Here is a 57,671-nt window from a genome sequence, read left to right on the forward strand (position 1 = left end):
CGCTGCACTATCCGCCGGCAGCCGGGAATTGACCTTTGCCGCGCCCCGGTCCATCCGTTTTCCCATGCGCGCCAACTATCGCATGCATCGCCTTTTCATCGACCGGCCCCTTGCGGCCGGTTCGCTCGTTGATCTCGACAAGGCGCAGTCGAACTACCTCCTCAATGTCCTGCGCATGGCGGAGGGCAGCGAACTTCTCCTCTTCAACGGACGTCATGGCGAGTGGCGGGCGGTGGTACGGCAGACGTCCAAGAAACAGGCCGAGCTCGAATCCGTAGAACAGGTCCGTCCGCAGCCCGTGCCGTCCGGCCTCGTCTACTGTTTCGCGCCGCTGAAATCCGGCCGGCTCGACTACATGGTGCAGAAGGCGGTGGAGATGGGTGCGGGCGTGCTTCAGCCGGTGATGACGCATCACACCCAGGTTTCGAAGATCAATGTCGAGCGCATGGCGGCGAACGCCGTAGAGGCAGCGGAACAATGCGGCATCCTGGCAATTCCCGAATGCCGCGAGCCGGTAAAGTTCGACAGGCTGCTTGGCGCTTGGGACCCGGAACGGCGACTGATCTTTTGCGACGAGGATGCCCGCACCAACAGTCCGCTGGTTGTTTTACAGAGGCTTGAACGCGGACCGATCGGCGTTCTGATTGGGCCGGAAGGCGGATTTTCGGACGCCGAGCGCGAGCGGCTGCGGGCCCTGCCCTTCGTTACCGCGATCCCGCTCGGACCCCGGATCCTGCGCGCCGATACTGCATCCGTCGCCGCCATGGCGGTGATCCAGATGACCGTTGGCGACTGGAACTGATTCAATTTTCCTTGAAACACCCTGAAGAACTTTGCGCTTGCCCTGCGTGCGCCGCTCGTCCATCACACGCACCGAATTGCACCGGGAACTGCCTCATGGCGCGCGATACCACTGACGAAACCCCGATAAACTCGGTCGACGACCTGGCCGGATATCTGGCGTCGGGATGCAAGCCACGAGAGCAGTGGCGCATCGGGACCGAACACGAGAAGTTTCCGTTCTTCATCGAGGACAACAGCCCCGTCCCCTATGACGGCGAGCGTTCGATCCGTGCGCTTCTGGAGGGCATGCGGGAAAAGCTCGGCTGGAGCCCCATCATGGATGACGGGCGCATAATCGGCCTTTACGAGCCGACGGGAATGGGCGCCATCTCGCTCGAGCCGGGCGGCCAGTTCGAGCTCTCCGGAGCCCCGCTCGAGACGATCCACCAGACCTGCCGCGAATCGAACGCCCACCTGTCGCAACTGCGCACGATCGCCGATCCTCTCGGAATCAAGTTCCTCGGTCTCGGCGCGAGCCCCAAATGGACGCTGGCCGAGACACCCCGCATGCCGAAATCGCGCTACGACATCATGCGCGCCTACATGCCGAAGGTTGGCAGCCAGGGTCTCGACATGATGCACCGGACATCTACGATCCAGGTCAATCTCGACTTTTCGTCCGAAGCCGACATGCGTAAGAAGATGCAGGCTTCGTATCGGCTTCAACCGATAGCGACAGCCTTGTTCGCCAACTCACCCTTCACCGAGGGCCGGCCGAATGGAATGGTCTCCTGGCGCGCCGATATCTGGCGCGACACCGACAATGACCGGGCCGGCGTGTTGCCGTTCGTATTCTCTGACGATTTCGGCTTCATAGATTATGTGGAATGGGCGCTCGACGTGCCTATGTATTTCGTCCTGCGCGAAGGCCGGTACCGCGATTGCACCCATGTGACTTTCCGCCAGTTCATGGGCGGCGCGCTGGAAGGCCAGATCCCCGACGCCCGGCCGAACATGGGAGACTGGATCAACCATCTCTCCACCGTCTTCCCGGAAGTGCGGATGAAAAAGTTTCTCGAGATGCGCGGCGCAGACGGGGGGCCCTGGCGGCGTATCTGCGCTCTACCCGCCTTTTGGGTAGGACTGCTCTATGACGAGGAAGCGCTTGAAGCCGCCCATACATTGACCAAGAGCTGGCGCTACAAGGATGTCGTGGCGCTGCGCAACGCCGTCCCGCGCGAAGGCCTGCACGCTAAAATCCACAACCAGACTGTCCGCGATATCGCTTACGAGGTGCTTGCTATCGCGAGGGCCGGTCTCCAATCGCGCGCCCGGCTGAGCGCAGAGGGCTTCGACGAAGCGCATTTTCTGGCACCGCTGGAAGAGATTGTGGCGCGCGGAACCACAGCCTCGGAGCAGATGGTGACACAATTCCACTCCGTGTGGGGGGAGTCGATCGAGCCGATTTTCATGGAATATGCGTATTAACCGCCCGGAATCATTGCCTTAACCGAACATTTTCCTTTCCAGCGCTATAACCGCACAGGACGGGATGAAATGAAATGAGCACTGACAGAGCGACCAGAGCGGTGGCGGACCGCCGGTGGGAAACGGCGCTCGACATGGCACGCCTTGGCGTGTGGGACTGGAATCTGGTCGCCGGCGACTGCTTCTACTCGGCTTCATGGAAGCGAATGCTCGGATATGAGCCCGAGGAATTGCCGGATGATCCCGATCTTTGGCTTTCACTAATCCATCCCGATGACCGCGACCATGCCGTCGAAAGCGGCGAGCGCCACATCAAGGGCGAGACGGACGCGATCGACACCGAATTCCGGCTTCGCCACAAGAGCGGCGACTGGCGCTGGATCATTGACCGCGGGGGCATCATCGAACGCGACGCCGCTGGAACGCCGACGCGGATGATCGGCGTCCAGACCGACATCACCAACCTCAAGAATGCGGAGCGGGAACTCGGAAACCTCAACGAACGCTTTCAACTGGCGCTCGATATCAGCGGAATCGGAATCTGGCATTTCGAGGTGGCATCCGGAAAAGTCTTCTGGGATGCCAGAATGCGCGAAATCTTTGGACTCGGTCCTGGCCCCGAGGAAGTCCCGCCCACCACTTGGCGGGAACATCTGCACCAGGACGATGCCGCCGAGATCGAGCGCCGAACCGAAATGCAGGTCGGGGTCGAGGGCACCCTTCATCTGAGGTATCGCATCGTGCGCCCGGACGGGACTATCCGGCACATCGAGTCGCTGGCGCAGTACGTTGTTGGCGATGGCGGTCGGCTGGTCGGGGCGATCCGCGATGTCACCGAGGAGGAAGCGCGCCAGCGCGACCTCGCCTACGCCGCTCGTCATGATCCATTGACCGGGGTTCTGAACCGCGCGGCCTTCGACGAGGAAATCGGGCCCCGCATCGCAAAGGCGGCCGAGACTCCGTTCGCGCTGTTTTACATCGATCTAGACCACTTCAAGGGTCTCAACGACTTCGCAGGTCATGCCGCCGGCGATGCGGCGCTGAAATCCGTTACCCGGAATTTGCAGGCCGCCCTCCCCCCAACGGCGATAATCTGTCGGCTTGGCGGCGATGAATTCGCAGCGGTTGCAGAGGTGAGAAGCACAAAAGCGGCGGAGAGGATTGCCGCAGAGCTTCTGGAGGCGGTGCGCGAGAGCGAGACCGGAAGCAGCAATTGGAGGCACGGGCTCGCCGCCAGTATCGGCGTTCGCTACGTGGAAGACGCCGGTGTCCTCGCAACCGACCTTCTGGCACAGGCGGACGACGCCTGCTATGCGGCCAAATCCGCCGGCCGCAACGGATACGCGCTTGCCCAGGACATCGATGATCGTATTCGCAACCTGACCGCGGTGCGACTGGTGTCGGATATCGCGGATGCGATGGAAGAGAACCGGATCAAGCTCTTCGGCCAACAAATTCGCTCTATCGAGAGCCCGTGGACCCCACAAAGGCGCATCGAGGTGCTCGCGCGCCTTGTCGACGAATGTGGGAACGTGGTGTCACCTGCCCATTTCATTCCGGCGGCCGAACGCTTCGGCATGGCGGCGACACTGGATCGCTGGATCTTCAGGCAGGCTCTGACGCAGTTCGAAGATTACCTTCGGGATGATCAGGGCATGATGCTCGGCTTCAACCTTTCCGCGCAAACATTGAGCGCACCGGATCTCTGGAAGTTCGTACAGACGACCATGGAGGAGACCGGCGCGCGGGCCGAAAACATCGTTTTCGAGATTACGGAAACCGCCGCCGTAACGAATTTTCGCGTTGCCGAGCGCTTCGTTCGGACTGTCAGGAGGGCAGGTTGCAGGGTCGCGCTTGATGACTTCGGCGCCGGTCTAAGTTCGTTCGCCTATCTTCGCCGCTTCGCGGTCGACAGCGTGAAGATCGACGGAGCGTTCGTGCGCAATGTCGCGCGCAACAGGTTCGATCGAGCGATCGTTTCTTCGGTCGGCTGCATCGCGCGTGATTTGGGGTTCGACGTCATCGCCGAGAAGATAGAAGACCCGGCCGCCCTTCCGGTTCTTGGCGACCTCAATGTAAGCTTCGTCCAGGGATTTCTCCTGCACCAACCCGAACCGCTCGAGGATATCGCGCGGCGCGAATGGGCAAAGATTTCTCCCCCATCCCGCCGTAAGGTCCAACAACGGTAGATGATTGCGGGTGGAATCACCCACCACCCTCCGCTGTGCACCTCGCAAAAATTGCATTATTGCAGTTAGAATGGACACGGAGCATTACTGATTCGTATTTTAGCGGGTCGGTTGGAAGGCGAGGAAAGCGGAAATGGCAACGGTTCTTGTTGTCGACGACGATCAATTCGACCGGTCGCTGATCGTAAGGAACCTGATGCGCGTGTTGCCTGACGCCGACATTGTGGAAGTCTCCGACAGCGGCAAGGCGGTACAGGTGTTTCAGGACAAGAAGCCGAAACTCGCAGTCCTGGATATCAGGATGCCCGCTCCCGACGGTTTCGACGTGTTGAGCGAAATACGAGCCAATCCCGAGTATGACGGTTGCAGCGTCATTATGCTGTCGGGTTCCACCAGCGCGAATGATGTTCAAAGATCGCGTAATCTTGGGGCCAATGACTACGAGGTGAAGCCCGATTCACTTGGCGGATATCGGGAATTGGCCGAAAAACTGGCCAGCAACTGGCTCTAAAGACTTCAGTCGACCACGGCCCCGTCGACGACGCTAGACAGGAAGCTGCAGAAGTCATCCATGCCCTGCAAAGGGCGCAATCCACGGCCCAGGATCTTCTGCCTGTTAACTAAATATTAACCATCCCAACTGGAAAGATTATTTCCGGAATAAGTCAACATCGGTGGTGAACCAGTAGCAGTGTAGCCTTTCGTGATCTGTCCTGGCGTGTCGCTCAGTCCTTCGCGAATCTCGTAAGCTTTTTCTCGAGTTTTCGAAACGGAACCGCTTGTAGCGGGGGAGGTCCGAATGCCCACGATCCTGTTGATCGACGACGACGAGAACATGCACAAGATATTCCGGTGCTATTGCCGGATGGGCGGCCGCACCGACTACGAGATCGTCGGAGTAAAGACGCTCGAGGCCGGCCTGCATGTAATGCGGCAAACGACACTGGATGCGGTGTTGCTGGACAACCGGCTACAACCGTTTAGTGATATCCGGGAGACCCTGCCGCATATCACGAGCGAAATCGGATCGGCCAAGCTCTACGTGATATCGGCCCATATCGATGAACCGTATCTCTCGGGCCGGGAAATTCCCGGCGTCGACAAGGTCATCGACAAGTTCGAGCTGCGTAACGAGATCACGGGCGGCGTGCTCAATCTACAGGCGGCGTGAAGCTTCATACACCGCTACCATAACAACTGGACGCGGCGCTCGGGAAGCGTTCCGGTCTCCATTCCATGAGTGCAATCGACGCACGGCCACGCACTTCCGTCGTTACAACTTTCGTCAAATTGCCATCCAAACAATGACAAGTCCTTCAGCGCTGGGAGGCTATCGCACTCCCAAAGAAGGAGTCTGTAAATGAGTACGATTTCATCGCTTTCGAGCGGCATCGGCCTTGGAGGCAGCAGTAGCAGCAGTGGTTCGTCGTCATCGGCAGAGGAGACGCAGAGCGAAAGTACGGCCGCAAGCGGAACGAGCACGCAGGGTGGATCAAGCCAGAGCGGCTCCACTTCAAGCACCGGCAGTTCGCCATATGGCGCCGGCCAGACGTCCGGATATTCGGATTCGCAATCCGGTGACCAAAGCGGCTTTGGGCAGTCCGCGTCCACCTCGAGCGAGTCCCCACGGTCGGCCGTCGCGAGGTCTGCCCCTGAATTGAACGAGCCTGCTTCGGAGCCCGGCACGTTGGCCGATGAAGCTAACCTTCGAGAGGCGGCCATCAAGGCTCAGCGTGACCTCATCAGTGAGCAAGCGCTTGCGAAGGTTGCCACCAGCGACGTCGCCATCACGATCCTGACAGGTGGCGAGAGCCAGCCTGCCGATCCAGTTGCGGAGGATATCACCGCAATCGCGGCCGGTTACCGCAAGTCGTACTAACGCCCATCAGGGGCGGGATAGCGAGCACTACGCGTCTTGGCCTCGCCCCTGATAGCCTTTCTCCCTTCCTCCGGGTTTCCGCTTTCAGGTGTAGGCCGATTCCTCGACGGATCAACACGCGATACCCGATCGATCCGGCACGGGCTCGAAAGGGTCAGCTATGGGAGCGCGGCGATTGCCGCCAGCGGATCGCGTGTTATGGTCCGGGTCTCACGATAGGGAGAGAAAGCCATGCTGCCGTTGTTCGAGATGCTGGCGAACGCCCAGAACGGAGAGGCGATCCGCCGTGTCGCGGAGCAATACGCGCTTTCGCAGAAGCAGGCTGAGGAGGCACTGGCCGCGCTGATGCCGGCATTCTCGGCCGGCCTCAAGCGCAATGTTTCCGATCCAACGGGGCTAGCCAGTTTTCTGCAAGCTCTATCGGGCGGACACCATGCACGCTACTTCGAGGATATGGGCCGAGCCTTCTCGCCGGCGGGGATCGAGGAAGGCAACGGCATCCTCGGCCACCTTTTCGGGTCGAAGGACGTCAGCCGCGCGGTGGCGGCACAGGCGGCGCAAATGACAGGGATCGGCCAGGAGGTTCTCAAACAAATGCTTCCGGCCGTTGCCGCGGCCATGATGGGCGGTCTCTACAAGCAGTCGACGGGCCAGATGGCCGGGGCGCCATCGCCTTCAGGGGGAATGACCAACCCGCTCGGTCAGCTGATGGAGCAGATGACCGCCTGGCAGAACGCCATGACGGCGGCATCGAAACCGCAACCGGAGCGGCGCACCACCAGTCCCCTCGACAATCCGTTCGGACAGATGATGGAGCAGATGTTCGGAAACGGCGGCAGGCAAGAGGGTCAGCCTGGCGCCGGATTCAATCCTATGGGTGCGGACAACCCGCTGGGCAAGATTTTCGAGGACATGCTGAAGGGCGGGTTCGGCCATGTCCAGCAGCCCGGCGCGGAGCCGCCGCGCTCCACGCCGGAACCGGAATCGCCGCCCGAGAAGAGCGGCAATCCGTATGGCGAATTGTTCGGTGAGATGCTGGAGGCCGGGCGCAAGTCGCAGGAACAATACCAGCGTTCGATGGAGTCGATCTTCGACCAATATCTGGTGGGCATGAAGAAACGGCCGGACTGAGCTTCATCGTCCACGACCGAATCTGATCGTTGGCCGCCACAGCCGAAATCCCGTACGCAATCAGCTTCCCTTCGGCGTGACGATCTGCGGCGCGCCGGTTGCCATATTCGTTGCGACATGAGGTAGCCCGGCAGACTTCCAGCCGCCGAACCCACCCTCCATTTGGGCGATGCGATCGAAGCCGCTCTCGAGAGCCATCATCGCGACCCTGCGGGACCGCGCGCCAGAGCCGCAATAGAAAACGACCGGCTTCGCGTCGTTTTCCGGCAGGTTCTCGGCCTTGAAAAACGACATGGGCGCCAGCATCGCACCCTCGACATGCTCGAACATGAATTCCGCCGGCGTGCGGACGTCGACGAGGACAATCTTGCCGTTCGCGTAGGCGTCGGCGACTTCCTGCGGTGTCCAGGTGTCGAGTACGCCGTGTTCGGTTTCTTCAGTGTTCATCAGGTTTCCTTTTAGCGGGTCACAAACGGTTGAGCGGAATGCGCAGATAGCTGTGGCCGTCAGCCTCGGTCTCCGGCAGCCGGCCTCCCCGCAGGTTGACCTGCAGTGCATGCAGCATGCGGTCGGGCAGCGGGAGCGTCGCGTCGCGCTTTTCGCGCAACGCCACGAACTCCGCCTCCGAGACGCCGCCGCCAATATGAACGTTGCCGTCCCGGTGTTCGGAAACGGTTGCTTCCCAAGCTGCCTCGTCACGATTGTCGTTGCCGTAGTCGTGGCCGACGAAAAGGCGTGTTTCGTCGGGCAGCGCCAGCAGGGACTGGAGGGACGAATAAAGCTCGCGTGCCGAGCCGCCCGGAAAGTCGCAACGCGCCGTACCTGTGTCGACATGCATAAACGTGTCGTTGACGAAGGCGGCATCGCCGATCACGTAGGTCACGGAGCCGAGCGTATGGCCTGGCGTCAGCATGACCCTGATGCCAAGAGTGCCGAATTCCAGTTCTTCGCCCTCGGCGACCAACCGGTCGAAATGGCTATCGACATCGAAGGCATTTTGCTGGTGATAGAGGTCGCGCCAGAGATCGGCGATGTCGCGTGCCTTCTCCCCAATTGCCGCGGGTGCATTCAGCTTCTCGCGTAGATAAGACGACGCCATGAAGTGATCGGCGTGCGGATGAGTATCCAGAATCCATGCAACGGACAATCCCTTCTTCTCGACGAAAGACAGGATCTCGTCCACTGACTCCGTCGATGTCCGCGCATTGGCCGGTTCGAAATCGAGAACCGCATCGATGATGACGCACGTGTCGCTTTGGGGATCGGCGGCGACATATTGGATACTACCCGTCGCCTCGTCGTAAAATCCGGTAACTTCCGGAGATCCGTTTCCGCGCGATGGGCTTGTCTTTGTCAGCATGTCTCGCTCCAAAACATTCAATATCTGCTATATGAATGGCGCGGTAGCAAATTCGTTCCTGCGCTTCAGGACGAATGCCGCGCTTGACCGCGCACCGGCCATTGGCGTTATTGGCGCAATGTCAATTCCGCCCGGCCGATCCGATTCTGTGCGCTCGAACATCGCCGAATATTCGGTTTCCGAGATTTCGTTCGCCATCAAGCGCACGGTCGAGGACAGGTTCGAGCGCGTGCGGGTGCGGGGCGAGGTTTCCGGTTATCGCGGGCCTCACTCCTCGGGTCATGCTTATTTCACTCTGAAAGATGACAAGGCGCGGATCGACGCCGTCATCTGGCGGGGGGCGTTTTCCAAGCTCGCGTTCAAGCCTGAGGAAGGGCTGGAGGTGATCGCGACGGGCAAGCTGACCACTTATCCCGGCTCGTCGAAATACCAGATCGTCATCGACAATATCGAGCCGGCCGGTGCCGGCGCTCTGATGGCACTGCTTGAAGAGCGGCGCAGGAAGCTTGCCGCGGAGGGGCTGTTCGACACGTCGCGCAAGCAGCTTCTTCCCTATCTGCCGCGCGTGATCGGAGTGGTGACGTCGCCGACCGGCGCAGTCATCCGCGACATCATGCACCGCATCAACGATCGCTTCCCGCTGCATGTCATCGTCTGGCCTGTTCGGGTGCAGGGCGAGACTTCGGCAACCGAGGTAGCGGCGGCGATCGAAGGTTTCAACGCGTTTGACGGTTCCGGCGGATTGCCGAAACCGGACATTCTGATCGTCGCCCGCGGGGGCGGCAGCCTTGAGGATCTCTGGGGGTTCAATGAGGAAATCGTCGTGCGCGCGGCGGCAAACTCAATGATTCCGCTGATTTCGGCCGTGGGACACGAGACCGACTGGACCCTGATCGACAATGCCGCCGACGCGCGTGCGCCGACACCGACCGGGGCAGCAGAGATTGCCATTCCTGTGAAGGCGGAACTGCAGGCCCTCACCGCGCAACTCGGTGCGCGCCTCGGCAGCGGGATCGGGCGGCTGGCGGACCGCAAGCGCGAGGCATTGCGCGCCGCGCGGCGCGGCATGCCGGCACCCGACGGCCTGCTTGCCATGCCCCGCCAGCGGTTTGATGCCGCGGAATTTCGGCTCGGCCACGGACTGAAAGCCGGTGTCACCGCCCGGCGCAATGCTTACGGCCTTCTTGCGAACAGACTCTCGCCGAATTGCCTGACCGCGCTTCTCGACCGCGACCGCTCGGCCTTCAGGCAGCAGGCGCGCGATCTTCCGCGGGCGCTGGAAAATGTCGTGAGCCGGAAACGCGAGGCGCTTTCGTCGCGCGCGTCGCGCCTCTCGATCGCCGGGGTGGAGCGCCAGAGCCGGAACGCTGGCGAACGGCTGTCGATGCTGTCGTCACGCCTCATTCGCGCAATCGAAAACCGGCTCGTCACGGTCAGAGGCGGGCTGGAGCAAAAGGAACGGCTTTTGAAGAGCCTGTCCTATGAGGCGGTGCTGGAACGCGGTTTCGCCCTCGTTCGCGACGAGGCCGGCGTCCCTCTCAAGCGGGCCGCGGATGTGAAGAAAGGCTCGGCGCTGGTCATCGAGTTCGCCGGACGGCAGACGATCGACGTCGTCGCAACGGAACACGGCAAGAAGCCGGCGAACCGGACTTCCGGTCCAAGGAAGCCGCCACAGCAGGGGGATCTCTTCTGACGGGGTTCAAGTCCGCTGAAAATGGTACGAGCGGGTGGATTTGAACCACCGACCTCTGGAGCCACAATCCAGCGCTCTAACCAACTGAGCTACGCCCGCACACAGCGATGGTGCAAGCGCACGCATACCGGTCATCAAATGAATTTGCAAGACCGTCTGAAGCCGGGTTTCACGGCTGCAGAACCGAAAACGAAAAAGGCCGGAATCAATCCGGCCTTCTCGTCATGCGCAGCACCGCGGGGAGGAGCGCGGCGGCGCAACACTTTGGTTGGGCTTGGCCCGATCAGGCAGCTTTGACGTTGGCGACGGCCTTCTCGGTCGCAGCCTTGGCCGGCGCAGAAACGGCTTCGAAGGCGTCCTTGGAAACGTTCTGCAGTTCCTTGGCCTGGTCGACAGCCTGCTCAGCCTGCTTGCGCACGAAAGCGCCCTGGACTTCGAAAGCCTCGGAAACGGACTTTACGCCGAGAAGCTTTTCGAGGTGCGAGAAGCCGGCTTCGGCATTAGCGCGCATGATGTTGATGGCGGTCAACGACAGCTTCCTGCTATGGTCCTGAGCGGACTCGACGGTGGTTTCGACGGTCTTCTGGGCGTCCTCAATCGAGGCCTTCATCTGGTCGTATGCCTCCTTCGACTTCGTCATACCCTGCTCGGCAAAGGTGCGGAACTGGTCGGCGAACGGAGCGGTGTCCATTGCCGGAAATGCGAAGACGTCAGCGGTATTGGTTTTCGTGGTAGTCTTAGCCATTTTGTAACTCCATCGGTGTTTGTGAGCTGCACCCTATATAGCACGATTTTTGTGCATTGCAACATTTTGTTGCGTTGCACAATTTGCATGGCTTGCATGCGCGGATCCGTTAACTACAGATGTAAGATGGTTCGGCGGTTTTTCCCGTTCCGCTGGACGTGCGCGCGCCGAGATGGCAATTAATTTTTCGTTAACTTGCGGCCTTCCGGTCGGCGCTTGAGAAATAAGTATGCCCGAAACCACGACCAATCACTCCTTCATCGACGTCGCTGCCTGGGACGGCGTGCGCGAGCGGTTCGTGGACGGCTTCCCGATGGCGGTGCTCGCCGAAGACGTGGACGAACTGCTTTGGGTCAACGGGCCTGCCGCGGCCCTTTTCGGTTTTGCCTCGATCAGCGAGTTCGAGGCGGAAGGAGTGGCGGGCATTCCCATTGCCCTGCGCCAGATCCGTACCGCCGCGTCGCGCATTTCGGATGGGGGCGAGATGCGTACGCTCCTGCGCGTGACGTCAGGCCTGACCAGCAAGCTCCTGCCGGCGTCCGTACGACGGATCACCGGCGGCAATGGCGAAAATTATGTCGCGGTGCTGCTCGAGGACGGAAAGGCCGCAGAAGACGGCGCGGACAGGAGCGCCAACGCAATCGCCGGTCTGGAAGAAGAGGGCGCGGGCGCGGCGCTTCTCGATGCTGAAGGCGAAGTCCTCGCCTCGAACACGCTCTTTACCGGGATGGCCATTCCGCCACAACAGATCAGAATACTGGTGGATGAGGTGGCGGGAGAAGACGACCGCCTGGTCAAGCGCCGGGTGCCGACCCAACAGGGGAGCAATATTCCGGTCGCCATCGCCAGGCTGACCGACAACCCCGCGCGTCACCTCATCATGGCCGTTCCGCTTACCGCCGCGGCCGCTCCGGTCGTCAGGGATAAAGAAAGCGAAGCCGTTCCGGCACCGGGGCAAGCCGAGGACGTCGCGGCGACAATGGCGCAAGACGACGCCCCGAAGCCCGCTGTGAAGCATGACAACGCCGTTCCGGCGGCGGACGGGGCCACTGCGCCTTCACCTGACGCCGGGACTGCGGGCGAGTCGGAACACTTCGTCGCCGATCTGGAAAGCAAATACGGGCCGGTGCGGTTCGTCTGGAAGACGGACAGCGAGGGGCGCTTCATCGACATATCCCCGGAATTTGCCGCGACCGTGGGGCCCAACGCCGCCGATGTGCATGGACGGACGTTCGAGGATGTCGCGCGCGTTTTCGAACTCGATCCGTCGGGCGAGATCAGTGCCTCCCTGATGCGCAGGGACACATGGTCCGGCAAGAGCGTGATGTGGCCCGTTCAGGGAACGGCAATGCGCGTTCCGGTCGATCTGGCCGCGCTTCCGTCCTACAGCCGGGAAAGGGTTTTCGAGGGCTATCGCGGTTTCGGTATTGTTCGCGTCAGCGAAGCAAGGCCGGACCCCGAAGAACTCGGCCTTTCGCTGGTTCCTGAGGCGCTGCCGGAAGAGGCCGTAACCGACCCCGAACCTCCGCAAGTCGAACCACCGGCTGAGTCAGAGCCGCCGCCCGAGGTACCGGACACGGCCGACAACCGTCCGCAGGAGCCGGTCGAGAGCGATAGGCCGCCGGAAGATCCGTTTCGCGGCGAGACCCCTGCCCTTGCGGCGATATCGCCGATCCCCAAGCGCCGGCAGGCCGACAAGATCATCGACCTCAACGCAAAGCGCCGCGAACGTCCGCCGGGAGAAAGCCTGAATCCGTCCGAACAGGCGGCATTCAAGCAGATCGGCGACGCGCTCTCCTGGGCGAGGACGCCCGAGGACGGAGACGAACCACCATCGGGCGAAACGGGCAGCGAGACGGAAACCGCCGGTGATGCCGGGGTCGCCGATCGCGCGGATGAGTCGCGCGGTACCCCTCCGCAGGAAGGCGAGGCTCCGGTGCAGGAGAAAACTCACGAGGCCGAATCCTCGAAACATTCGCCGGATCCCGCCCCGATCGATAACGCCGGCGACCGCGACCTCGCAGCATCCGGGACAGAAGACATCCTGCCAGAAATGTCGTCCGAGACGGAGACGGGCGAAAAATCTGCCTATCTTCCCTCGGCATTCGCGACGGGCCCGCACGAGGCGGCCAACGCCAACGACAAGGCTCCGGAAGGTCTAACCCCGGCGGTCCTCGACGAATTGCCGCTCGCCCTTCTCATCCACCGCCACGGCGTCCCGCTCTTTGCCAATCGCGCCTTCGCCGCCATGACCGGATACGAGAACGCGGAGGCGCTTAACGCGGCCGGCGGGATCGACGTGCTGTTCGGCGGCGAGCCGCCGCAGGACGGGATGGTGCACCTCGACCGTGCGGATGGCGACATGACCCCCGTCCGCGCGCACCTGCAAACAGTTCCGTGGCGCGGCGGCAACGCCCTGATGTTCGCTTTCGAGCCGCAATCCGCGCCGGCGGACATGGGCAATGAAGCCACGGACATCGCCCCCGGGGAAACGCAACTTGACGACGCGGCGGAACTGCGTGCGGTTCTCGACACCGCCACCGATGGCGTGGTCATGCTTTCCAATGACGGGGTCATCCGCTCTCTCAACGGCTCGGCGACGGCCTTGTTCGGCTACACGAGCAGCGAGGTGGAGGGAAAGAACTTCTCGATCCTGTTCGCGCAGGAGAGCCAGACGGCGGCGATCAACTACGTCCACGGCCTCGCCAACAACGGTGTCGCCAGCGTGCTGAACGAAGGCCTGGAAGTTCTGGGCCGCGAGAAGAACGGAGGGTTCCTGCCGCTTTTCATGACAATCGGACGGTTGGAGAAATCCAGAGGCTTTTGCGCGGTCGTGCGCGACATCACCGCGTGGAAACAGACGGAGCAAGCCCTGCTCGACGCGCAGCGCCACGCCGAAGCCGCGTCTTCGCACAAGACCGAGTTCCTGGCGAAGATTAGCCACGAGATCCGCACGCCGCTGAATGCCATCATCGGCTTTTCCGAGCTGATGGCCGAGGAGCGCTTCGGGCCGATCGGAAACGAGCGCTACAAGAGCTACCTGGCCGACATCAACAAGTCCGGCAAGCACGTGCTCGATCTCGTCAACGATCTGCTCGATATCTCGAAGATCGAGGCGGGCAAGCAGGAACTCGAATTCGATAGCGTGTCCCTGAACGGGGCAGTCACCGACGCCGTGGCAATGATCCAGCCTCAGGCCAACCGCAATCGCGTGATAATCCGGTCTAGTCTCGATGAGGAACTGCCGGATGTGGTCGCTGATTCCCGCAGCCTGAAGCAGATTGTCCTGAATCTACTGTCAAATTCGGTGCGCTTTACCCATTCGGGCGGCCAGGTGATCGTCAGTTCCAGTTACAATGCGCGCGGTGAGGTCGTGCTGCGGATCAAGGACACCGGCATCGGCATGTCGTCGCGCGAGATCGAAACCGCCCTGCAGCCTTTTCAGCAGGTCGCCTCGCTCGGGAGGATGCGCGGCGACGGGACCGGGCTCGGCTTGCCGCTGACCAAGGCGCTGGTGGAAGCCAACCGCGCCGAATTCGCAATCCAGTCGGAACCGGGCCGCGGCACCGCGGTCGAGATCGTCTTCCCGCCCTCACGCGTGCTCGCCAGCTAGCCCGTTCCGGCCTGACGAAACACTCCGAAAAAGAAAGGCGCCGGAATGGCGCCCGAAAAGGGTGTTGCTGAAAACTTGAGATGCCCGAAACGAGAACGGCGTCTCCAAATGCGTTACGATACTCTTAACGGGTATTCCTTAATGGCAGGTTAACGAAACGGCGAAACGCAGGGGCGCCCGCCAACCGCTCAAACCTGCAAGGCATTGAGATCGCGGTACAATTCCAGGACTTCAGGATTGGCGAGCGCTTCCTTGTTCCTCACCGGTCTGCCATGCACGATTTCGCGCACCGCCAACTCGACGATTTTGCCCGATTTCGTGCGCGGAATGTCCTTCACCGCGACGATCCGGGCGGGAACGTGGCGGGGCGAGGCGCCACTGCGGATGCGCGACCGGATCGCCTTCTCCAGATCGGCATCAAGTGTGACGCCGTCCGCCAGTCGCACGAACAGGACAACTCGGACGTCGTTATCCCAATCCTGTCCGATGCACAGCGCCTCCAGCACCTCGGGCATCTGCTCGACCTGGTTGTAGATCTCCGCCGTCCCGATGCGCACCCCGCCGGGGTTGAGCGTCGCGTCGGAACGTCCGTGAATGATCATTCCTCCATGACCGGTCCATTCGGCGAAATCGCCGTGGCACCAGACATTGTCGAAACGGTCGAAATAGGCGGCGCGATATTTTTCGCCATCCGGGTCGTTCCAGAAGCCGATGGGCATCGACGGAAACGCCCTGGTGCAGACGAGTTCACCCTTCTCGCCCGTGACCGGCCGGCCCTCGTCGTTCCAGACCTCGACGGCCATGCCGAGTCCGGGCCCCTGGATTTCGCCGGAATAGACGGGGAGGCCCGGCACGCCGAGCACGAAACACGAGACGATGTCAGTCCCACCCGAGATGGAGGCGAGATGCACGTCCTGCTTGATCGCGTCGTAAACGAAAGAGAAACATTCCGGCGACAGCGGCGAGCCGGTCGACGAAAGCACGCGCACCTTCGACAGGTCGTGGGTCTCGCGCGGGCGCAGACCGGCCTTGCGGACTGCATCGATATATTTGGCAGACGTGCCGAAATACGTCATTCCTTCCTGCTCGGCATAGTCGAACAGGACATTGCCGTCCGGTGCGAATGGCGAACCGTCATAGAGCAGAAGGGTCGCGCCGCTGGCGAGCGCAGAGACTAGCCAGTTCCACATCATCCATCCGCACGTGGTGAAGTAGAACACCCGGTCGCCGGGCCGGATATCGGCATGATACCGGTGTTCCTTTACATGCTGAAGCAGCGTGCCGCCCGCCGAATGCACGATGCACTTCGGAACGCCGGTCGTGCCGGACGAAAACAGGATATACAGCGGATGGGAAAACGGCAGCCGCACGAACTCTAACTCGACAGGCGCATGGCGGGCGAGCGCGGCTTCCATCGTCTCGGCGCTGGGCAGATTGGCGGCGACCTTCCCGGCATCGCCCAGGTAATCCACGATCAGCGTGTTGCGGACCGTCGGAAGGCCCGGCAGGATCTCGGCGAGCTTGTCGGCGATGGCGATGCGCTTGCCGTTATACCAGTACCCGTCGGTCGCGATGAACAGGACGGGCTCGATCTGCGAAAACCTGTCGAGCACGCCTTTCGGTCCGAAATCCGGCGAGCAGGAGGACCAGACCGCGCCGATCGAGGCGGCGGCCAGCATCGCTGCAATCGTTTCCGGCATGTTCGGCATCATCGCCGCAATGCGATCGCCCTCGCCTATGCCGAGCGCCCGGAAATGCTGCTGCAGCCTCGAAACGGTGTCGCGCAACTCCTGCCAATGCATGCGGCGCGAGGCCTTGTCCTCGCCGCGAAAGACAAGCGCGTCGCCGTCGCCCCCACGTGCCAGAAGGTTCTCCGCGAAGTTTAGTGTCGCCTCGGGAAAAAACCGCGCGCCGGGCATCCGGTCACCGTCCTCTAGGACCCCTGCACCCTTGTCGCCGACGATTCCGCAGTCGTCCCAGACGAGGCTCCAGAAGCTCTCGCGCTCGTCGATCGTCCATCGGTGGAAGGCGCGATAGTCTCCTTGCGACGCTCCGAACCTGGCTGCGGCGGTTCGCATCAACCCGGCCAGATTGGACGCTGCGATTCGGGTTTCGTCCGGGCTCCACAGCGGTTCGCCAACAGTCATTCCCACCCCTTTTTGCTATCGTTTGTGCACAATCTGGTAATGCGCGGCCCTCCGACCGGCAAGCCTTGAATTGAACTTACTTCCGTATACGCTCCCGCTAAAACAGATGTCCGGACGGCCGGACCGAAATCGTTACGGAAACGTCATGCCCAACAGCGCAGCACGCATCGTGATATGGCTCGCTGCGGGCGTGGTGTTGGTCGTGGCGGGCGTCTGGGCCGTGCTGCCTTGGTTCATTTCGAGCGAAGTGGTCCGAAGCGCCATCGAACGCCAGTTGGCCGACATCACCGGACAACCGGTCAATGTGGCCGGGCGCGTCGAAATTGACATTTTCCCCGCTCCTGTTGCCAGACTTCACAACCTGCGGGTACCAGGACCGAACGACTCGTCCGGCATGCCGCTCGGTGATGTCCTGACCATCGACATGCTCGAGGTCGGCATTCCGCTATCGAGTCTGATCGCCCGCGACCCGGGATTTTCCCAGTTCAGACTGGTGCGCCCCTCCCTGCGCGTCCACTTCCTCTCCGATGGCACGGTGAACCTCGCCCGATCCGGCGGACGGTTCAGCGAGGCCGTGGCCGCCATCCGGCGAAGCGAAAGCGCCGAGGCCCCCGGGGGGCTGCCTCTCGAAGCCCGGCAAGCCGGCTTCGGCGCCGTCACGATCGAAAACGGAACTGTCGAATTTATCGATGCCGCCGCGACTATGCCGGAAAAGATCACCGCCATCTCCGGCACGGTGACCTGGCCGCAACTGTCCGGCCGGCTGACCTCGTCCCTCAATGGTATCTGGCGCGGGGCCGTCTTTAGCCAGACGCTCGAAATGGACGAGGCCATTCGCCTGTTCGCCGGCCAGAGCGCCGCTGTGCGCTTCGGGCTGGACAGCGACATTCTCAGCTATTCCTTCGGAGGCACCGTGAGCACCGGGAACCCTCTGTTTGCGGAAGGCGCGGTGGCGCTCGAAACGCAATCCGTGCGCCAGGCGCTCGACTGGCTTGAATTGGATATCGAGCCAGGACGGGCGATCGGCGAAATGTCGCTCAAGGGCCAGATGCGTGTTGACGCTCATCGAATGCGCTTCGAGAACATGGACGTCGTATTGCAGGGCAATTCCGGGATGGGCGTGCTCGAAATCGGCCTCGGCAAAAAGAACCCGGATATCACGGCGACGCTGGATTTCGTCGACCTCGACATCCTCTCCTTTCTCTCCGCTTTCACCGGCGTCCCGCCAACCGCCGGGAGACTTGCGCAGCCTGTTTCCGCGGCCTTCATAGATCAACTGAACGTCGACCTGCGTCTCTCGGCCGCTCGCGCGACGGCCGGGCGCCTGGCGTTGACGGACGTCGCCGCCATCACCCGGATAACCGACGAATATGCCGTTTTCGAAATGGCCGAGGGCTCGGCTTATGGCGGCACCATGCAGGCGCGATTCAAGATCGGCCGCACGACGGACGGCCTTTCGGGCGAACTCGGCTTCTCCCACGAAAGGGTGAACACCGGCGCCCTCGCCGACGCGCTCGGCCTGACGGGCCTGATTCCGCGCGGACAGTCGACGGGCGATCTGCTCATCCATGCACCGATCGAGCGCTGGTCCGACCTGGTCACGCGCGCCAACGGCAAGGTCCAGCTCACTGTCGTTAACGGCCAGATCGCGGGCATCGGACCGCAGCTGTTTCTCGGCGCCGACGGGCAGCAGAGGTTCTTCCGCCTGCAGGATACGTCGCGCTCGACCGTAACCTTCGACACCCTGCGCATTCAGGGACTGGTGCAGGACGGAGTCGTCATCATCGAGAATGGTGCGATCGAGTATCCGCGGGTCACCATCGGCCTGAACGGCGTCATACCCTATGGCAGCCGTAGCCTCGCTCTGACCGCGATTGCCCGGAGCAAGGCGCGAACGAACGGAACCGGCGCGCCAGTCGTGCAACATTTCATCGGCGGCGCGTGGAGCAATCCATACGCGACCCCCATTCTGCTTCCGCAAACGGGTCCGTGAGAGCATGGTTAACCGGTCGTTACCGGCGTGGCGCGAAATTTAATGAGTTTTTAGACCTTTTGGCGATAATCCCCGGACTGCAGCGTGGTTGTGAGGTCTGGTGTTTCAACTGCTTGTCATGGTCATGAAGATTGTCTTTGCCTCGCTCCTGTGCGGGGCGGCGCTGTCGCTGTTCGATCTCTCGGCAGCAGATCTTCTGGCCAAGGCCGGTCTGACACCAGAAAACCTGCTGGAATTTGCAGGCAACGCGCTGGCATGGGCCATGCCCAATATTGTCCTGGGCTCAATGGTAATCGTACCCGTATGGTGCGTGGCCTATATGCTTCGGCCACCGCGCGGATAAGCTCAGGTCCGGCTCGCGGACTCTCTGACCACCCGACGCTTGTTGACCAGCGCGGCAATGATCACGCCGGTGGTAACCAGCCCGATCAGGATCGTGCAAACCGCGTTGATCTCCGGCGTCACGCCCAGACGCACCTGACTGTAGATCTTCATCGGTAGGGTGGTCGCGCCCGGCCCGGAGGTAAAGCTGGCGATCACGAGGTCGTCGAGCGACAGGGTGAAAGCGAGCATCCAGCCGGAAATCACCGCGGGAAAGATGATCGGAAGGGTGATGCGCATGAAGGTCTGGAACGGCGGACAGCCGAGATCCATGGCCGCTTCCTCCAGCGACCGGTCGAATGAAATCAGCCGCGACTGCACGACCACCGCGACGAAACACATCGAGAATGTGATGTGTGCCAGCGTTACGGTCCAGAATCCGCGCGCGAAGTCGACCGCGACGAAGAGCAAAAGCAGCGACAGCCCGGTTATTACCTCGGGCATCACCAGCGGCGCAAACACCATGCCCGTAAACAGGGTCCTACCGAAGAAACGGGAATGGCGGACCAGCGACACGGCGGCAAGCGTGCCGAGGAGGGTCGCCACGGTGGCCGAAAGCAGGGCGACGCGTATCGTGACCCAGGCCGCGTCAATCAGGCCCTGATTGCGGAACAGTTCTCCGTACCACTTCGTCGAAAATCCGCCCCAGACGGTGACGAGACGGGACTCGTTAAACGAGTAGATGATGAGCAGCACGATCGGCAGATACAGGAACGCGAAGCCGAACACGACCGACGCAATGTTGAAGGATGTCCAGCGGCCGCTCATTGCGCCGCCCTCTGTGCGCGCGCCTGGGCATTCTGGAAAAGTACGATCGGCACGACCAGGACCAGCAGCAGCAACGTCGCCACGGCTGCCGCGACCGGCCAGTCGCGGTTGTTGAAGAACTCTGTCCAGAGTGTCTTGCCGATCATCAGGGTGCGCGTTCCCCCGAGCAGGTCGGGGATGACGAACTCGCCCATGGCCGGGATGAACACGAGCAGGCAGCCCGCCAGCACGCCCGGCAGCGCCAGCTGCGCGGTCACCTTCCAGAAGGCGCCGAAGGCGGTACAGCCGAGATCAAGCGCCGCTTCGATCAGCGAATAGTCGAGCTTTTCAAGGTTGGCATAAATCGGCAGCACCATGAATGGCAGATAGGAATAGACAATCCCGATGAAGATGGCAGTCTCGGTGTTCAGGATCGCGAGCGGCCGGTCGATGAGTCCGAGTGCGAGAAGGAACTGGTTGAGCAGCCCCTCGGGCTTGAGAATGCCGATCCATGCGTAGACACGGATCAGGAAACTGGTCCAGAAGGGCAGGATCACGAGCATCAGAAGAACCGGGCGCAGGCCCTGCGGCGCGCGCGCCATCCCGTAGGCGAGCGGAAAGCCGACGAGAAGCGTCAGGAACGTCGCTAGGAGCGCGATCCGCAGGCTCGAGAGATACGCATTGATGTAGAGCGAGTCTTCGAGAAGAAACTCGAAATTTCCCCAGGTGAGCTGAGAAAGCTTGTCGAAAATCGCCCGCCACCCCTCTTCGAGATCGAACACCGGCAAATAGGGCGGCATCGCAATCGCCGGCTCCGAAAGCGAGATGCGGAAGACGATCAGGAACGGTAGCAGGAAGAAGACAAGCAGCCAGAGATACGGAATAAGGATGACGAGGCGGCGTGCGACTGCTTTCATCATCTTCCCGTCACCGTGTGAGCAGGATGCCGGCATCCGGCGCGAAGGACACCCAGATCCGGTCCTCGTGACCGATGGGATCCTCGACCTCGCGACGCGAATTCATGACCGACGCCTTGACGATGGCGCCGGTATCGAGACGGACGTTGAAAAGCGTCATGTCGCCTAGATAGCCGACATCCCAGACTTCGCCCTCGGCCGCGTTGGCTCCGTTCTCCGGCCTGTTTCGGGAAACCCTGATCTTTTCCGGGCGGATCGCGAGCCAAACCTTGTCACCGGCCCCGGCCCCGGACTCGCCGGTCACGCGTATCGCAAGACCGTCCTTGCCCGAAATCTCCGTCATTTCGCCGGAAACCGTCTCCACCGTACCTTCCAGCATGTTTACGCTGCCGACGAAATCGGCGACGAAACGCGAGCTCGGCGCCTCGTAGATTTCCGCCGGGGTGCCGATCTGCAGTATCCGCCCGCTGTCCATGACGGCGATCCGGTCGGACATGGTCATCGCCTCCTCCTGATCGTGCGTGACGATCATGAAGGTCAGGCCGAGTTCCTGCTGCAGGTCCATCAGTTCGAACTGCGTTTCTTCCCGCAGCTTCTTGTCAAGCGCACCGAGCGGCTCATCGAGAATCAGCAGCTTGGGGCGCTTGGCGATGGCGCGGGCGAGCGCCACGCGCTGACGCTGTCCTCCCGACAGTTGGTGCGGCTTGCGCTTTCCGAATTCGCCCAGCTTGACGAGCTTGAGCATATCGGCGACGCGCTGGTCGACGGCGCCGCGTGCCATCCCTTCCTGGCGCAGGCCGAAGGCGATGTTCTGCTCCACCGTCATATGCGGGAACAGCGCATAGGACTGAAACATCATGTTGACCGGCCGGCGGTGCGGCGGGACGCCCTTGAGGCTGCGCCCCTCCAGAAGGATGTCGCCCGCGGTCGGCTCCTCGAAGCCTGCCAGCATGCGCAACAGCGTGGTCTTGCCGCAACCGGACGCACCGAGAAGCGAAAAAAACTCGCGCTCATAGACATGCAGGGTGAGATCGTCGACGGCCGTGAAATCGCCGAACCTCTTCGTGACGTTCTCAAAGGCGATGTAGGGTCGGGACGCGGGGTCGTTCCACGGCGCGAATGTCCGCCGGATATTGCCAAGCGATTTGGTCATGATGCGGCCTGTCGTTCCCCAGGATGCAGCCGGCGGGCAGGCCCCGGCAGTCGCGCCGGGGCCTGTTTGTGTTGCACGCGGCCTACTGGCCGGTGGTCACCTTGGTCCACACCCGAGTCAAGGCGCGCTGCTCGCGCTGTCCCTTCGGCGAGGTGGTGTAGAGCCGCTGGACGGTCTCTTCGTCGGGATAGATCGCCGGATCGCCGATCACGTCCTCGTTGAGGAGTGGCTTCGAGGCCGCGTTGCCATTGGCGTAATAGACGTAGTTCGATGCCTTGGCGATCGCTTCCGGGGTCATGATGTAGTTGAGGAACTCATGCGCCTCCTCCACATTCTGTGCGTCGGCGGGGATCGCCATGTTGTCGAACCACATCAACGCACCCTCTTTCGGGATGATGTATTCGACTGTTACGCCCGCATCGGCTTCCGCAGCCCGGTCGCGCGCCTGCAGAATGTCGCCCGACCAACCGACTGCCAGGCAGATGTCGCCATTGGCGAGCGCGTTGATGTATTCGGACGAGTGGAACTTGCGGATATGGGGGCGGATCTTCAGCAGATGCTCTTCCGCCTTGGCGAGGTCGTTCTCGTCGGTCGAATCCGGATCGAGGCCGAGATAGTTCAGTGCCGCGGGAATGACTTCCTCCGGTGTGTTCAGGAAGTAGACGCCGCAATCCTCGAGCTTGCTGACGACGTCGGGGTCGAGCGCCAGCGCCCAGCTGTTCAGCTCGGCATCATCGCCAAGCCGCTCCTTCACCTTGTCGACATTGATGCCGATGCCGGTGGTGCCCCACATGTAGTTGATCGCGTGATTATTGCCGGGATCGTACTTTTCCAGTCGCTGCTGAATTGCCGGGTCCATGTTTTCGAGGTTCGGCAGTTTTTCCTTGTCGAGCTCCTGGAACACGCCGGCCTGGATCTGGCGCGCGAGGAATGTTCCGGTCGGAACCACGATGTCGTAGCCGGTCGAGCCGGCGAGCAGTTTGGTCTCGAGGATCTCGTTGGAATCGAAAACGTCGTAGACGACCTTGATTCCGGTTTTCTTGGTGAACTCCTCGAGGACCGACTCGTCGATGTAATCCGACCAGTTGTAGATATTGACCACGCGCTCCTGCGCGACGGCGGTGACGGCCATCGCTGCAAAGGCGGCAACGGTGGAAAGAAGCAGTTTCGAACGGATCATCTGTTACTCCCTGATGTTCGGCCGGCGCCGCTCTCCCTGTGCGTCGCGCGACCGTGATTGACGAGACTATTGAGGAAAAATCTCGCTTACAAGGCATTTCACGCAGCAGCTTGTGCCGCAAAATCAGTCGGTTGACGGCGCATCTCAAAGATAGGTGGTGCGCTCCAGCGGCGTGATCTCGGCCCAGAACGCCAAAATCTCCGAACGCTTCAGATCCTTGTAGATCTTCGACAGCTCCGGCCCCAGCGCGCGGTCGCAAAATTGCCCGGACTGGGTCAGTTGCAGTGCGTCATCCATGTCGTCGGGAAGCAGTTCCGCGCCCGCGCTGTCATAGGCGTTGCCGGTCACCGGAGGGGGCGGCGCGGCCTGCTTTTCCAACCCGTCCATCATGGCCTGAAGAACCGCGCACAGGACGATATACGGGTTGGCGTCCGCACCGGCTATGCGGTGTTCCACCCTGCGGTTTTCCTCGGTCGAGGCGGGAATCCGCAACGCAACCGAGCGGTTGTTCTCGGCCCATACGGCGCGCGTGGGCGCATACGAGCCAGGCTGGATGCGGCGGAAGCCGTTCCAGGAATTGATGAACAGCAGCAGCGCCTGCGGCATAGTACGGATCAACTCGGCGATCGCGCCGCCGAGGTTCCTTTCGCCCGCTTCTCCGGCAAAGACGTTCCGTCCGTCGCGATCGAGCATCGAGGCGTGCACGTGCATTCCGTTGCCCGCATACTCGATGAAGGGCTTGGCCATGAACGTCGCCTGCAGGCCGTGCTTGCGCGCAAAGCCGAAGACGATCCGGCGCAGCATGATCACGTCGTCGGCGGCGCGCAGGGGATCGCAGCGGTGCTTGAGGTTGACCTCGAACTGTCCCGGCGCGGCCTCCTTGATGATGGTGTCGATCGGCAGGTCCTGCGCTTCGGCCGCCGCACGGATGTCGTCGAACAGCCCGCCATATTCATCGAGATCGTCAAGGCCGTACATGCGCTGCCGGTCCGGACCGGAGGATGCGCCGACCGGCGCCGGCATGCCGTCATCCCAATCGGTCCCGGGTTCGAGAAGGTAGAACTCCAGTTCGAAGGCAACCACGGGATAGAGCCCGCGCTTTGCCAGCGCCTTGGTGATGCGCGCCAGAGCGTTACGGCAGTCATAACGAAGGGGGTCGCCCTCCGGCGTGAAGCCGCGCAGCAGAACCTGCGCGGTCGAGCGCTTTGCCCAAGGTACGCGTGACAGGGTGCCCGGCACCGCGCGGAAGAAGCCGTCCCGGTCGCCGGATTCGATGTGCAAGCCCGTTTCCGGCACTTCCCTGCCCCATATGTCGAGCCCGTGAATCGACATCGGGAAATTGACGCCCTCCTGAAACGCCTTCTTGAGGCTGTCGGCGGGCGCCCACTTTCCGCGCATCACGCCATTCGGATCGACCAGCAGAAACTCCACTGCCTGGAGATCAGGGTGGGCGGTCATGAAGGCTTCGTATTCGTCTAATGTCGGGGATTTGTCGAAAGAGGAAAATTCCGCTGGATTGATCGGCGGCAAGATTGCACCAGTGCGCTGTTGACGTTGCAGCCAAATGGATGGCCTTGCCGCCGATTTGTCAATCTCGGCGCGAGCTGACGGATAACCACTGCCGGTACCGCCCCTGCGGTGGTGCGCGGACGGGCGTCGCGCTAGTGTTCGACTGCGGCCAACAACTGAGAAGGACAAGCGATGCTCGGATTCCTCATACGCGTGGTGATCGTGGCGCTGGGGCTATGGGTTGCCTCGAAAATCATCCCGGGCGTGGAGATAAGCGACGCGACATCGCTGGCTTTGGCGGCCTTGGTGCTCGGCGTCATCAACGCCTTCGTCCGGCCCGTGGTGGTCATCATGACGCTGCCGCTGACGATCCTGACGCTCGGCCTCTTCCTGCTGATCATAAACGCGGCGATGCTTTCGCTGGCCGCATGGATGCTTGACGGCATGACGGTCGCCGGCTTCTGGCCTGCCTTCTTCGGCGCGATCGTGATCGCGATCACCGGCTGGATTGCCTCGTCCTTCATCGGCGATCGCGGCAGGGTCGAGACCATCACCTACACCCGCGACTGACCCGGAGCGTTCATCTCGCGCCTGGTGCGACCTGCCTGCGCGCATCGGCAGCCTCCTCGCATGCCCCCTCCGGACAGATGCCCAGATTCCCACGGTGATGCCGACGAGCTTGCGGAGCCAGCGCGGGACGGGTTCAGCGTGAAGTTCGTAAAACGCGTCTTCCTCTTTCGGTTTCATCTGTGCCAACGAATTCAGTGGCACCGGCACAATCGGATATGGAAATGTCATCCGGGCCTCCCGGGCTAATTATCTTTTCAAATATGGAATATAATCCGGTAGGAGTTGGGGAATACACGTCCCAAAAATGCAATCGGTATTTCAAAAATGAAAAATATCAGATGGGACGATTTACAAGTCTTCGCCCACGTGGCCCGCTCGGGCGGGCTTTCCGGGGCCGCCGCAACTCTCTCGCTGAGCGCGCCAACGGTGGGGCGGCGGATGCTGGCACTGGAACAGGCGACCGGAAAGTCGCTCTTTGTCCGATCGCGCACCGGCTATGTTCTGACGCAGGACGGCCGGGCGCTGCTGCGCAAGGTGCAGGCTATGGAGGCAAGTGCAAAACCGGTCGAGGAATGGATATCCACCGACGTGGAACGGCCGGCGATTCGCATCTCGGCGGGCACATGGACAGCAAATTTCATCGCCGACAATTTCGTGCGGCTATGGACACCAAACGACCCGTTTCGCATCTGCTTCAAGACGACGGAAGCGCGCTTGGACATTACCCACCGCGAGATCGAGATCGGCATCCGGAATCAGTCGGCCGAGGGCGGCAATCTCGCCTCCCGGCGAACCGTCGAGGTCAGCTTCGCTCCCTATGTGGCGCGCAATCATCCGAACCCGAAAGGCAGCGAATGGGTTTCGCTCGGCTCGGACGAGGCGATCACGCGCTCCGCCCGGTGGCTCCTCACGCAGCAAGACGCCTCGATCTGCGCCTGGGCCAACACGCCCTATACGCTGCGCGATCTTGTGCGAGCCGGAGCCGGCAAGGGCGTGATGCCGTGCTTTGCAGGCGACCGCGACCCGCAGCTAATGCGGGCCGGCCCATTGATCGCAGAACTGGCGGACACCCAGTATCTGGTTATGCACAATGACGACCGGCACCGCCCGGAAGTGCGCAAGGCAATCGACAGGCTCCACGCCCTGTTCCGGGACCATGCCGAGTTGTTCCGCGGCGACCGGCCGATCGGTGCGGCGGGAACGGACGACGCCTAACCGAAATCGAACGCGCTGAGCCCTGCCACCATCTCGTCGAGGCCGAGCGGCCGGGTGATCGGTGGTTCGGCGCGGGCAAGGCATCCGGCCCGTTCGCAGACCCGGCACGCCGGCCCGACGGGCACCTTCAGGAGGTCGCCGGCAGTCCCGGGGAGCGCAGCCCCGTAAACGATCTGGTCGCGGTGGGCGAGGTCGCAGCCCAGCAGCAGCGCCGTGCGGCGCGGCTGTTCCTGAAACGCGCCTTGCGGCCCTTCCAGCGTGCGCGCCATCACCAGGAATACGGCGCCATCGGGCATCTCTACCGCCTCAACGGCAATGTGCCCGGGCTGCGAGAAAACGCGATGCACGGGAAGTTTCGGGCAGCCGCCGCCGAAACGGGCCTGCGGATATCCGGCAGCGCCGGCGCGGCGGAACCGGTTTCCGGCGTGGTCGACCTCCAGCATGAAGAACGGGATTCCTGAGGCTCCGGGACGCTGCAGCATGGTCAGACGGTTGGCAGCCTGTTCGAACGACACCCGGAAGCGCGACCGCAGGACGTCGATGTCGTAGCGGGTGCGCTCGCACGCCTCGAAAAAGGCCCGGTACGGCATCATCAGCGCGTGAGCGGCATAGCGCGCAAGTTCGAACCGCGCGATGCGCCTTGACTCGTCATTCGACAGTTTCAGTTCGGCGATTTCGGCGTCGACTGCCACGCGCATCCGCAGCAGCGATGCCTCCATCGCCACCTCCCGCAGCTGGTCGTAGGGCGACAGCCGCTCGGAGATGAAGAGCCGGTTGGAGTGGCGGTCGTAGCGGCGCCGCCATTGCGGCATCGTGGCAACCGGCAGCACCTTGACGACGATCCCGTGATCGGCGCGCAGCCATCCCTTCAGCGCCCCAAGGAGATCGTCACCGGGGGACAGCAGCTTGACGAAGGCTTCTGCCTCCTCTTCCAGCGTGGCGAAATGGTTGGGCCGTCTTTCCAGCGCATCGCGCACCTCGTCCACGGGCAGGCGCGCGCCCGACAACTTGGTTTCGTGACCCTCACGCGCCAGCAGGTCGGACAGATCGGTGAGCCGGTCTTGGCCCTCGCGAAAGGCGCGGTAGAGCTTCAGCAGCGCGGAGGCAACGTTCGGGGCCACGTCGGACACCTCGACCAGTTCCTGGTCGCCGGGCAATTCGCCCGCCAGCAACGGGTCGGCGAACATTTCCTTCAGTTGCGGCAGTTGCGTGTCGCCACCGCTCTGCAACTCCTCGAGATCGATCTTGTAGACCGAGGCCAGCTTCAAGAGCAGTTGCACGGTGAGCGGCCGCTGATTGCGCTCGATCAGGTTGAGGTACGAGGGCGATATCCCCAGCTCGGCCGCCATCGCGGTCTGGGTGAGACCTTCCTGATTGCGGATGCGGCGCACGCGCGGTCCGGCGAATATCTTCTGTTCTGCCATGATCTGTCAGGATTTTTACAAATCTCGCTCGTGCAACACCCATCCCATAACTTTACAGCTTTTACAATTGCACAGCGGGGAAATGTGCGATTCATGACAGGACAACCCGAATTCAGAGCATGGAACGGTCTTTTTAGCTGCACGTTTTGCGGTGCGGTGTCACAATTGTCACAAGAGCGGGAGGCCGCCGAATGAAAAAAACACCCAAGTCGCCTGATCAATTACAAACATTTACACAATGGACGGAGACAATCATGAATGCGCATGAGCGACCAAAGACCCACGTCAAGGAACGCGCCGAAGAGCAGTCCTCGACGATGAGCACAGATCAGCAGACCGCGATTCGCATGCTGGCCAACGACCTTCACCGGCTGAACCAGTCGGTCATGAATGCCGTCGAGGCCGGCGTCTCCGTCGAACTGATTCGTTCGGCGCGCCACCATGGCGGCGACGGCACCTGGGGCGACCTTCTGGTCCCGGTCATTGTCACCAAATCGGACTGACCTGCTCCCACAGCGGGCGCAGCCTCCCCATGCGGGGGTACAATGTGGACAAGTCTTGCGTAACCACGGCGGACCCCGCTGCCGCGAAGACCGCCGACGTGGCCCCGTCGGCGGTCTTTTCTCTGGCCGGATCCTTGAGTTCGTCCGGCTGCGCGCCAAGCCCCGGTTTAATACAGGGAATGATCGAAATGTCCGGCAAGACAATGCTTGTGACTGGCGCCTCGGCCGGCATCGGTAAGGAACTCGCGCGTATCCACGCGAAAAGGGGCGGCAACTTGTTCTGGTCGCGCGCCGCAAGGAGGCGCTAGACGAGCTGGCGGCGGAACTCCGGTCGGCCCATGGGATTGTGGCCGATGTCGCCGGGGTCGACCTAGGCCAGGCCGACGGGGCGAACAGGCTTTTCGAAGAGGTGCGGGCGCGAGGGCGGGAGATAAACTATCTTGTCAATAATGCCGGGTTCGGTGGCCATGGGTTCTTTCACGAACAGGACCTGACACGCAATCTCGCCATGGTTGATCTCAACATCAAGGCGCTGATGATGCTGACATCGCTCTTCCTTCCGGAGATGATCGAGCGGGGCTCGGGCCGCATTCTGAACGTCGGATCAACCGCCGGCATGATCCCCGGGCCGCTTCAGGCGACCTATCACGCCAGCAAGGCATTCGTGAATTCCTTCAGCCAGGCACTTGCAAACGAATTGGAGGACAAGGGCATCACCGTTACGGTGCTGGCTCCCGGTCCCGTCGCGACCGAGTTCTTCGACCGTGCGAACATGCTTGGCGTGAGCGGTATCAAGGACAACATGGCCAGTGCGCACAGTGTGGCGCGATTCGGCTACGATGCGATGATGAGCGGGAATCTCGTCGCGATAAATGATCCGAAACTGCGGTTTCTGCTCCGCTGGGTCACGCCGTTTCTTTCGCGCTCCCGGGTTCTATCCATGGCACGCCGTTTTTCTGAGAAGGAAGCGGAATGACGCAACGTGAATCACAGGGCGGCAAGGTGTGGATAAGTTTTTTGCCCGGTTTTCTCTAACCCATTGTCCCGTCTCGTTATTTTATTTTTTCCGCCCGGGTTCCATCCACACCTTTGACACCTCGTGCATACTTGCCGGACGTTCCTCCACGGGAAGCCGGGTTCATGGACCGGATGGCCAGGCGGAGGGATGCGGTGCCGGCTGGGGCGTGCGGTTCACGCCTGGCAAGAGCTTACGGCCGGGCCCTAGCCTTCAGCTTTTCGGCCGGTCCTGCGGGACCGCGAGCCGTGGCCGGGAGGCGGGTGAGCAACCGGCGGGCGGTCGATCCGATCGCACCAAACATATTCATAGAAGCGTGACGACGACCGCCCGCTTCCCATCCCGCCATGACGCCCCGGTTGGCGAAGCCGATCCGGGACAGCGAGTCATGGCCAGCAGGAAAGTTTCAATGGCCAGACTGGAGACAGGGCGTGGCAAGGAGGAGGCACGCCCTTTCTTCTCCCCTCGTGGAGAAGGCGCCTCCGCGAAGCGAGGGAGGATGAGGGAAAGGCGAACCGATGAGGGGCGCAGTGTCGATACCCTGCCGCACCGCTGCGCAACGCCCCTCCCTGCAAAGGGCAAGAGAAATATTCCCGCTAAGCTGCGTTCTCGGCCTTCTCCCGGCTGATCTTCTCGGCCTCGCGGCCATAGATCTCCTCGTAGTGATCGAACTCCGCCTCGTACCAGGCGGTGCCGAGCGTCGCGGAACCGAGCGCGCGGATCAATTCGTCGGCGGCCGAGGCCGGCAGCAGCGCGCGAAACAGATCCCAGCCCTTGGCCTGCGGATCGCGGTCGAAGCCGAGAACCTGCCCCTTCAGAGAGCTGATCAGAGAGACCATCGCGCCGGAGTAGACCGACGGCACGTGTATGAGCACCTTGTCTATCGGTTGCAGCAGCACCGGTTCGGCGCCCTGCAGCGCGTCGCGCACCGCCATGCGGCCGGCCGTGCGGAACGCGTGGTCGGAGCTGTCGACCGAATGGTGCTTGCCGTCGAGCAGGGTGACCAGAACGTCCATGACCGGAAAACCGAAGGGGCCGGTCTCGAGCGCGTCCTTCGCTCCCGCCTCGACGGAGGGAATATAGTTGCGCGGCACCGCGCCCCCCTTCACCGTGTCGTCGAAGGCGAAACCGGCGCCGCGGCCCTGCGGCTCGATGACGAGCTTGACGTCCGCGAACTGGCCAGCGCCGCCCGACTGCTTGCGGTGCCGGTAATGCTGTTCAACGCGGCGCGAGATGGTTTCCCGGTAAATCGCCGACGGCGCATGGTCCTCCGCCTCGACGCCGAAATCCTCCGCCAGCATCTCGATCAGCCGGCGCAGGTGCATCGGCCCCTGCAGCCGTACAACGGTGTGGCCGGTCACCTCGTCCTGCGACAGTGCGATACCGGGGTCCGTCTGCTGCGCCTTGGCCAGCGCGTCCGACAGCCGCACCTCGTCGCGTTCGTTTACCGGAGCCAGGACGCGGGCGAACACCGGCGGATGGCCCCGCGCCCACGCGGGTGCATCCATCGTCTCGCCAGCCGCGAACACCTTTCCCGCATCCAGATGATCGGACTTTACGGCAATCGCGACCTCGCCCGGCTCCAGCGCCGAGACCGCCCCCTTGCCCTCGATTTCGACAAGATTGCCTACCTGCGTTCCGCCCAGAGGACTGCCCGCCGCGACGCCCGGCGCGAGCGCTCGCAGATAGACAGACTTGCCGATATGCTTCTTGATGCGTGCGTGAAACCCCACGGCAAGCGCCTGGCCGCCGGCATCCAGACGCGCCCTCAAGGCATCGACCTGCGGCGCTTCGTGGCGGAGCGACTTCATAAGCCGAACGATCCCGTTCGCGTGGCTCGCCGCGCCGAGAAGCGCAGGGACCACCGCGTTCTCCTGCATCACGCGCGTCGAGATCGAATAGAGTGCCCCGGTTGCCGGCTCGCGATCCTCAATCAACTCCTCGAGCAAGGCGTCGTCGAAATCGGACAGATGCTCCAGCAATTCGGTACGCGCCTGCTGTTCCCGGTCGATCGCGTCCTCGGGGATTTCGACGAGCGAGGACGGCTTGCCCTCACGATAACGCCAGGCGCGTTCCGAGATCAGATCGACGACGCCGACAACCTCGCCCTTTTCGCGGATCGGAATCTGCCGCAGCACGATCGCGTGTTCGCAATAGGATTGCAGCGCCGCGACGATGTCACGCACGCGGCCCTTCGGGGCGTCCATCCGGTTGATGAAGATCAGGCATGGCGTGCCGGCGGCCTGGATCGCACGCAGGTAAGGCGCGGCAAGAACGGCGGCATCCGGGTCGGACGGCACGCACAAAATGGCGGCGTCACTCGCAAGGAGCGCGCCGCCCGACTGGCCGGCGAGTTCCGGCCCTCCCGCGACATCGATAGCGCACCAATCGTCTCCCATGAAGGAGAACCGCGTGAAAGCCATGTGGCCCACCGTTTCGGAGCGTGCAGGCTTGCCCTCCAGTTCGCTGAGACGCTGCGCCAGCGTGGTCTTCCCGGAATGGGATGGCCCAAGAATTGTGAAACACCGCATGAAACGACTCCTCCCGCATGGCATCGTCCGGCGGCACATGGCGCGCCGAAAGACTTCGTTGCCGTCCGGGCCGTCTCCGCTCGATCGCGATCACCCGACTGTTCCGCGGTCGCGGAAGGTTCTGTCCGGCCCTTCCCGGATCATGAATACTCCGCGCAACGCTCCACCGCCGTCAAGGGTCACGCCCCAACCCGCGCATCCACCTGCCCGGCCTTCCCCCCTTCCCACCCGCGCGCGGGACAGGTAATACAACGCACATCGTCAACAACACGGTGATTGATGGCCAACGACAGGACCAAGATCCGCCATGCGGGGCGTTCCGGCACCGCAAGCGCTAAACCTCCGGCATTCCTCAACAACCTGCGCGGTGTCGCCGACTGGAAACAGGCCGAGCAATGGCTCGCCTCACGGACCATCGAGGATATCGAATGCATCACGCCCGATCTCGCGGGCGTGCCCCGCGGCAAGATGATGCCGTCGAAAAAATTTACGTCCGAGACGTCGCTCGCCTTGCCGTCAGCCCTGTTCCGCAAGACGATTTCCGGCGAATATCCCGAGGAGACCGGCGACTTCCGCTACGATCCGCATGATGGCGATCTGAAGCTGATGCCGGATTTGTCGACGCTGTCGGTCGTGCCGTGGGAGAGCGATCCGACCGCGCAGGTGATCTGCGATCTTGTCGGGGCGGACGGCAAGGATATCGCCTATACGCCACGCAACGTTCTCAAACGGGTGGTCGCCGCCTACGCCAAGAAAGGCTGGAAGCCGGTCGTCGCACCGGAACTGGAATTCTATCTGGTCGCGCGCAACACCGATCCCGACTACCCGCTCCAGCCCCCGACCGGGCGTTCGGGAAGACCGATCTCCGGCGGGCAGGCTTATTCGATCGCGGGAGTGAACGAATTCGACGAACTGATCGACGACATATACCATTTCTGCGAGGCGCAGGGTCTGGAGATCGACACCCTGATCCACGAAGAAGGGCCGTCGCAACTTGAGATCAACCTGCGCCATGGCGATCCGATCGAGCTCGCCGACCAGGTCTTCCTGATGAAGCGGAGCATTCGCGAGGCTGCGCTGAAGCACGACATGTACGCTACCTTCATGGCCAAGCCCATGCAGGACGAAGCCGGCAACGCGCTGCACATCCACCAGTCCGTGGTCGACATCAAGACGGGACGGAACATCTTCACATCCGCAGACGGATCGGAGACGGAACTGTTCCGTGCGTTCGTCGGCGGAATGCAGCACTTTGTTCCGAAGGCGCTCGTGATGATGGCGCCCTATGTCAACTCGTACCGGCGTCTGGCGCCCGAGATGGCCTGCCCGGTCAACACCGCCTGGGGCTACGACAACCGGACGACGGCGTTTCGCATTCCGACATCGGGACCGGATGCGCGACGCGTCGAGAACCGCCTGCCCTCGTCGGATTCCAACCCCTATCTTGCGATCGCCGCCTCGCTGGCGTGCGGCTATCTCGGCATGGTCCACGGACTCGTCCCTACGAGTCCGACCGCCGAGACCGCAAATGAAGGGGTGATCGATCTTCCACGCGGCCTTCTCGAAGCGGTTGCTCTTCTGGAAGCCGAGCGGGCCTTCGACGATGTTCTCGGCCGGGAATTTACAGCGACGTTTTCCGGCGTGAAGCGGGGCGAGTTCGAGACATTCATGCGCGTGATCAGCCCGTGGGAGCGCGAGTTCCTGCTGCTCAACGTCTGACCGCCTCCGGGTAAATATGACTTATCAAAGCCCGATCTCGCCTGGCGTTTCATGGTACGAGGCGAGCGTCAGCGCGCGCCCGGAATACCCCGCCCTCTACGGCGACAGAACCTGCGATGTCGCCATCATCGGGGGCGGCTTCACGGGCCTTTCGGCCGCGACCCACCTGGCCAAGGCCGGGACCAACGTCGTGCTTCTCGAGGCCCACCGCTTCGGGGACGGCGCATCGGGTCGCAATGGCGGCCAGATGGGAACCGGGCAACGAAGGGGCGTCGAGGAACTCGAAGACCAGCTCGGTTTCGAGCGCGCCAAGGCGTTGTTCGACCTTGCTGAAGAAGCAAAGCACCACCTGCTTGCCTTTGCCGCGGAAAACGGGATCGAGATCGACTACCGGCCGGGCCAGCTTTCGGTCGTTCACAAGCGGCGATACATAGAGGGTTACCGCGCCCATGCGGAGATCATGGCGGAACGCTACGGTTACCCGCATCTGAGCTTCATGGATCGCGAGGAAACGGCGGAACGCCTCGGCAGCGGCTATTTTCACGCCGGCTTGCGTGACACGGGCACCGGCCACATCAATCCGATGCGCCTCGTCGTCGGCACGGCCAGGGTTGCCGCCGACAACGGCGCGCACCTGTTCGAAAAGTCCGAGGTCAGCGGCATTGCGCGTGATGGCGGTAGGATCAGAGTGTCGACCGCTAGGGGAACGGTGACTGCCGACAGGGTGCTGGTGGCAGTGAACGCCTACGGGAGCGAGAAGCTCGAACCGGTGTCGGCTTCACATGTCATGCCGATCCGGTCCTTTATCGGGGCGACGGTGCCGCTGGACGGGCGACTCGCGCAGAAGATCATTCCGGGAGGCGAAGCCGTCGACGACTCGCGCTTCGTCGTGCGCTACTTCCGCAGGTTCGGAGAGAACCGGTTGCTGTTCGGTGGCCGCGAGGCCTACACCGCGGATCATCCCGCGGATATCTCGCACCACATCCGCCGGCAGATTGCGGAGATCTATCCAGAGCTTGCGGACATCAAGATCACTCATGCATGGGGCGGGTCGGTCGGAATCACGCTGCCGCGTCTGCCCTTCGTGCGCGATGTGATGCCCGGCGTCACGGTCGTGGGCGGCTATTCCGGTCATGGCGTCATGCTGTCGAACTTCAGCGGCAGGCTGTATGCCGAGGCAGTCACCGGAAACCGCGACCGGCTGAACCTGTTCCGCGAACTCGTCGTGCCGGCATTCCCCGGCGGCAGGCGCTTTCGCAGACCGCTGCTCACGCTGGCGCTCACCTGGTATTCGCTCCTCGACCGCATCTGAGTTCCTCCTAGGGACCCGGTCCAGGCCGTTCCCGGGTGTCAGCTTCCCAAGGACCGGAAGAGGGTCAAGTCAGTGGATGTTACCGCACAACATCTAATGTGATGGACCGATGGAACAAAATGCCTTGGTCCCGAGTTTGAGTCCGGTTCGCACGAACGCCTCGTGCGGCAACAGGAAGGGACCTGTTTATGAGGCCTACAACAATGAAGTACAAAGTTTTTCGCGGTTCGACCGCTCTGGCCGTGGTGCTCGCACTGAGCGTTTCGCCCAACACGATTGCATTCGCGCAACAGCAGAACGCGCCTGAAGTAGACTGCGAAGCCGATCCAGCAAACGAGGCTTGCGTCACAGTTCCTGCCGAGGAAGCGCCTGCAGTTGAGGCAGAGGCTGAGGCAGAGGCAGAAGCGGAGGCCGCGCCGGCGGAAGAACTGCCGGCAGCCGATGCGGAGGCTGGAGTAGAGGCAGAAACAGCCCCGGCTGAGGAAGCTCCCGCGACTGAAACACCAGCCGAAGAAGCACCTGCCGCTGAAGCGGAGGCTGCGCCGGTGGAAGAAGCGCCGGCTCAGGAAGCTCCTGCGACCGATGCGCCGGCTGCTGAAGCAGAGGCAGAATCAGCACCCGCGGAAGAAGCACCGGCTCAGGAAGCTCCTGTAACCGAGGCTCCTGCAACACAGGCACCCGCTGAGGTGGCTCCCGCAGCTGAAACCGAGGCCGGAGCAGAGGCAGAAACTGCGCCGACCGCCGAGCAGCCAACGGAACAGCAGCCTGTCCAGGAACAGCCTGCCGCACAGCAGCCGGCCGGGGAAACCCAGGCACCGCAGGACCCCGCGGTTACGGATTCCGGCAGTGGCGCCGCACAGTCACAGACCGAAGTTACGGCTACCGGATCTGCTGAAACCGAAGCGCCGGCGACCGTGGTCCCCGACGAGATTACCGAGGAACAGCGTGCGCAGATCAGGGCTGAAGAGCAGCAACGCCGTGAAGACGCCCGCAAGCGCCGCAACGAACTGCTGGGAGCCGCAGCCGTCGGCGCCGGCATCGGAATGCTGATCCCGGCACTCGGTGGCAAGGTCGTCGAAGACCAGGGTGATCGCATCATTGTCGAGCGTGATGGCGAATATTTCGTCCGCAAGGACGAAAGCAGCCTGTTGCGCGACGGCGACGTCGAAGTGCGGGTCGAGCGCCTGCGTGGCGGCCGCACAAAGGAAACGATCACACGCCGCAATGGCGTCCAGATCATTACTGTTCGCGACGAGGGCGGCTACGTCCTGTACCGTTCGCGGGTGATGCCGGACGGGCGCGAATACGTGCTCATCGACAATCGTGACCGCGACGATCGGATCGTTGAGGATTATGATCGTCTGCTTCCGCCACTGCGTGTAGATATCCCCCGTGAGCGCTATATCGTCGTCGCTCGTCAGGCGGACCCCGAAATCATCTACGAAACGTTCTCGGCCCCGCCCGTTGAGGCAGTTGAAAGCGCCTATACCCTGCGCGAGGTTCGCGAGAGCGAGCGGTTGCGTGACAAGGTGCGGCGCGTCGACTTAGATACCATCACGTTCGACACCGACAGTGCGATCGTGCGCGAAAGCCAAGTCCCGTTGCTCGAGGACATCGCAAGGGCGGCACTCGCGCTGATTGAACAGGATCCGGAGACGGTTCTGCTGGTTGAAGGTCACACGGATGCCGTCGGCTCGGATGTCTACAACTTGGCTCTGTCGGACCGGCGGGCAGAAACCGTGGCCCGAATTCTTGCAGACCGCTACGGCGTTCCGCCGGAGAATATGGTGATCCAGGGATATGGAGAGCAGTTCCTGAAGGTGGACACACAGGCGGCCGAGCAGCAGAACCGCCGGGTGACGATGCGGAACATTACGCCGTTGCTTTCCGCCCAAAAGCAGTAACGCCAAATCGGGAGCCGGCGGAAAGTTTTCCACCGGCTCCCTACCCGGTTCCCCTAAAACGGGGAAAGGATGCTTTCGCGCCGTCTTGCGAACGATACAACGGGCGGCTGAGCAATGCGATCGGACGGCGAGGCTTGAGCTTCGCCGTTTTCGATTCAGCCTTTTTCGCGATCGCCTAGTGCAGACAGAATGATTTTTTCCGAGCCTGTCTAGAGGTTCTTTGGCTCGCTACCGGGAGCGATTCCGGCAAGTCCGCTTCTTCCACAAGACGCAAGTTTTCCCTCGTTCGTATCCGGCGTCTCTTCGCGCGCATCGACGCCCGCAAACTGCCGAGCGCCACTTTCTCTTGCCAGATTTCCCGGTATTGCGGGGCAATACGAAAGAGGAATTCGTCGTCGGACTCGCCCTGTCGTCTTCGGTGGGACATGGATACCTCGCTTCGGCGGCTGCGCAATTGCAACCGCTCGCCCTGATAGGCCCCACCGGAACAACTTTATCGCCCGGTCATGCACTCGGCAAGTGGGAGGACTTAAGCGGCCTTGCGAACAATCACGCTGCCGGCCGAATAGCCCGCGCCAAACGAACATATGACGCCGTAGTCGCCCGGCTCGAGATCGTCCGAGTATTTCGAGAAGGCGATCATCGATCCCGCCGAGGACGTGTTGGCGTAATCCTGCAGGATGTTGGGCTGTTCGCCGGCTTCCGGCGTTCGTCCCAGCACCTTGGCCCCTATCAGGTCATTCATTCCCTTGTTGGCCTGGTGGAGCCAGAGCCGTGAAAGCTGGTCAGGCGTGAGATCCTCATCGGCGAGATGCTGCTGAATCATCTCGGAAACCATCGGTACGACCTGCTTGAAGACTTTACGGCCCTCTTGGCGGAACTGCATGTCGCGACGGTCCTGCATGTGTCCGGCGCGGGTACGGCGCAGAAAGCCGTCATTGTTGCGGATATTATTGGAATACTTCGTCAGGCACCGTGTCGAAACGATGTCGAACCGTCCAGGCGCTGTGGCCTGGTCGCCATGTTCGAGCACGGTGGCCGTGCAGACGTCGCCGAAGATGAAGTGACAATCGCGGTCGCGCCATTCGAGATGCGCGGAGCAGATTTCCGGATTGACCATCAGGATGGCGCGGACCGAGCCGCAGCGGATCATGTCGGCGGCTGCCTGAATGCCGAAGGTTGCCGAGGAACAGGCGACATTCATATCGAAGGCGAAGCCCTCGATACCCAGCGCTTCCTGTACCTCGATTGCAATGGCGGGATAGGCGCGCTCGTGATTGGAGGCAGCGCAGATCACCGCGTCGATGTCCGCAGGCGTGCGCCCTGCCTGCGCAAGTGCAATCGCCGCCGCCTTTACCGCCATCTCCGCCATCACCGACAGCTCGTCGTCCGAGCGTTCAGGCAGCACCGGGTGCATGATCTCGGGATCGAGTACGCCTGACTTGTTCAGAACGTGGCGGCTTTCGATCCCGGATGCCTTGACGATGAATTCTTCCGCAGACATCGGCACCGGTTCAATTTCGCCCCGGGCGATCGCGTCGGCGTTCTTGGAGTTTTGCCTTTCCGCGTAGGCGTTGAACGCTGTGACGAGTTCGGCGTTCGATATGGTTTCTTCCGGTGTAAAGACCCCGGTGCCTGAAATGGTGACTGGCTGCATGATGTGACTTCAAGATGGTTCGGAAGACCATCGATTAATCATTCCATCGCGGCGACACAATGGAAAGCGGCAGATCGAACCTCAGAGCCGGTCAATTGCCGGACGGAACGGGGCCTGGACGACAATCTAAAGCGGCCACACGACCAGAATGACCGGCACGGAAACCGCGATCACGAGCACCTCGAGAACAATGCCCATGCGCCAGTAATCGCCGAAACGGTACCCGCCGGGACCCATGATTATGGTGTTGTTCTTGTGGCCGATCGGGGTGAGGAATGCGCAGGACGCTGCGACGGCGACGGCCATCAGAAAAGGATCCGGATTAACGCCGAGCGCCGTGGCAACGCCCACGCCGATCGGTGCGGCGATCAGGGTCGTCGCGACATTGTTCAGGAAGTCTGACAGGGTCATCGTGACGACCATCAGCACCGTAAGGACGGCCCAGGCCGGCATCCCATAGGTATGGTCGACGATCAATTGTGCGATGAGTGTGGTACCGCCCGACTGTTCAAGAGCAGTGCCAAGCGGGATCAGCGACCCGAGCAGCACAATAACCTTCCATTCAATGGCTTCATAAACCTCGTTAGCGTTCAGCAGCCCCATCAGGACATATGCAACCACGCAGAGCGAAAGCGCGATGTCGAGGGTCACGAGACCCGCAACCGACGCCCCGATGGAAGCGCCGAACGCCAGAATCGCGGCGGACGCCTTGCGTCGCTGCAATAGCGGCGTGCGCCTGCCTTCCAACGGCCATACACCGAGCCATTGCGTGATTTCGTTCATTCTGTACTCGGGCCCGAGCAGCAGCAGGACGTCTCCCGCGTTTATTGTGAGACGACGAACGCGGTCGCGAAAGCGCTCACCGCTGCGCGAGACACCGAGAAGCGTGATGCCGTGGCGATAGAGAAGACGAAGCTCCATGGCCGATCGTCCGACGATGCGGGAGCCATCCGGTACCAAGGCTTCGACGAGAGCAAGCGACGAACTGGTCAGTCCCACATCGTGTTTTTCCGATCCTGAGAAATCAAGGTCGGCGGCGCCCATGAAGGTTTCGATCGACTTGGGATCGCCCTCCAGAACCAGGAAGTCGCCTTTTGCCAGGGTTTCATTACGCGCGAAACCTGGAACCCGCCTCCCGCGGCGGATCAATCCGACGATTACGACGTCGTGGTCGTTGGCGAGCGGGTAAAGATCGCGAATTCGCTTTCCGATGTTGCGGGACTCGTTCTTAACCCGCGCCTCGGCGACATAAAGGCCGGCATCCTCCGCGCTTTTCACGGTCCCCGCCCGGTCGCGCGCCGGAATCAGCCGCCAGCCGATGGCGGCGACAAAGATGATGCCGATCGTCGCTACGGCCAGTCCGGTGGGCGCGAAGTCGAACATCGAGAACGGCTCGCCGAGCGCCTCGGCGCGGTACTGCGAAATCACGATGTTGGGCGGGGTGCCGATCAACGTTATCATGCCCCCGAGAATTGTCGCGAACGACAACGGCATCAGCGACAGCGCAACCGCCCGCTTTGCCTTGGCGGCTGCCTCGAGGTCCAACGGCATGAGCAAGGCGAGTGCCGCGACATTGTTGATGACCGCCGACAGGGCAGCCCCGGCAACCGACATGACGCCGAGATGGGCCGGAAGTTTGCGTTCCGGCTTGATCACGTATGGCGCGATCAGTTCGACCGCCCCGGAGTTGACCAGGCCCCGCGACACCACCAGGACAAGCGCAATGATAACCACCGCTGGATGGCCGAACCCGGCAAACGCCGAATCCGCTTCGACCGGCCCGGCGATGACGGCGATAATCAAGGCCGAAAACGCGACCAGGTCGTACCGGAAGCGGCCCCAGACCAGAAAAACGAAAACCCCGGCGAACAGCCCGAAAAGAAAAACCTGCTCGCCTGTCATTCCGTCTCCCCGCTACCGCCGTTCCGGTTCGGTTGAGCTAAACGCAACGTCCACCGTCGACCTCGAGGGCGACGCCCGTGATGAAGGCGGCCTCGTCCGATGCGAGCCACAGTGCGGCATTTGCTATGTCGAGAGGTGTTGAGAACCGCCCCATCGGGATAACCGACTTGAAGCGCTCGCGAATTTCCGGCGAGTCCTCGCCCATGAACTGGGCAAGCATTCCCGTTTCCCCCGCGACCGGACAGATGCAATTGACGCGGATGTTCTTTGCCGCAAGTTCCACCGCCATCGACTTCGTGGCCGTCACCGCCCATCCCTTCGATGCATTATACCAGGTTAACCCGGGCCGGGGCCGCAGCGCCGCCGTGGATGCGGTGGTGATGATCGTCCCGCCCCCAAGTCGCTCCATGATAGGCACGACCGTGCGCGTTGCGTGATAGATCGCCTTCATGTTGACTGCGTAGATGAGGTCGAATGTGTCCTCATCGACCTCCAGCAAGTCGCCGTTGCGGTGCGTGTAGCCTGCGTTGTTGACCATTATGTCAATGCGGCCGAACTCTTGCATGGCAAGGTCGGCCATCTTGGCGACATCCGTCTGGATCGAAACGTCCACCGCTAGAGGGACGGCGTTAGGACCGATCTTTCCGGCAACCTCCTCGGCTCCCAGTCTGTTCAGGTCCGCGACGACCACGTTGGCGCCTTCGTCTGCAAAACGCTCCGCCATCCCCGCGCCAAATCCCGATGCCGCTCCGGTGATGATCGCGGTTTTACCGGAAAGTCTTCCCATCGATTCCGCCGCTCGGCTCCCTGCAAATCTCTGCCACAGGTTACATGGGAGCGCGGCGCTGTCCACGGGGGTGGAGCTTTGGACCCTGCGACCGACTTTGATTTTTCAGTACTGAAAAATTTCAGATATGACGGAAAACAGTGGTCTTCGTGGCCGACATGTCGAAGAGAGCTTCGAAACCTTTCTCGCGGCCATGGCCAGACTTCCCGAAACCGCCAAACGGCAATTCGATTCCCCCGCCGGCGCCATAGCCGTTGACATAGACCTGACCCGCGCGAACGCGTTTGGCAACGCGGTGCTGCCGGCCTCCGTCCCTGGTCCAGACCCCAGCAACGAGACCGAAGTCGGTTCCGTTGGCGAGGGCAACCGCCTCCGCCTCGCCGTCAAAAGACAGGGCGGCGAGCACCGGCCCGAACACCTCCTCGCGTGCGAGCGTGCTGGCCGGATCGACCCCGCCGAAAAGGACGGGCGCCTGGTAGTAGCCGCCGTCAGGCGCATCGGGTGACACCCTACCTTTTGCAAGAACGTGAAGCCCCGATGCTTCGGCGTCTGCAACCATAGTGGCGACACGCCGTGCCTGATTCGCGTTGATCAGAGGCCCCAGATCGCCGTCGCGATCATGTGGCTCGGCGACAAGGGCTGCAAACCGCTCGGAAAGAGCGGCCGCGAATTCGTCGTAGACAGGCTTCTCGATCAGCACGCGGCTGCCCGCCGAACAGGTCTGGCCGCCGTTCTGGATGATGGCGTTGACGACGACCGGCAGAGCCGCCTCGAGATCGGCATCGGCAAATACGATCTGCGGGGATTTACCGCCAAGTTCCATCGTCACGCCCCGGTTGTTTCGAGCCGCCGCCGTCTGAATCGCCGTTCCTGTCGCCGGCGACCCGGTAAATGTCACATAGTCTATGCCCGGATGGCCCGACAGCATGGCGCCCGCTTCCGCGCCATAACCCGTGACGACATTAAGCACGCCCGGCGGGCAGCCAGCCTCCAGCGCCAGCTCAGCGACCCGCACGGTAGTCAGCGACGCGTCCTCTGCCGGCTTGACCACCAGCGTGTTGCCCATCGCCAATGCCGCGCCGGCGACCCTCGCAAGGATCTGCAGCGGATAGTTCCAGGGGATGATGCCGGCGACCACACCATGCGGCTCCCGCGTCGTAATGGCGGTGTAACCGTCGAGAAACGGAATCTGCGTCCCGTGCACCTTGTCGACCGCGCCGCCATAATATTCAAAATAACGGACCGTTGCTGTCACATCCGCAACACCCTGCCGTTTCGGCTTGCCGGTATCGCGCGATTCGAGGGCTGCCAGCTCATCGCGGTTTCGGTCAATCAACTCGCCCAACCGGGTGAGGATGCGCCCGCGCTCCGTGGCGGTCATCCGGCTCCATGGGCTGCTGTCGAACGCTTCCCGCGCCGCTTGCACGGCGTGCTCGACGTCCTCCTGCCCGCTGCGCGCGATCGAAGCAAAAACCTTTCCGTCCGATGGGCACGCCACATCGACGCGCTCACCGGAAACACTGTCGACCGCGTCGCCGGCGATTACGTTCAGAGCTCTTCGTCCCTGCGCGACGGTGCTGCAAAGATCCGCGTCCGGTGAAGTCAACATGATACAATCTCTCCTCGACATGCGCCGCTTCGCGATTTGGCCTATCATATTTCCCAGGGCCCGGGGGGCAAAAAATCGGCAGGGGCGGCTGGCATGTTTAAATCGATTAGATTATAGGTGCGCCGACTCATAACCATCGGGAATTTCGATGAACGCACAGATCATTCCAGTCGATCCGTTCGACTACATCGTGTTTGGCGGCACGGGGGATCTCGCCGAACGCAAATTGCTGCCTGCGCTCTATCACCGTCAGGTGGACGGCCAGATCGTCGATCCGACCTGCATCATCGGCGTGTCACGGGCGGCGATGAGCGACGAGGAATACCGGACCTTCGCGCACGAGGCATTGAAGCAGTTCATCAAGGAACCCCTGATCGACGAGGAGGTCGAGCGCTTTCTCGCCAAGCTCCAGTACGTTTCAGTGGACGCCATGTCCGACCGTGGCTGGGACGATCTGCGCAACCGGCTTGACGGCGATCCCCGGAAGAAACGCGCCTATTACCTTGCTGTCGGCCCCTCGCTTTTCGGCGAGATCGCGACGCGACTACGCGCGCACGATCTGATCACGCCGGAAACCCGCATCGTCGTCGAGAAGCCTATCGGGCGTGACCTTGAGTCGGCGCACGCCCTCAACGACGTGCTCGGAGAGGTTTTCGACGAGACCCAGACGTTCCGCATCGATCACTATCTCGGCAAGGAAACGGTTCAGAACCTGATGGCTCTGCGTTTCGCCAACACGCTGTACGAGCCGCTCTGGAACTCCGCCCATATCGATCACGTGCAGATCACCGTCGCGGAATCGGTCGGGCTGGAGGGTCGCGCCGAATACTACGATAAGGCCGGCGCCATTCGCGACATGGTTCAAAACCATCTCTTGCAGTTGCTTTGTCTCGTGGCGATGGAACCGCCGCCCTCCATGGATGCCGATTCCGTGCGCGACGAAAAGCTGAAAGTGCTGCGCGCGCTCGAACCGATCGGCGAAAACAATGTCGAGAAGCTGACGGTTCGGGGCCAATATACGTCCGGAGCCGCGAATGGCGGTCCGGTGAAGGGCTATCTGGAAGAACTGGAGAGCGGCGAGAGCGACACGGAGACATTCGTTGCGATCAAGGCAGAGATCAGCAATTGGCGGTGGGCAGGCGTACCGTTCTATCTCCGCACCGGAAAGCGCCTCGCCAAGCGCGTCTCGGAGATCGTGATCGCTTTCCGCCCGGTGCCACATTCGATATTCGGTTCCAGCGCCGGGCGCATGGTTGCCAACAAGCTGGTCATGCGGCTGCAGCCGGACGAAGGCGTCAAGCAGTGGATTATGATCAAGGACCCGGGTCCGGGTGGCATGCGGCTGCGCCACGTTCCGCTCGACATGAGCTTCGCGGATGCCTTCGGCGTACGCAATCCGGACGCGTATGAGCGTCTGATCATGGACGTCATTCGTGGGAACCAGACTCTGTTCATGCGCCGCGACGAGGTAGAGGCAGCGTGGCAATGGGTCGATCCGATCCTCAAGGCCTGGACGGAAACCGGCCAAACGACGCAGGATTATACCGCCGGTACCTGGGGGCCGTCCGCCTCGATCGCCCTGATCGAACGCGACGGACGGACTTGGCATGAAAGCTGATCCTGACTTGAAGACCGCCATGGAGGAAACCGCGAGAGGGGTTCATCGCCATTCCTATCCGGATCGTGACGCCCTGGCGGTGGCCCTCGCCGCCGGAATAGCGGCCGTCCTTGCAGGGTCCGTTGCGGAAAAGGGCCAGGCGACGCTCGCAGTTTCGGGCGGCTCGACGCCGCGAAAATTGTTCGATGTACTCTCCCGGACTGCCATAGAATGGGACAGGGTGACGGTGATATTGGTGGACGAGCGGATCGTGCCGGCTGATCACGAGCGCGCAAACCAGCGCCTTGTGCGCGAAACGTTGCTTCGGGACCGCGCCGCCAAGGCACATTTCGTAGCCTACGAGACATCGCTCGCTTCGCCGGGCGCCAATGCCGAAAAGAGCGAAGAGATTTTCGCCGGACTTTCATGGCCGATAGACGCAGTGGTGCTCGGCATGGGAACGGATGGGCATACCGCCTCGTTCTTTCCTGGCGGCGACCGGCTCGCCGACGCCCTCGACGCCGAACACAACAGCCGGGTGCTGCCGATGCAGGCCGAAGGTGCCGGTGAAACCCGCCTGACGCTGACGCTGCCGGCTCTGCTCGAAACCAAGTTTCTCGCGCTTCATATCGAAGGTGCGGAAAAAGCCGCCGTGTTCGATACGGCCCTGTCCGGGTCGAACGCCTCCGAAATACCCGTGCGCGCGGTCCTTTATCAGGATCGGACGCCGGTACACGTTTTCTGGGCGCCATAAAGCGTCCGTATGCCTGAGCTTTGTCTTTTTCCGTGGAGCTGGATCCATGACCGCCTATGATGTCCACAAGACCGTCGCCGAAGTCACCGAGCGGATTCGCGAGCGCTCGCGAAAGAGCCGGGAGGTCTATCTCGAGCGACTCGCCGATCGTGCGGCCAAAGGTCCGAAGCGCTCGACGCTGTCCTGCGGCAACCTCGCGCACGGGTTTGCTGCCTGCGGACCGCGCGACAAGGCGGCCCTCAAGGGCGATGTGGTTCCCAATCTCGGCATTATCACGGCATATAACGACATGTTGTCGGCGCATCAGCCGTTCGAGACGTTTCCCGGCCTGATCAAGCAGGCGGCCCGCGAAGCAGGCGGCGTCGCCCAGGTCGCGGGGGGTGTTCCGGCGATGTGCGATGGTGTCACCCAGGGCCAGGCCGGCATGGAGCTGTCACTGTTCTCGCGCGACGTGATCGCGATGGCCGCCGCGGTCGGGCTATCGCATGACATGTTCGACGCGGCCGTCTATCTCGGTGTGTGCGACAAGATTGTTCCCGGGCTGGTGATCGCGGCGCTGACCTTCGGACACCTGCCGGCAGTGTTCATCCCGGCGGGGCCAATGCCGTCGGGATTGCCGAACGACGAAAAGGCGCGCATCCGCCAGCTCTACGCCGAAGGAAAGGTCGGCCGCGAGGAACTGCTCGAGGCCGAAAGCGCTTCCTACCACAGCCCCGGAACATGCACCTTCTACGGAACCGCGAATTCCAACCAGATGTTGATGGAGATCATGGGGCTGCACATGCCGGGTGCATCCTTCGTCAATCCGAATACGCCGCTGCGCGATGCGCTGACCCGGGAAGCCGCCAAGCGCGCCCTGGCCATAACCGCGCTCGGAAACGAGTTCACGCCCGCCGGCGAGATGATCGACGAGCGTTCTATCGTGAATGGCGTGATCGGCCTGCATGCGACTGGCGGATCGACCAACCACACGATCCACCTGATTGCCATGGCCGCCGCAGCCGGCATCAAGCTCACCTGGCCGGACATTTCCGACCTGTCGGACGTCACGCCGCTGCTGGCGCGCGTCTATCCGAACGGGCTCGCGGACGTGAACCATTTCCACGCCGCCGGCGGTCTCGGTTTCATGATCCGCGAATTGGCCTCCGGCGGAATGCTTCACCGGGACGTGCGCACCGTCTTCGGGCAGGGACTCGAACCTTACATGGTGGAAGCGAAGCTCGACGGCGATACGGTAGCCCGGAGCCCCGCTCCCGAATTGTCGGGCGACGAGAAAGTACTCTCGCCCATTTCCAGGCCCTTCCAGCCCAATGGCGGGCTCAAGATGCTGGCTGGCAATCTGGGCAAGGCGGTTATCAAGATCTCGGCGGTCAAGCCGGAGCGCCACGTGATCGAAGCGCCAGCCGTCATTTTCCACAGTCAGGAAGAACTGCTCGAGGCTTTCCGCAAGGGCGAGCTTGAGAAGGACTTCGTCGCCGTGATCCGCTTTCAGGGACCGAAGGCCAATGGCATGCCGGAACTGCATAAGCTGACGCCGCCACTGGGCGTGCTGCAGGACCGTGGCTACAAGGTAGCTCTGGTGACCGATGGCCGCATGTCCGGCGCCTCCGGCAAAGTCCCCTCTGCCATCCACGTAACGCCCGAGGCGCTCGATGGCGGGCCGATCGGCAAGGTTCGCGCCGGCGACATTGTGCGGGTGGATGCCGAAAACGGGACGCTAGCCGTCGTGACCGACGCCGAGGATTTCGAAGTGCGGGAGCCCGCGACGGCGGACCTCACCGGAAACGCCTTTGGTGTGGGACGTGAACTGTTCGGTACATTCCGCGCCGTCGCCGGCCGTGCCGACGCAGGTGCGAGCGCGTTCGGTTAACAGTCGTTCGCCCACGCGAGCACTTGAGCGCCCATTCGCATTGTAAACGGAGCCCGGGCGTCCCATCGAGCCTTATGGCCATCCCTTGACGCGGGGGGGCGGGAACGGCATCTCGTCGAGGCACTCTTCCCCCACGCAGCCACTGCAGACAGAGAGCCGCCGAAACCCGCGAGCCGCTCTCGCCTGGGTCGACCGGGCTCCCATCACACTCTCAACACCTTTTGTATTCATCCGTGACGGGACTTTCGCGCTCTCTGCCGATCTGGTAGGGCGCACCGACCTATCAAGAGGAACGCCACCATCAAAGCCGCGACGCAACGCATGTTAGGGCTTTTTGCCATCATCGCGCTGCTTGTCGCGCTGATGATCTGGGTTGCGATCGAGACGACACGGACCTTCCGGATCGAACAGGCGGCGCGTCATCAGGTGGAACTGACGTCCGCTGTTCTGATCGAAGTCAATAGAGCGTACTCGGCAGTGATCAACGCAGAGACGGCGCAGCGCGGCTTTGTTTTGACCGAACGGTCCGACTATCTCGAGCCCTACGAAACCGCGAGCGCAACATTTGCCGGTGCGATCGAAAATCTGCGCGGTCTTCTGGCCGGCGCAGCGACCGAAACGCAGAAGAGCCTCGTAGACAAGCTTGAGTCGCTCGGAAACGACAAGTTTTCCGAACTTTCCTTGACCATTGCCTTTGTCAAAGGCGGGAAAAGCGACGAGGCCCTCGCGGTGGTCAACACCGATCGCGGCAAGGAGATCATGGACAGGTTCCGAGTGGTGATCCGCCAACTGGAAGCCTACGAGCAAGGCATTCTCGTGTCGGCGCTGGAGCGCGCCAAAAGGGCTCAGGACCGGTATTCCCTCATGTTCCTTCTGCTCGGGTCCGGCGTCGTGTTGCTCTTCGGGATGCTGCTCTTTCAGGGATGGCGCACAGCCAGGCTCGCGCAGGTGGAGGGGAACCTCGAGGCCGTCGAGACTGAGAAGGCGAAAACCGAGTTGCTCGCCCGCGAACTCAATCACCGCGTGAAGAATCTCTTTGCGATCGTGCTCTCGCTGATTCGCAATTCCGGGCGCGAGGAAACGGATGCTCGCGAAGCAACGAAGAAAATTCACGAACGCGTGTACGCTCTGGCCAGGGCGCACGAGCTTACGGCCACCATCGATGGACCGGGCAGAACCACCTTGGACGACCTCGTTTCGGCCGTCGCCCTGCCCTACATATCCAGCGAGGACGCGATCTCAATCGACGGGCCGCCGGTGCCGGTCTCCGCCGAGCAGGTTACGCCTCTCGGGCTCATCATCAACGAATTGGCAACCAATGCGGTCAAATATGGGGCTTGGGCCGAGGGCCAAGACGGCAGGGTCTCCATTTCCTGGAACCATGATGGAGGAGACGGATTGTCTCTCAGATGGAGTGAACGCCACAATGGCGCCGCTGATAGCCAGGAAATCGACGAGGGTTTTGGATCATCATTGATGCGGCTGAGCACGCAACAGTTGGGCGGTGAAATGAAGCGGACCTTGAAGGACGGCCAGCTCTTCTGGAGTCTCGACTTCAAACTCGCGGATGGAACCAAAGAGCGGTAGGCGCGTTTGCGAAAGATGCTGGACCATTGCTCAATCTTGGTCGCGGAAGACGAGGGTCTTATCGCGCTTGACCTGCAGATGACGCTCGAAGACGAGGGCGCAACGGTTGTCGGACCGTATTCCACCGTGGAATCGTGCCTCGACGCAGTGGAGAAACAGTCGTTCGATTTCGCCATTCTCGACGTCAATCTGAGGGGCCGGAACGTGTTTCCCGTCGCGGAAAAACTGATACGGCGCGGTATCCCCTTCGTCTTTCACACCGGCCATGGCGACCGCATCGAACTGTTGAAGAAGTTCCCGGATGCCAAGGTCTACCGCAAGCCAACCGAAATTCACCACCTCATCGAGAACTTGGCGAGTCGCTAGCTGACCCTTTAGTAGCTCGTACGCCGTTCGTCGCTTGGTGCACGACCGAACTGCAGGCGGTAACTCTGCGCGAAGTAGCTGTGCGAAGTGAACCCCGTGGACAGCGCGACTTCAAGTATAGGGATGTTCGTCTGCCGTAGTAGCTGTCGCGCGCGCTCCAGCCGCAGCGTCATGTAATATCTGCCGGGCGTCGAACTGAGGTGGCGTAGAAAAAGGCGCTCGACTTGGCGCACCGACAATTGCACGGATTCCGCAAGTTCGCCGGCCGTTAGCGGCTGTTCCAGATTTTCGGCCATAAGTTCGGTCACGCGGCGCAACTTTTCGGACTTGCCTGTCAGGTCCGGCTCCTGGCCGACCCGCTGCCTGTCCTGGTGGCTGCGGATGCGCTCGTGCTGAAACTGGTTCGCGACCTTGTTTGCCAGTTCCGATCCGAAATCGCTGCGGACGATCTCGAGCATCAGGTCCACCGATGTTGTTCCCCCCGCCGACGTGTAGCGTTTCCGGTCGATCTCGTAGACGTTTCCCGTGCACTCGATATGCGGAAAGCGCTCGCGAAAGGACGCCCGGTTCTCCCAATGGATCGTGCAACGGTGTCCTTCGAGCTGTCCCGCCTCGGCAAGTGTGTGACTGCCGATCGATATGCCGCCAAGCGAGACACCCCGGCGGCCCGACGTCCTCAGCATGTTGATGATCTTGGACTTGCCCTCGAACTCGGTCGTCAGCCCCGCCACGACGAAGATGATGTCGCTGGCAGGCATTGTTTCAACGCTGTATGCGGCCTTGATCGTGAGGTCGTTGGAAGCGGCGACCGGCTCGCCGTCATGGGAGACGGTGCCCCAGCTGTAATAGCTGGTGTCGCTCATCCTGTTGGCCGACCGGAACACGTCGATCGCCGCCGCAAGGCAAAACATCGGGAATTTGTCCGCAAGGACAAATGAAAAATGGCGCGCGGGCGGTGCGTCGGAGGTCATGAGCGCGCGCTATATCGCACCGTACTCCCGCGCGGAAGCCTAGAAAGAGGGAGGCTGCTCGCCGGCCGCGCGATAGGCGGACGTCACGGCATTGGCCATCAGCATGGCGATCGTCATCGGCCCCACACCTCCGGGAACCGGCGTGATTGCGCTTGCGACCTTCTCGGCTTCACCATAGGCGACGTCGCCGACCAGCCTTGTCTTGCCCTCTCCCCGCTCTGGCGCGTCGATGCGGTTGATGCCGACATCTATGACCACCGCTCCGGGCTTGATCCAGTCGCCGCGCACCATTTCCGGGCGGCCGACCGCCGCCACCAGTACGTCTGCAGTCCGGCATACCGCCGCAAGATCGGGCGTGCGGGAATGCGCAATCGTCACCGTCGCATTGGCGGCGAGAAGGAGATTGGCCATAGGCTTGCCGACGATGTTGGAGCGGCCGACGACCACCGCCGTCTTTCCGGACAGTTCCTTGCCGATGGTCCGTTCTATCAGCAACATCGAGCCCGCCGGGGTACACGGTACGAATGCCGTCTCCCGCTCGCCCGTGCCCAGCTTGCCGACATTGATGAAGTGAAAGCCGTCGACGTCCTTTTCCGGCGAAATGGTCTGGATCACGCGTCCGGCATCCATGTGGGCGGGAAGCGGCAACTGGACAAGGATGCCGTGTATGGACGGATCGTCGTTTAGCCGACCGACCAGATCGATCAGTTCGTCGCCGCTCGCGTCTTCCGGCAGGCGGTGCTCAACCGAGTGAAAGCCGCATTCCTTGGCCATGCGCCCCTTGGACGCAACATATACCTGGCTGGCCGGGTCGTCGCCAACGATAACGACTGCAAGGCCCGTCTTGGTGCCGGTCTTTTCCCTCAGCGCGTCAGCGGCACGCTTGACCCTTTCGATCACCTCGGCCGCCACCGCCTTGCCGTCAATTCGCTCAGCCATCTGTTTTCCCGACTCCAAATGCCCGCGGACATTTGCACGGCTCAAAGCTGAATGAAAAGCTTGAAGCGTCCTGTCGTGACGGATTTGGACCACTTGCAGCCGAAGGGTCAGGCGACGCGGCGTCCCCCGTTCGACCGGCGACGAACCAGCGCTTCGACGGTTTCGCGGATTTCGCGAATGGATCGACGCAGTTCTCCCAGTTCCCCGTCATCGGGGCGTGCGGGGTCGGCATGCGCATTCACCGGCTGAGCGGACCCGGCAGCGGGCGTGACTGCGGACGGTGGAGCTCCATGCTGTACCGGAGGCGCATAGGGATATGGATAGAACGAATGATGCTGGCCGGCGACCGGGTAGGATGGCGCATAGGGCTGCGGCATAGGTGGATAGGGCATCACCGCAGCGGGTCCATAAAAGCCTGGCACCTGAGTGGGAAATCCAGCCGGATGCATCCACCCTCGCTGATAATCGGCGCTCTGCCAGGGCTGCGTCGGGTAGGGCTGATGAGGATAGTGAAAGGCGTACATTTCGTGCGCTCCTGCGGATTGCGCGGTATCGGGCCGCTTCAATTCTTCTGACGTTTTTCCATGCCCCGGTGCTTCACCTGCAGCAGTGGCAATGGTCGAACCGCGTTCCTCACCGCGCTGGCGCAATGCCTCCACGATCCGATGCGTGGAGGATTGGCGTCGGCGGCGTCTGCCGCCTTCGCGCCCGTCCGGGCCGCCGGCAAAGGTCTGCCGCAGCGCGGAGAGAAATGCGAGCGTGATTCCGGTGAAGAAGCCAACGATGCCAAATCCGGCGGCAACGATCTTGCGCGACGGGGTCGATGGATCCTCGGGAACCTCGGCCGGAGCGATGATCTTCACATTGGTCGAACCGAGCGCCTCGATCTCGCCGGTCTCGCGGGCCCTCAACAAAAACGCCTCGTAGATCTGGCGTGCGGTTGCCAGACTTCGCTCGAGTTCACGCAGGCGGATCTGCGAATCGTTGTTGCTCACCGACTCCGCCTTCAATTCCGCAAGCGAGGCGGCAAGCGCCTGCTCGTTTTGCACGGCGCGGCGCAGATCGGCCTGCGTGCCTGACACGATACGCCGGACTTCGGCCGAGATTTCGTTTTCAAGCGAGGCCAGCGCGGCCTTGGCGTCGGTCAGTCTGGGATGTCGCGGCCCGAGTGCGTTTTCGAGGGAGGCGATCTGCTGCTTGAGCGTCCCGTGCTGGGTGCGCAGGGCGCTGAGGGAGGAGGAAGTGATGTCCTGCGGCAATCCGCCAGCGATGACCGATGGTGCATCAACTTCCCTTGCGGCTTCGGCTCGTGACTTGGCGGCGATCGTCGAAGCCCTCGCCTCGGCGAGTTGAGCGGTCACCGCAGCCAACTGGTCGTCAGTCACGAGACGCCCGCCCGGGCCGATCAGGCCGCTTTGCGCGCGATAGGTTTCGAGTGCCTGTTCGGCTTCCTCGACATCTGCGCGCAGATCGCCAATACGAGCGCCGAGAGCCCTCGAAGCGTCACGCGCTGTCTCCGACGTGAGTTGCTCCTGCTGGTCGATGAACGCGGCGGTCAATTCGTTGGCGAGACGCGCGGATTTCGCCGGATCACGCGACTCGACGCCCACCTGAATGACGAAGGTACGATTGGTGCGCTTCGCCCACAGACTGTCGCGAAGATTCTTGATCGCCTCGTGATCGCGTTCTTCCACACCATCGCTGCTGGACAGTAGTGAAAGGACGTCCCTGAACGACTGAACGACGCCGCCAAAGGCCTTCGTTGTGCCGTTGAATTCCGGATCCTGGTCAAGGTTGGTCCTATCGACAACCTTGCGGAGGACGCTCGGCGCCCTGATCAGCTCCAGTTTACTGTCGACGATGGCGAGCGCCGCCTCGTTGGAGAGGAAATCCGGTGCGACATCGCGGCCCACCAGCTTTACCTCGCGCGGATCGACAAGTATCTGCGAAAAGGCGGTGTATTTATGCGGCGTCGAGAGGGCGACCAGCGCCCCCAGCGCAAAACCCGCGACAGCTATTCCGATAATCCGATAGCGCCAGTCCCAGATCGTGCCGGCCAGTAGGGCTGGATCGATCAACGGCTGAAACTCACCGTTGTCCCTTGGCTTCCTATCGCGCACGGCGACCCGGGCGGATTCATCTGCGACAGGAGAATCGGAAATGGCTGCTCTCGGTTCCTCTCCGCGCGCACCCTGCGCGGCAAGTTCGGCCAGAATCGGATTGGATTTTTTCGTCTCGCGGGCGGCGCGCGCCTTCCGGTGGCGGTCGGCGGCGTCAGCCAAACGCGCCGGGGTAGCGCCGAGACCTGTGACCGAGGGACCATCAGAACTGCTCTTCCGCGTGGCCGACCCCGCGCCGGCAAGCGAGAGCAATGGCGGAATTTTTCTGCGCTTCCTGTGGTCGCTGTAGGGTCGGGACATCTCGCACCGGTTAGAAATTCGCGCGGCGCACGGCGCGCTCGCGAGGGGTAAACACAACCTAAAATTTCAGGGATAACAAAAGATTAAACCCCAACCTCCCGGCTGTGAAATTCAACCGGCCTCTGCCTGCGGGCCGCTTGCCGGAACCTCGCCTTAAGGCTTTCGTGCTACCGAGCGGCATGAGCAGCGTTCTATCGAACACCCGTTACGGCGAGCCGGTTGGCGACCTCCTGCGAAAATATTTCGCCGTGTTCAGCGGAGACGGCATCCGCGTGTTCATCCAGCTCGTGTATTTCTATCTCGTCGCCAACACGCTTTCGCTTTCCGAATTCGGGCTGTTCGCGACCGCGTCGGCGACGGGAATCGTCCTGTCGCGCATCGCCGCGATCGGCTTCATATCGCCCCTTTACCGCATCGCGACCGTCAAGCCGCAACTGATCGGCGTCTATACGGCGGGATACCTTGCCGCGCTCGGCCTGTCCTTGCCGCTGGTCGTTGCGGCGGGCGCCACCGTTTATCTGCTTCTGTTCGACCAGGGCATGTCGGCGCTAACCTTCGCGTTGATCGCGGGAACCGAAATCCTGCTCTGGCGAACGCTCGAGGTCGTCATTAACGTGAACAAGGGGCTGGAGCGCTTCGGCCGGGCGTCCCTGCTGATCGTGTTCGGCTTTACGATGAAAGCGCTCGCGGCAGGGCTATTGGCCATGAGCGCGTTTCCGTCTCTCGCCACGTGGGCCGCGATCTATTTCGTGACGCAGGGCATCATGGCGATGCTGGCCGTCGCGATCTTCTACCCTCGCAGGAAATTGCGGTTCAGGCCGGCGCTTTATCGCCGGCGGATTGGCGACGCGCTTGCCGTCAGCGGCTCGGACGTCTTGTTCTACGCCCAGTCCGAACTCGACAAGCTGGTCGTGCTCGCCGCCGGGGGATCGGTATCGGCGGGCCTTTATGCCATCATCATGCGCTTGATAGACCTGACCGCCATGCCGGTACGCAGTTTTTCAACGCTGCTCGTGCAACGGCTGATGCGCCGGCCTGACATGCTGGGCGGATGGAAGGCGCGTGCCTTGGTGGAAGCAGGAATCTTCGCCGTTTCGACGGCGGCAATGGCGGCGATAGTACTGGTATTCACCGTTAAACCGGACATTCTCGGTTCCAATGTTGCATCGGCCGGCGCACTCCTGGGCCTCGTTCTCCTCGTTCCTGCATTCCGCAATCTGATCGAGTACCAGGCCGAACTGCTCTACGGGCGCGGACAAAGTTTGCTGCGGATGTTCAATTACGGCGTTATCGGCGCCCTGAAGGCCGTGTTGCTGCTCGCGCTTCTCAGCCATTTCGGCAACCCCGAAGATTGGCTGATCTGGACCAACGCCGTGTTCGCCACCCTCTACGCGATAAGCTTTGCGCTGACCTACAGGGCGATGAGGAGGCCTCCGACCAGGGTTTGAAACCTTCCGGATGAACTAGGCGGCGCGGCGCTCTCCGCCGATGGCGGCCCGGAAATCTTCCGCGGGCATCGGCAGGAATGACTGAACCCCGACGGCAACCTGCCTCTCCTCGAGGTCGTCCAGCATTGCTCTCACCTCGTTTCGGCTCGGCGCCGGCTGAAACCATTTCATCGAGCACAGGGTTACCGGATCGTGGAAATGACCCGCTCCGTCGAGGACGCCGTCCACATAGGCTCCATAGATCATGCATTCGGAAAAACTGCGCGTCGCGCCGAGAATGGAGACCCATGAACGGCCATGCTCTCGTTCCATGTGGGCGCACATGTCAACGACTGTCTGGCGCTTCCAAGTAACGATCGAACTGACATAATTGTGGTTGAGGCCGGCCGGATCGCCTAGGCCGAACGCCCTTGCTGCGTGCGCGGCCCAATGGAGATGGGCGTCCTTTGCCGCCAACGCGCCTTCATTCTCGCGGTAGAGCCGTATCGAATCGTCGTTCCAGATCTCCTGGACGTCGAACGGACGGACGAAGGCTGTGTCGGAATCACAATAAAGCAACCCGTCGACATCGAGGCGAAGGGCAGCGGCAATGCGCTTGATCTGCTGAACGTGCCAACCGTGCAGCGGCACGGTCAGAGGGCTGAGCCAGATGCGCCGGCCGCCGGGCGAAAGCATCGACGGAATGCGCCGCATCCACCACGGAAGAAGCTCTGCTTCTGTGAGTATTTTTCGCTTGGGGCCCTCAAGTTGCGCGAAAAGCTCCTTGTCGGGCATGTCGACAAGAAGATAGTGGCATTCAAAACCGGTAACTAGCCGGTCGATGGTCTCGCACAGGATCGCGCAACGCTCGAAATCGGGGGCATAGCTTGCCGTTATGATCGCGTTACGCATGAGATTGTCCCGTCTTTCCGACCATCTTCTGACGTAACACGCGCGCGAGAAAAACCGGGTTTCCTACAAGATACCGCTTCCATAGCCGCCCGGGCTCCCGGGTGAGACGGTACATCCATTCCATCCGAATGGCCCTGATCCAACGCGGCGCACGTGGAACCGTCCCCGTTACCAGGTCGAACAGTGCGCCAATGCCCAGAGGAACGATGCAATGCCGCTCGTCAATTCTTTGAGCGATCCAGAGTTCCTGTTTGGGAACGCCGAGAGCGACAAGCAATATGTCCGGTCGCCAGGCCTCGAGCGCGTTCAAAACCTCGGCCTCCTGGATCGGGTCGACATAGCCATGTTGAAGCACCCGATATTCGTGACGCGGGGCGATTTCGTGAAAGCGCGTTGCAGCTCGCGCCGCTACGCCGGGCTTTCCCCCGAACAAACCCACTCGCAAGCGGTCTGGCGCCGCGCGCAACAAGTCGGGCACGAAATCCGTGCCGTTCAGATTTGCGCGAAATCGCTGGCCGTGAAGAATTCTCGCGGCAATATCGACGCCGATGCCGTCCGACAGGACGGTGAAACCGTCCAGCGCCTCCCGAAAGGCGGGATCGGTTTCCGCCACATTGGCATTGTGGGCATTGAGAAACGTAATCGGAGTGTATCTGGAAGCCGCGATCCGCTCATGAACGAAATCGAGAGCCTCTTCGCGCGTGAAGTCGCGCACTTCGACCCCGACGATTTCGCGGGCGGGCCCCTCTTCGTTCACCGTTACTGTCTGCAACATCTGCCACCATTCGCCGCTCCCTGGAGAGAAACGGCTTACCCGCACAGACTACGGCTTATAGCCGAGAAGCCTTGTAATACCCTTAAGGAAGAGGCTGCCATTAGAGCGAAGATTTGATGACGAAGCCAAGCGCGAACCGAAGAACCTCGTCCATTCGCTCCTGCTGCGTGGCCCGGAACACACGGCCGTCAACATCCTTGACCGTTCCCGTGCGCTGCCCGACCACATGGCTCTGAAGCTGCTCGGCAAAGCCGGCCGCATCGTCGGCCTGCAGGAGATTGTCCGGCTTTTCGGCAATACCCCGCAAGGAAGACGGCGTCGCTACCGCCGGGAGTCCGAGTTCGAGGGTTTCGATCGTCTTCAACTGGATCCCGGTTCCCGCGCGTGAGGCAAGCGAAATAACCCGACACTGGCGCATGAATTCCTTGGCATCGTCCACCCTGCCGAGAAAGCGCACACGAGGATCGCGCTGCGGGAAGCCCGAAGGCAATTTCCCGGCAATGGCGATCGACAGATCCGGGTGCAGGCGAGGAACCACATTTTGAAGAAACCATTCGAGGCCGATCCGGTTCGGCGCCCAGGTCCAGGTTCCGATCATTCCGGTGTCGAAGGCTGGCGTACGGGGCTTGCCGGCATTCGGAGCCGCCGGTGTTGTCAACGGCACCGACCGGACCCGTGCGCTGTCCGATAGGCCAAGCGGGGCGATGTCGTCATCCGCCAGGGTCAGGACGAACTGCGCCTTGTCGCAGAGCCGGCGCTCGAGCGCCTTCAGCACTGATGCTTCGCGGCGAAACAGCAGGCGTTCGACCGGCGATGCCGCCTCACCGGCATTTTGTGCAGCGGATACGTGCTCGACATTGTGCGCGACGAAGATGAAAGGTCTGCTGGTGAGGATTTCCTCGAAGGCCCCGGCGAGAGGGGCGCCGTTCAGGACAAACCCGTCAAACGGGCCGATGGACGCGATGGCTTCGCGCAGCTTGTCCTGCGAAACGATGCG

Annotated in this window: 46 protein-coding genes and 1 tRNA gene (2 of these 47 cut by a window edge); 25 read left to right on the forward strand and 22 right to left on the reverse strand. The window is 62.0% G+C overall.

Annotated elements, in window-relative coordinates; all coding sequences use genetic code 11:
- From LC298_RS00525 to LC298_RS00560, 8 genes are all read left to right on the forward strand, one after another.
- Positions 1–32, forward strand: the 3' portion of a protein-coding gene (locus tag LC298_RS00525) for a hypothetical protein (protein ID WP_131565622.1). 628 nt of this gene lie to the left of the window's left edge; 32 of the gene's 660 nt are visible here — the last part of the coding sequence; its start codon lies beyond the left edge, outside the window; it ends in the stop codon at positions 30–32.
- Positions 33–64: 32 nt separating this feature from the next.
- Positions 65–802 (forward strand): 16S rRNA (uracil(1498)-N(3))-methyltransferase, encoded by a 738-nt coding sequence (locus tag LC298_RS00530; protein ID WP_131565921.1) that lies wholly within the window; start codon positions 65–67, stop codon positions 800–802.
- Between the two features lie 95 nt (positions 803–897).
- Positions 898–2,271 carry a glutamate--cysteine ligase gene (locus LC298_RS00535; protein WP_131565620.1) on the forward strand — a complete coding sequence of 458 codons (1,374 nt, stop codon included), beginning with the start codon at positions 898–900 and terminating at the stop codon, positions 2,269–2,271.
- A gap of 74 nt (positions 2,272–2,345) precedes the next feature.
- Complete coding sequence (locus LC298_RS00540) at positions 2,346–4,460, forward strand: EAL domain-containing protein (RefSeq protein WP_131565618.1); 2,115 nt, start codon at positions 2,346–2,348, stop codon at positions 4,458–4,460.
- Positions 4,461–4,593: 133 nt separating this feature from the next.
- Positions 4,594–4,971, forward strand: coding sequence for a response regulator (locus LC298_RS00545; protein ID WP_131565616.1), 378 nt, complete (start codon positions 4,594–4,596; stop codon positions 4,969–4,971).
- Positions 4,972–5,259: 288 nt separating this feature from the next.
- Complete coding sequence (locus LC298_RS00550) at positions 5,260–5,631, forward strand: DNA-binding transcriptional response regulator (protein ID WP_131565615.1); 372 nt, start codon at positions 5,260–5,262, stop codon at positions 5,629–5,631.
- 516 nt (positions 5,632–6,147) lie between these two features.
- Positions 6,148–6,339, forward strand: a complete 192-nt coding sequence (locus tag LC298_RS00555) for a hypothetical protein (RefSeq protein ID WP_131565613.1) — start codon at positions 6,148–6,150, stop codon at positions 6,337–6,339.
- A gap of 231 nt (positions 6,340–6,570) precedes the next feature.
- Positions 6,571–7,470, forward strand: coding sequence for a DUF937 domain-containing protein (locus LC298_RS00560; RefSeq protein WP_131565611.1), 900 nt, complete (start codon positions 6,571–6,573; stop codon positions 7,468–7,470).
- 60 nt (positions 7,471–7,530) lie between these two features.
- Here the strand turns inward: LC298_RS00560 and LC298_RS00565 are convergent, their stop codons facing one another.
- Both LC298_RS00565 and LC298_RS00570 read right to left on the reverse strand, forming a co-directional pair.
- Complete coding sequence (locus LC298_RS00565; protein ID WP_131565609.1) at positions 7,531–7,917, reverse strand: rhodanese-like domain-containing protein; 387 nt, start codon at positions 7,915–7,917, stop codon at positions 7,531–7,533.
- Positions 7,918–7,936: 19 nt separating this feature from the next.
- A complete protein-coding gene (locus tag LC298_RS00570; RefSeq protein WP_131565607.1) occupies positions 7,937–8,830 on the reverse strand; it encodes an MBL fold metallo-hydrolase in 894 nt (297 codons plus the stop codon).
- A gap of 118 nt (positions 8,831–8,948) precedes the next feature.
- Between LC298_RS00570 and xseA the strand changes: the two genes are divergently transcribed.
- The gene (gene xseA / locus LC298_RS00575) at positions 8,949–10,523 is read left to right on the forward strand and encodes an exodeoxyribonuclease VII large subunit (protein WP_131565919.1); all 1,575 of its coding nucleotides are present in this window, start codon (positions 8,949–8,951) and stop codon (positions 10,521–10,523) included.
- 22 nt (positions 10,524–10,545) lie between these two features.
- On the opposite strand, the gene LC298_RS00580 is transcribed toward xseA, so the two are convergent.
- Positions 10,546–10,622: transfer RNA gene (locus LC298_RS00580), tRNA-His, on the reverse strand.
- A gap of 184 nt (positions 10,623–10,806) precedes the next feature.
- The gene (locus LC298_RS00585; RefSeq protein ID WP_131565606.1) at positions 10,807–11,268 is read right to left on the reverse strand and encodes a phasin; all 462 of its coding nucleotides are present in this window, start codon (positions 11,266–11,268) and stop codon (positions 10,807–10,809) included.
- Positions 11,269–11,497: 229 nt separating this feature from the next.
- On the opposite strand from LC298_RS00585, the gene LC298_RS00590 reads away from it, so the two are divergent.
- A complete protein-coding gene (locus LC298_RS00590) occupies positions 11,498–14,881 on the forward strand; it encodes a PAS domain S-box protein (RefSeq protein WP_131565604.1) in 3,384 nt (1,127 codons plus the stop codon).
- A gap of 188 nt (positions 14,882–15,069) precedes the next feature.
- On the opposite strand, the gene LC298_RS00595 is transcribed toward LC298_RS00590, so the two are convergent.
- Positions 15,070–17,028 carry an acetoacetate--CoA ligase gene (locus LC298_RS00595; RefSeq protein WP_131565602.1) on the reverse strand — a complete coding sequence of 653 codons (1,959 nt, stop codon included), beginning with the start codon at positions 17,026–17,028 and terminating at the stop codon, positions 15,070–15,072.
- A 145-nt stretch (positions 17,029–17,173) separates the two neighbouring features.
- Here LC298_RS00595 and LC298_RS00600 point away from each other — a divergent pair, with 145 nt between their 5' ends.
- Both LC298_RS00600 and LC298_RS00605 read left to right on the forward strand, forming a co-directional pair.
- Complete coding sequence (locus LC298_RS00600) at positions 17,174–19,021, forward strand: AsmA family protein (RefSeq protein ID WP_158284687.1); 1,848 nt, start codon at positions 17,174–17,176, stop codon at positions 19,019–19,021.
- Positions 19,022–19,121: 100 nt separating this feature from the next.
- Positions 19,122–19,364, forward strand: coding sequence for a DUF6460 domain-containing protein (locus LC298_RS00605; protein WP_199223180.1), 243 nt, complete (start codon positions 19,122–19,124; stop codon positions 19,362–19,364).
- 2 nt (positions 19,365–19,366) lie between these two features.
- Here LC298_RS00605 and LC298_RS00610 read toward each other — a convergent pair whose 3' ends face one another.
- From LC298_RS00610 to LC298_RS00630, 5 genes are all read right to left on the reverse strand, one after another.
- Positions 19,367–20,170, reverse strand: coding sequence for an ABC transporter permease (locus LC298_RS00610; protein ID WP_131565599.1), 804 nt, complete (start codon positions 20,168–20,170; stop codon positions 19,367–19,369).
- Positions 20,167–21,069: an ABC transporter permease subunit gene (locus LC298_RS00615; RefSeq protein WP_199223179.1), complete on the reverse strand. Its 903-nt coding sequence runs from the start codon at positions 21,067–21,069 to the stop codon at positions 20,167–20,169. Before LC298_RS00615 ends, LC298_RS00610 begins: the two co-directional genes overlap by 4 nt.
- A 7-nt stretch (positions 21,070–21,076) precedes the next feature.
- Positions 21,077–22,219, reverse strand: coding sequence for an ABC transporter ATP-binding protein (locus tag LC298_RS00620; protein WP_131565596.1), 1,143 nt, complete (start codon positions 22,217–22,219; stop codon positions 21,077–21,079).
- Between the two features lie 82 nt (positions 22,220–22,301).
- Positions 22,302–23,399: a polyamine ABC transporter substrate-binding protein gene (locus LC298_RS00625; RefSeq protein WP_131565594.1), complete on the reverse strand. Its 1,098-nt coding sequence runs from the start codon at positions 23,397–23,399 to the stop codon at positions 22,302–22,304.
- Between the two features lie 144 nt (positions 23,400–23,543).
- A complete protein-coding gene (locus LC298_RS00630) occupies positions 23,544–24,857 on the reverse strand; it encodes a glutamine synthetase family protein (RefSeq protein ID WP_131565593.1) in 1,314 nt (437 codons plus the stop codon).
- A 243-nt stretch (positions 24,858–25,100) separates the two neighbouring features.
- On the opposite strand from LC298_RS00630, the gene LC298_RS00635 reads away from it, so the two are divergent.
- Positions 25,101–25,478: a phage holin family protein gene (locus tag LC298_RS00635; RefSeq protein WP_131565591.1), complete on the forward strand. Its 378-nt coding sequence runs from the start codon at positions 25,101–25,103 to the stop codon at positions 25,476–25,478.
- Positions 25,479–25,802: 324 nt separating this feature from the next.
- Positions 25,803–26,693, forward strand: a complete 891-nt coding sequence (locus LC298_RS00640; protein ID WP_131565590.1) for a LysR family transcriptional regulator — start codon at positions 25,803–25,805, stop codon at positions 26,691–26,693.
- Here the strand turns inward: LC298_RS00640 and LC298_RS00645 are convergent.
- Positions 26,690–28,117: a helix-turn-helix domain-containing protein gene (locus tag LC298_RS00645; protein ID WP_131565587.1), complete on the reverse strand. Its 1,428-nt coding sequence runs from the start codon at positions 28,115–28,117 to the stop codon at positions 26,690–26,692. The genes LC298_RS00640 and LC298_RS00645 overlap by 4 nt on opposite strands.
- A gap of 254 nt (positions 28,118–28,371) precedes the next feature.
- Between LC298_RS00645 and LC298_RS00650 the strand changes: the two genes are divergently transcribed.
- Positions 28,372–28,620 carry an SMc00767 family acetate metabolism repressor gene (locus tag LC298_RS00650; protein ID WP_131565586.1) on the forward strand — a complete coding sequence of 83 codons (249 nt, stop codon included), beginning with the start codon at positions 28,372–28,374 and terminating at the stop codon, positions 28,618–28,620.
- Positions 28,621–28,933: 313 nt separating this feature from the next.
- On the forward strand, positions 28,934–29,596 hold the full coding sequence (locus LC298_RS00655) for an SDR family NAD(P)-dependent oxidoreductase (protein WP_244596522.1): 663 nt from the start codon (positions 28,934–28,936) through the stop codon (positions 29,594–29,596).
- A 635-nt stretch (positions 29,597–30,231) separates the two neighbouring features.
- Here LC298_RS00655 and LC298_RS00660 read toward each other — a convergent pair.
- Positions 30,232–32,166: an elongation factor G gene (locus LC298_RS00660; protein ID WP_131565584.1), complete on the reverse strand. Its 1,935-nt coding sequence runs from the start codon at positions 32,164–32,166 to the stop codon at positions 30,232–30,234.
- 279 nt (positions 32,167–32,445) lie between these two features.
- Here LC298_RS00660 and LC298_RS00665 point away from each other — a divergent pair, with 279 nt between their 5' ends.
- The 3 genes from LC298_RS00665 to LC298_RS18080 all read left to right on the forward strand — a co-directional run bounded on the left by LC298_RS00665 (position 32,446) and on the right by LC298_RS18080 (position 37,101).
- Entirely contained in the window at positions 32,446–33,885 is a 1,440-nt protein-coding gene (locus tag LC298_RS00665; RefSeq protein ID WP_131565582.1) for a glutamine synthetase family protein, read from the forward strand.
- A gap of 16 nt (positions 33,886–33,901) precedes the next feature.
- Positions 33,902–35,197, forward strand: a complete 1,296-nt coding sequence (locus LC298_RS00670) for an NAD(P)/FAD-dependent oxidoreductase (RefSeq protein WP_131565580.1) — start codon at positions 33,902–33,904, stop codon at positions 35,195–35,197.
- 203 nt (positions 35,198–35,400) lie between these two features.
- A complete protein-coding gene (locus tag LC298_RS18080) occupies positions 35,401–37,101 on the forward strand; it encodes an OmpA family protein (RefSeq protein WP_131565578.1) in 1,701 nt (566 codons plus the stop codon).
- 529 nt (positions 37,102–37,630) lie between these two features.
- Here the strand turns inward: LC298_RS18080 and LC298_RS00680 are convergent.
- From LC298_RS00680 to LC298_RS00695, 4 genes are all read right to left on the reverse strand, one after another.
- The gene (locus LC298_RS00680; protein ID WP_131565576.1) at positions 37,631–38,758 is read right to left on the reverse strand and encodes a beta-ketoacyl-ACP synthase III; all 1,128 of its coding nucleotides are present in this window, start codon (positions 38,756–38,758) and stop codon (positions 37,631–37,633) included.
- A gap of 126 nt (positions 38,759–38,884) precedes the next feature.
- Positions 38,885–40,660 (reverse strand): SLC13 family permease, encoded by a 1,776-nt coding sequence (locus LC298_RS00685; RefSeq protein ID WP_131565574.1) that lies wholly within the window; start codon positions 40,658–40,660, stop codon positions 38,885–38,887.
- Between the two features lie 37 nt (positions 40,661–40,697).
- Positions 40,698–41,447, reverse strand: coding sequence for an SDR family oxidoreductase (locus tag LC298_RS00690; protein ID WP_131565573.1), 750 nt, complete (start codon positions 41,445–41,447; stop codon positions 40,698–40,700).
- 121 nt (positions 41,448–41,568) lie between these two features.
- Positions 41,569–43,056 (reverse strand): aldehyde dehydrogenase family protein, encoded by a 1,488-nt coding sequence (locus LC298_RS00695; protein ID WP_131565571.1) that lies wholly within the window; start codon positions 43,054–43,056, stop codon positions 41,569–41,571.
- Positions 43,057–43,204: 148 nt separating this feature from the next.
- Between LC298_RS00695 and zwf the strand changes: the two genes are divergently transcribed.
- From zwf to LC298_RS00720, 5 genes are all read left to right on the forward strand, one after another.
- A complete protein-coding gene (zwf, locus tag LC298_RS00700; RefSeq protein WP_131565570.1) occupies positions 43,205–44,674 on the forward strand; it encodes a glucose-6-phosphate dehydrogenase in 1,470 nt (489 codons plus the stop codon).
- Between the two features lie 19 nt (positions 44,675–44,693).
- On the forward strand, positions 44,694–45,407 hold the full coding sequence (gene pgl, locus LC298_RS00705) for a 6-phosphogluconolactonase (protein ID WP_131565915.1): 714 nt from the start codon (positions 44,694–44,696) through the stop codon (positions 45,405–45,407).
- A 46-nt stretch (positions 45,408–45,453) separates the two neighbouring features.
- A complete protein-coding gene (gene edd, locus LC298_RS00710; RefSeq protein WP_131565568.1) occupies positions 45,454–47,277 on the forward strand; it encodes a phosphogluconate dehydratase in 1,824 nt (607 codons plus the stop codon).
- Positions 47,278–47,598: 321 nt separating this feature from the next.
- On the forward strand, positions 47,599–48,864 hold the full coding sequence (locus LC298_RS00715; RefSeq protein ID WP_131565566.1) for a sensor histidine kinase: 1,266 nt from the start codon (positions 47,599–47,601) through the stop codon (positions 48,862–48,864).
- Between the two features lie 15 nt (positions 48,865–48,879).
- Positions 48,880–49,230: a response regulator gene (locus LC298_RS00720; RefSeq protein ID WP_131565564.1), complete on the forward strand. Its 351-nt coding sequence runs from the start codon at positions 48,880–48,882 to the stop codon at positions 49,228–49,230.
- 8 nt (positions 49,231–49,238) lie between these two features.
- Here the strand turns inward: LC298_RS00720 and LC298_RS00725 are convergent, their stop codons facing one another.
- The 3 genes from LC298_RS00725 to LC298_RS00735 all read right to left on the reverse strand — a co-directional run bounded on the left by LC298_RS00725 (position 49,239) and on the right by LC298_RS00735 (position 53,560).
- Positions 49,239–50,201: a GlxA family transcriptional regulator gene (locus LC298_RS00725; protein ID WP_131565562.1), complete on the reverse strand. Its 963-nt coding sequence runs from the start codon at positions 50,199–50,201 to the stop codon at positions 49,239–49,241.
- 39 nt (positions 50,202–50,240) lie between these two features.
- Positions 50,241–51,140: a bifunctional methylenetetrahydrofolate dehydrogenase/methenyltetrahydrofolate cyclohydrolase FolD gene (folD, locus tag LC298_RS00730; protein WP_131565560.1), complete on the reverse strand. Its 900-nt coding sequence runs from the start codon at positions 51,138–51,140 to the stop codon at positions 50,241–50,243.
- Between the two features lie 107 nt (positions 51,141–51,247).
- Positions 51,248–53,560, reverse strand: a complete 2,313-nt coding sequence (locus LC298_RS00735) for a GNVR domain-containing protein (RefSeq protein WP_131565558.1) — start codon at positions 53,558–53,560, stop codon at positions 51,248–51,250.
- A 179-nt stretch (positions 53,561–53,739) separates the two neighbouring features.
- Here LC298_RS00735 and LC298_RS00740 point away from each other — a divergent pair, with 179 nt between their 5' ends.
- On the forward strand, positions 53,740–55,008 hold the full coding sequence (locus tag LC298_RS00740) for a lipopolysaccharide biosynthesis protein (RefSeq protein ID WP_131565556.1): 1,269 nt from the start codon (positions 53,740–53,742) through the stop codon (positions 55,006–55,008).
- A 15-nt stretch (positions 55,009–55,023) separates the two neighbouring features.
- Here LC298_RS00740 and LC298_RS00745 read toward each other — a convergent pair whose 3' ends face one another.
- The 3 genes from LC298_RS00745 to LC298_RS00755 form a co-directional block, all read right to left on the reverse strand.
- The gene (locus LC298_RS00745; RefSeq protein ID WP_131565554.1) at positions 55,024–55,899 is read right to left on the reverse strand and encodes a DUF6492 family protein; all 876 of its coding nucleotides are present in this window, start codon (positions 55,897–55,899) and stop codon (positions 55,024–55,026) included.
- Positions 55,892–56,674 carry a WecB/TagA/CpsF family glycosyltransferase gene (locus LC298_RS00750; RefSeq protein WP_131565552.1) on the reverse strand — a complete coding sequence of 261 codons (783 nt, stop codon included), beginning with the start codon at positions 56,672–56,674 and terminating at the stop codon, positions 55,892–55,894. Before LC298_RS00750 ends, LC298_RS00745 begins: the two co-directional genes overlap by 8 nt.
- A gap of 100 nt (positions 56,675–56,774) precedes the next feature.
- Positions 56,775–57,671, reverse strand: partial view of a glycosyltransferase gene (locus LC298_RS00755; RefSeq protein WP_131565551.1) — the 3' portion only. The gene runs 276 nt beyond the window's last position; 897 of the gene's 1,173 nt are visible here — the last part of the coding sequence; the start codon falls outside the window, past its right edge; it ends in the stop codon at positions 56,775–56,777.

This window comes from Oricola cellulosilytica (assembly GCF_019966575.1).
GTDB lineage: Bacteria > Pseudomonadota > Alphaproteobacteria > Rhizobiales > Rhizobiaceae > Oricola > Oricola cellulosilytica.

Excerpts from the sequence above, each read along its gene's own strand:
- LC298_RS00530 (WP_131565921.1), top strand. The coding sequence starts at position 65 with ATGCGCGCCAACTATCGCATGCATCGCCTTTTCATCGACCGGCCCCTT.
- LC298_RS00535 (WP_131565620.1), top strand. The coding sequence starts at position 898 with ATGGCGCGCGATACCACTGACGAAACCCCGATAAACTCGGTCGACGAC.
- LC298_RS00540 (WP_131565618.1), top strand. The coding sequence starts at position 2,346 with ATGAGCACTGACAGAGCGACCAGAGCGGTGGCGGACCGCCGGTGGGAA.
- LC298_RS00545 (WP_131565616.1), top strand. The coding sequence starts at position 4,594 with ATGGCAACGGTTCTTGTTGTCGACGACGATCAATTCGACCGGTCGCTG.
- LC298_RS00550 (WP_131565615.1), top strand. The coding sequence starts at position 5,260 with ATGCCCACGATCCTGTTGATCGACGACGACGAGAACATGCACAAGATA.
- LC298_RS00560 (WP_131565611.1), top strand. The coding sequence starts at position 6,571 with ATGCTGCCGTTGTTCGAGATGCTGGCGAACGCCCAGAACGGAGAGGCG.
- LC298_RS00565 (WP_131565609.1), bottom strand. The coding sequence starts at position 7,917 with ATGAACACTGAAGAAACCGAACACGGCGTACTCGACACCTGGACACCG.
- LC298_RS00570 (WP_131565607.1), bottom strand. The coding sequence starts at position 8,830 with ATGCTGACAAAGACAAGCCCATCGCGCGGAAACGGATCTCCGGAAGTT.
- xseA (WP_131565919.1), top strand. The coding sequence starts at position 8,949 with ATGTCAATTCCGCCCGGCCGATCCGATTCTGTGCGCTCGAACATCGCC.
- LC298_RS00585 (WP_131565606.1), bottom strand. The coding sequence starts at position 11,268 with ATGGCTAAGACTACCACGAAAACCAATACCGCTGACGTCTTCGCATTT.
- LC298_RS00590 (WP_131565604.1), top strand. The coding sequence starts at position 11,498 with ATGCCCGAAACCACGACCAATCACTCCTTCATCGACGTCGCTGCCTGG.
- LC298_RS00595 (WP_131565602.1), bottom strand. The coding sequence starts at position 17,028 with ATGACTGTTGGCGAACCGCTGTGGAGCCCGGACGAAACCCGAATCGCA.
- LC298_RS00600 (WP_158284687.1), top strand. The coding sequence starts at position 17,174 with ATGCCCAACAGCGCAGCACGCATCGTGATATGGCTCGCTGCGGGCGTG.
- LC298_RS00610 (WP_131565599.1), bottom strand. The coding sequence starts at position 20,170 with ATGAGCGGCCGCTGGACATCCTTCAACATTGCGTCGGTCGTGTTCGGC.
- LC298_RS00615 (WP_199223179.1), bottom strand. The coding sequence starts at position 21,069 with ATGATGAAAGCAGTCGCACGCCGCCTCGTCATCCTTATTCCGTATCTC.
- LC298_RS00620 (WP_131565596.1), bottom strand. The coding sequence starts at position 22,219 with ATGACCAAATCGCTTGGCAATATCCGGCGGACATTCGCGCCGTGGAAC.
- LC298_RS00625 (WP_131565594.1), bottom strand. The coding sequence starts at position 23,399 with ATGATCCGTTCGAAACTGCTTCTTTCCACCGTTGCCGCCTTTGCAGCG.
- LC298_RS00630 (WP_131565593.1), bottom strand. The coding sequence starts at position 24,857 with ATGACCGCCCACCCTGATCTCCAGGCAGTGGAGTTTCTGCTGGTCGAT.
- LC298_RS00635 (WP_131565591.1), top strand. The coding sequence starts at position 25,101 with ATGCTCGGATTCCTCATACGCGTGGTGATCGTGGCGCTGGGGCTATGG.
- LC298_RS00640 (WP_131565590.1), top strand. The coding sequence starts at position 25,803 with ATGAAAAATATCAGATGGGACGATTTACAAGTCTTCGCCCACGTGGCC.
- LC298_RS00645 (WP_131565587.1), bottom strand. The coding sequence starts at position 28,117 with ATGGCAGAACAGAAGATATTCGCCGGACCGCGCGTGCGCCGCATCCGC.
- LC298_RS00650 (WP_131565586.1), top strand. The coding sequence starts at position 28,372 with ATGAATGCGCATGAGCGACCAAAGACCCACGTCAAGGAACGCGCCGAA.
- LC298_RS00660 (WP_131565584.1), bottom strand. The coding sequence starts at position 32,166 with ATGCGGTGTTTCACAATTCTTGGGCCATCCCATTCCGGGAAGACCACG.
- LC298_RS00665 (WP_131565582.1), top strand. The coding sequence starts at position 32,446 with ATGGCCAACGACAGGACCAAGATCCGCCATGCGGGGCGTTCCGGCACC.
- LC298_RS00670 (WP_131565580.1), top strand. The coding sequence starts at position 33,902 with ATGACTTATCAAAGCCCGATCTCGCCTGGCGTTTCATGGTACGAGGCG.
- LC298_RS18080 (WP_131565578.1), top strand. The coding sequence starts at position 35,401 with ATGAAGTACAAAGTTTTTCGCGGTTCGACCGCTCTGGCCGTGGTGCTC.
- LC298_RS00680 (WP_131565576.1), bottom strand. The coding sequence starts at position 38,758 with ATGCAGCCAGTCACCATTTCAGGCACCGGGGTCTTTACACCGGAAGAA.
- LC298_RS00685 (WP_131565574.1), bottom strand. The coding sequence starts at position 40,660 with ATGACAGGCGAGCAGGTTTTTCTTTTCGGGCTGTTCGCCGGGGTTTTC.
- LC298_RS00690 (WP_131565573.1), bottom strand. The coding sequence starts at position 41,447 with ATGGGAAGACTTTCCGGTAAAACCGCGATCATCACCGGAGCGGCATCG.
- LC298_RS00695 (WP_131565571.1), bottom strand. The coding sequence starts at position 43,056 with ATGTTGACTTCACCGGACGCGGATCTTTGCAGCACCGTCGCGCAGGGA.
- zwf (WP_131565570.1), top strand. The coding sequence starts at position 43,205 with ATGAACGCACAGATCATTCCAGTCGATCCGTTCGACTACATCGTGTTT.
- pgl (WP_131565915.1), top strand. The coding sequence starts at position 44,694 with ATGGAGGAAACCGCGAGAGGGGTTCATCGCCATTCCTATCCGGATCGT.
- edd (WP_131565568.1), top strand. The coding sequence starts at position 45,454 with ATGACCGCCTATGATGTCCACAAGACCGTCGCCGAAGTCACCGAGCGG.
- LC298_RS00715 (WP_131565566.1), top strand. The coding sequence starts at position 47,599 with ATGTTAGGGCTTTTTGCCATCATCGCGCTGCTTGTCGCGCTGATGATC.
- LC298_RS00720 (WP_131565564.1), top strand. The coding sequence starts at position 48,880 with ATGCTGGACCATTGCTCAATCTTGGTCGCGGAAGACGAGGGTCTTATC.
- LC298_RS00725 (WP_131565562.1), bottom strand. The coding sequence starts at position 50,201 with ATGACCTCCGACGCACCGCCCGCGCGCCATTTTTCATTTGTCCTTGCG.
- folD (WP_131565560.1), bottom strand. The coding sequence starts at position 51,140 with ATGGCTGAGCGAATTGACGGCAAGGCGGTGGCGGCCGAGGTGATCGAA.
- LC298_RS00735 (WP_131565558.1), bottom strand. The coding sequence starts at position 53,560 with ATGTCCCGACCCTACAGCGACCACAGGAAGCGCAGAAAAATTCCGCCA.
- LC298_RS00740 (WP_131565556.1), top strand. The coding sequence starts at position 53,740 with ATGAGCAGCGTTCTATCGAACACCCGTTACGGCGAGCCGGTTGGCGAC.
- LC298_RS00745 (WP_131565554.1), bottom strand. The coding sequence starts at position 55,899 with ATGCGTAACGCGATCATAACGGCAAGCTATGCCCCCGATTTCGAGCGT.
- LC298_RS00750 (WP_131565552.1), bottom strand. The coding sequence starts at position 56,674 with ATGTTGCAGACAGTAACGGTGAACGAAGAGGGGCCCGCCCGCGAAATC.